Raw genomic sequence first — 57,671 nt, 5'->3', positions numbered from 1 at the left:
TTGGTTACATAATAGTGCGTGCTGACCAGATGGCGTCGATCGCGACCCGAAAGCGTCCAGAGGTCGCCGGTTTTGACACCGCCCGTGGCATGAAGAATCAGCATGTCGATGCGACGGCCCGGCTTATGTGTGGTGTAGGCGGAGGGTAGCGCAGGATACGAGATGATGCGATAGTCCATGCAGCGCTCCTGGTTGTGCGGCTACGATGAGCTATCCTAGAGCCTGCGCGGGCGCGTGTCAAGCGCGGATCTTGAGGCGACCGGCGAGCGCCGCGTGAGGCCCAAAAAATCCAACTGCTTGCACGACTGTGCTACACTCGTGAGACGATAATGTGAAACCCCTTGATCTGAGACGGACACGCATATGGCCTATCTACCGATTACCGAGTACGGGCTGATCGGCGATCTGCATACGGCGGCGCTGATCGGGCGTGATGGGCGGCTGGCCTGGCTGCCGTGGCCGCGCTTCGACTCGCCAAGCCTGTTTGCCGCGCTGCTGGACGACGAGCGCGGCGGCGATTGGCTGCTGGCTCCGACCGAGATTGTTGCAAGCCGCCAGGCGTACGACGGCGAGACAGCGGTTCTGGTGACAACCTTTGAGACAACAGGCGGAGTCGCTGAGCTATGGGATTGGATGTCGCCGTGGGATGGCGTAGCCTCCGGCCACGATCTCTGCCGCGTGCTCCGCTGCACATCGGGAGAGATCGAGGTTGTTTCGCGCTTCTCGCCGCGCCCGAACTACGCCCGCGATCTGCCGACGCTGACGAGCCAGCCCGGCTACCTTGTGTTCGAAGCGCACGATCTGACGCTGCATCTGGCCTGCAAGCAGAGCTGGGAGATCGCCGACGGCTCCGCGACATTTCGTACTCGCCTGCGCCAGGGCGAGGAGATCGGCTGTGTGCTCAGCTCCGGCGTCGAGATCGTGCCGGTCGGCGCGGTTACGGCAGACCTGGAGGCGACGCGGCGCTTCTGGAAGCGCTGGATCGACCAGTGTACCTATGCCGGGCAGTGGGCGGCTGCCGTGCGGCGCTCGGCGATTACGCTCAAGCTGCTGACGTACGCGCCCAGCGGAGCGATCATCGCCGCGCCGACGACATCGCTGCCGGAGTGGATCGGTGGGGAGCGCAACTGGGACTATCGCTACACCTGGCTGCGGGATTCGTCGCTCACGCTGGACGCGCTGTGCGCGCTGGGCTACCACGAGGAGGAGGGTCACTTCTTCCGCTGGCTCGACGAGCTGGCGCAGAAGTTCGCGTCGCCGTTGCAGATCATGTACGGTGTCGGCGGCGAGCAGGATCTAACCGAGGTCACGCTCGACCACCTGGAAGGCTATCGCGGCTCGCGTCCGGTGCGCATCGGCAACGCGGCGTACTGCCAGCATCAGCTCGATGCGTACGGCGGCGTGATCGACGCGGCCTATGCCTACTCCCGCCACCGCAACCTGCTATCGCCGCAGGAGTGGTCGAGCCTGCGCGACGAGATCGACTACGTCTGCGCGCACTGGCACGAGCCGGATCAGGGCATCTGGGAGATGCGCGGCCCGCCTGCGCAGCATACGTTCTCCAAGCTGATGTGCTGGGTCACGCTCGATCGCGGCGTGAAGCTGGCCGAGAGCGAACGCTGGGAGCAGGCGTTGCCGCGCTGGCGACAGACCCGCCAGGAGATCCGCGAGAGTATTTTGCAGCACGCCTGGAACGATCAGCTTCAGTCGTTTACCATGACCTACGGATCGACGGCGCTCGACGCCAGCCTGCTGATCCTGCCGCGTCTCGACTTCTTGCCGCCGACCGACGCGCGCGTACGCGCGACGGTGCTGCGCATCAAGGAGGCGCTGAGCCAGGGCGCGCTCGTGTATCGCTACCGCACCGACGATCATCTGCCGGGCGATGAGGGCACGTTCCTGCTGTGCTCGTTCTGGCTGGTCGATGCGCTGGCCGCGATCGGCGAGGTCGCGGAGGCCGTGGAGCGCTTCGAGACGCTGCTGTCATACGCCAGCGCCCATCATCTGCTCTCGGAAGAGATCGACCCGGCCAGCGGCATGGCGCTGGGCAACTATCCTCAGGCGTTTAGCCATATCGGGCTGGTCAACAGCGCGATTCTGCTGTCGCAGGTACGCTAAACAAAGAACAAACAAACAAAGAACAAAGGGGTTAGAGCGGGTATGGCTCGCTGTCCTTTGTTCTCTGTTCCGTTGTTCTTGGTTCTCGGCCCTACCCAAAAATCCGCACCAGCTCGGCCTGCTGCTCGCTTTTGACCAGCGCGATGATCTTGTCTCCGGCCTGAATCTTCGTGTCGCCGCGTGGGAGCAGCACCTCGCCGCCGCGCAGGAGCGTCGCCAGCACGCAATCGCTGGGAAGCTTGAGCGCCTCGACGCGGCTACCGATCACGTGCGACTCAGCGGGAATCGTGACCTCCGCCAGCGAGATCTGGCCGCCCTCAAGCTTGAGCAGCGGCACCAGATCGCCCATGCTCAGCTCCTCATGGATAATCCGCGCCAGCAGCGACGAGTGCGAGATCGCGATGTCGACGCCCATCTTCGGCGTGAAGAGCCACTCGTTTTTGGTGTGATTGACGCGGGCTACCACGCGCCCGACGCGGTACTCGTGCTTTGCCAGCTTGGCGACAACCAGATTATCCTCGTCGTCGCCGGTGACAGCGACGACCGCATCCATGCTCTCGATTCCGGCCTCGCGCAGCGAGAGCGGATTACAGCCGTCGGCGCAGATCAGTTGCGCCTGGGGGATCGCCCGCTGCAACTTGGTAAACACCGCATCGTTGATCTCGATCATGGTCACGTTGTGCCCCTGGTTACTCAGCACGTTGACTAAGTTCGTGCCGACTTTGCCGCCGCCCACAACTAAGATATTCACAGTCACACCTCCAGGGGGGAACGCTCTGATCATCTGGATGAATATGCATCCGACCAGGATTCTAGCCTTTTTCGTACGGCTTGCCAACCGCCGCCGGTGGTCGCGCCCGCCCGATGATCCCGGCCAGCACGATCAGCGTGACGATATACGGCAGCATTTGCAAAAACTGACGCGGCAGCCCGAAGTTGAAGCCCTGAATCTTGATTTGCAGCGCGTCGGCGGATGAGAAGAGCAGCGCCCCGCCGAACGCGCCCAGCGGCGTCCACTTGCCGAAGATCATCGCCGCCAGCGCGATAAAGCCACGTCCGTTGGTCATCACATCGTCGAAGCGGAAGGTCGACTCCAGCGAAAACCACGCGCCCGCCAGCCCTGAGATCAGCCCGCTGCCGACGACGTTCCAGAAGCGCAGCCGGTTGACGTTGATCCCGACCGTATCCGCCGCCTTGGGCTGCTCGCCGACCGCCCGCGTGCGCAGGCCCCAGACCGTGCGGAAGAGCATCAGGTTGACGACGAAGACCAGGATCAGCATCAGGTAGGTGATCGGCGGGTGCGAGAACAGCACCGGCCCCAGGATCGGAATGCGCCACAGGCCGGGGATCTGCTGCCTGCCGAGCGCCTGAGCGACAATCTCGGCGCCGCTGCGCTGCTCGTAGGGCACGATAAACGCGCCGCGCAGGTAGCCCGTCGTGCCTACCGCCAGCAGGTTGATCACCGTTCCGCTGATGATCTGATCGACCTTGAAGTTGACCGAGAGCACCGCGTGCAGCGCCGAGACGACGGAGCCGGTCAGCATCGCCGCAGCCACGCCCAGCCAGGTATAGCCGGTCAAGATCGCCGCGATATAGCCGATACACGCCGAGAAGAGCATTGTGCCCTCGATGCCGATGTTGACCACACCCGATCGCTCGCAGATCAGGCCGGCCAGCGCGCCCAGTGTGATCGGCGTTGCCAGCCGCACCACGCGCGCCAGCACATCGACCAGATCGACGCTTGAGCCAGCGACCGCCCACAGCAAGATCGTGAAAAAGGCCAGGCCGATCAGCGCGCTCACGTACAGCACGATCCAGCGGAGCGGCTGGCGAATGGCGATATAGATCCCCGCCAGGCCCAGGAGTGTCTGGATCACGATCACGGTCGGCACCGTCGGCAGCGGAATGCGCGCCAGGGGTTGCCCGATCTGCCCGCCCGGCTGCGGAATGGTCAGCGTCGAGACTTTGCCGGGATCGACCCGCGAGACGACGACGGCGATCAGCCCGATCGCGATGATCACGCCAAGCGCGCCTGCGATGCGGGCGCGCGTCACATTGCCGCGCGTCGAGGCGGTGACGGTGGTCTGTGGCTGGCTGAGTGTCTGTTGCATGTTACTTGCCCCACCCGCGCGAGAAGATCATCCGGTCGCTCTCCGACTGGCGCAGCCTGAAGATCCAGCGCACGATCTGATCGGCGGCGACAAAGATGATCGCCAGCGCCTGCACGATTCGGATCAGGTCGCTGGAGATGCCCGCCTGCGCCTGCATCATCCCTTTACCATTGTTGAGTGCGCCCCAGAAGATCGACGCCGGAATAATCGCGATCGGATTACTCTTCGCCAGCAGCGCGATAGCGATACTGTCGAAGCCGTAGCCGCTCGAAAAGAGCGATTTGATGTTGCGCTCCAGGCCCAGCGCCTGGCCGGTGCCCGCCAGCCCTGCCAGCGCGCCGGAGACGAACATCGCCAGCACGAAATTCTTGGTGATGCTCATCCCGGCGTAGCGCGCGGCCTCAGGGTTGGCCCCGACCGTGCGAATCTCGAAGCCGGTCGTCGTGCGGTTGAGCAGCCACCAGATGAACCAGACCGCCAGCAGCGCGATCAGGAAGCCCAGGTGCAGCCGCAGGTTCCAGGCCGGATCGCTGGTGACGATCAAGGGCCGGTAGGTCTGTCCGCCCGTCAGCCCTGGACTCTCGACCGGGCCGATGAAGCGGGGTAGCGCCGCGCTGGCCTGAATAAACGGCGTGCGTTGCAGTGAGGCGGTCGGGTCGCGCAATGGCCCGCTGACGATCAGATAGTCCATCAGCCGGAAAGCGATAAAGTTGAGCATGATCGTCGTGATCACCTCGTGCGCGCCGGTTTTGGCTCGCAGGTAGCCCGGAATCGCCCCCCAGAGGCCACCGGCCAGCGCGCCCGCCAGCAGCGCCAGCGGCAGATGGATGATCATCGGCAGGCCCGTGACGGCAAAGCCGACCGTGACGGAGCCGAGCGCGCCCATGAAAAGCTGGCCCTCCGCGCCGATGTTGAACAGGCCGCACTTGAAGGCGAAGGCGACCGCCAGGCCTGCCAGGATGTAGGGCGTGGCCTCGACCAATGTGTTGGCGATAGCGCCCCGGCTGCCGAGCGCGCCCATGAACAGGCCACGATACGCCGCGAGGACGACCTCCAGCCGCGTGCCGCGATTGGCGGGCGCTGAAAACCAGATAATGACCGCGCCGATGACCAGCGCGATCACGATCGCGAGCAACGGCACCAGCGCGCCGCGCACCAGCGAGATTGCCCAGCTTCGCCGTGGCGCTAACGGCGCGTTAATGGGAACGGCCATCTGCACTCTCCTCTGTAATGCCTGCCATCAGCAGACCAAGCCGTTCGCGTGTCGCTTGGGCGCGTGGCAGCAGCGCAAGTATGCTTCCTTTATACATCACGGCGATGCGGTCCGACAGCGCGAGCACCTCGTCAAGCTCAGCCGAAACCAGCAGAACTCCTACGCCCTCGTCGCGCTGCTGGATGATCGAGCGGTGAATGAACTCGATCGATCCCACGTCGATGCCGCGCGTGGGCTGCGACGCGACCAGCAGCCTGATCGGACGGCTGAACTCGCGCGCGACAATCACTTTCTGCTGGTTGCCGCCGGAGAGCGATCCCGCTGAGGTCCAGATCGAGGGCGTGCGAATATCGAACTGCTGCACCAGCTTTTTGGCCTGCTCCTCGATCTGCGCGCCGATGATCCGAATGCCCTTCGCAAACGGCGTGCGATAGTAGGTCGAGAGCACCAGATTGTCAGCGATGGGATACGCCAGCACCAGGCCGGTGCCTTTGCGGTCTTCGGGGATGTACGCGACGCCGATCTCGGTGATCTCGCGCGGCGATGCGTCGGTGATCGGCTGTCCCTCAAGCTCGATCGAGCCGCTGACGATCTCGCGCAGCCCGTTGATCGCCTCGACCAGCTCGGTCTGTCCGTTGCCCTGCACCCCGGCGATGCCCAGCACCTCGCCCGCGTGGACTTCCAGCGACACATGGTTGACCGCGATCTGGCCTCGGTCGTCCAGCACCAGCAGATCATTGATGTGCAGCACGGGCGCGCCCGGATGCGCTGGCGTTTTCTCGACGGTCAGCACGACATCGCGGCCAACCATCATCGAGGCCAGCGAGCGCTCCGTCGCCTCCTGCGGCAGCGCCGAGCCGACGACTTTGCCGCGCCGCAGTACGGTGATCCGATCGGCGATCTTCAGCACCTCTTTGAGCTTGTGCGAGATAAAGATGATCGACTTGCCGGAATCGACCAGCGAGCGCATCACGCGGAAGAGATCTTCGGCCTCCTGCGGCGTCAGCACGGCGGTCGGCTCGTCCAGGATCAGAATATCGGCCTTGCGGTAGAGCGCCTTGAGGATTTCGACGCGCTGCTGCACGCCCACCGGCAGATCGTGAACCAGCACATCGGGCGGAACGTGCAGGCCGTACTCATCGCCGAGCCGACGAATCCGCTCGTTGGCGGCGCGCTCGTCCAGCAGCGGCCCGGCGACGACCTCCGTGCCGAGCATGATGTTTTCGGCGGCGGTCAGCGTATCGACCAGCGCGTACTCCTGGTGGACCATGCCCAGGCCGAGCGCGATCGCATCCGCCGAGTTGCGGATCGTCACCGGCTTTCCGCCGACTAGGATCTCGCCTTCGTCGGGTGCGTACAGCCCATACAGGATATTCATCAGCGTCGACTTTCCAGCGCCGTTCTCGCCTAAGAAAGCATGGATCTCGCCTTTTTCAAGCGTGAAGGAAATATGGTCGTTGGCAAGAACACCTGGAAATTGTTTCGTAATATTGCGAACTTCGAGCGCGGGTGGCTGTTGCACGGTGTGGCTCTCCCTCAGCGGCACAAGGTTGCGTAGCCGTATTGTAGCTTAAGTTGGGCCGCCTGGGTAAACAAAAAAGAGGCGTTGATACGCCTCTTTTTGCTCAGCCTACCTATGCGCGCCGCTTATTTGACTTCGACGTTGGTCTGGATGCTGCCGTCGGCCAGGCCCTTCTTGACCTCATCGACCTTGGCCTTGATCTCGGCGGTGACAACGCTCGACGCATCGTGCGCCTCGGCATAGTCGACGCCGCCGTTGGCCGCGTCGCCGACGTACTGCTCGTTGCTGAAGTTGCCGTCGACCACCGACTTGATCGTGTCGAACACGGCGTTGTCAACGCGCTTGATCGCGCTGGTGACAAGCTTGTCGGCACCTTCCGCCGAGCCCTTCTTGAAGGTGGTGTTGTACTCGTCCTGGTCTACGCCGACTACGTACGCGCCTTCCTGAGCCGCCGCCTGGATCGCGCCCGACCCGGTCTGGCCGCCAGCGCCGAAGATCACGTCCGCGCCCTCGGCGATCTGCGAGCGAGCGGCCTCGCCGCCTGCCGCCGGATCGGTGAAGCTGGGCAGATAGACCTGGAGCACGTTGATGTCGGCCTTCTGCGCCTTCGCGCCCGCCTCGTAGCCCTTGACGAAGCGCTGCACCGCCGGAACCTGCTCCACGCCGCCGACCACGCCGATCGTGTTGCTCTTGGTCAGCAGCGCCGCCATCGTGCCGACGATGTAGCCCGCCTGGTCTTCCTTGAAGAGCAGCGGCTTCACGTTGTCGGGCGCGCCTTCGGGAGCGGCATCGACGATCGCGAACTTGACGTCTGGAAAGCGCGTGGCAATCGCTTTGATCGCGTCGCCCATCAAGAAGCCGACGCCGATCACCAGATCGTACTTCGCCGAGGCGAACTGCTCAAGGTTCTTCTCGTAGTCGGTCGGCTGCTGCGTCTCGATGTAGTCGACCTTGATGCCCAGCTCTTGCTGCGCGCGCTGCAAGCCCTCATAGGCGAACTGGTTGAAGGTGCCATCGTTGATCTTGCCGACATCCGTCACCAGCGCCACGCGGATATTGCTGGCATCGCCGGACGCGCCGCCGGTGGCGGTTTCTTGGGCAGCCGCCGTCATCGTCTCGGCGGGCGCGGGCGATGCTCCTGTTTCTGTAACAACCGGGGATGGGCTAGCCTCGCCCGCCGGTGATGTGGCGGGGCCTGTCGTGGTGGTGTTTCCGGTGCCAGCATCGCCGCCGCCGCACGCCGCCAGAATCGGCAGCAACAGGATCAGCAGTAGGACACCGTACAGCGATTTACGCATAAAGCGGTCCTCCCTTGGAGACAACCTAAATGACGGCTGGATACGTTCCAGCCGCGAGCCATTATAGCACAAAGGTCTTGGCAAGCTCCTACATCACCTATCGCGCCGCCAGGCTCAGCGGATCAGTGTCTCGATCTTATCCACTGCATCGGCGGCGACGCTCATGTGGATGATGTCGCCCTCCTGAAGGGTCGTGCCCTGCGTCGGCACGAACGCTCGTCCGCCGCGCACGACCGCAAAGACGTTGATCGAGCCGCTGTAGAGCAGATCACGCACGGGACGCCCGGCTACCAGGGCGGAGACGCGCGCCTGCATCACCTGCACCTCGCCATTGCCCAGCTCTTGCGTCCCATGCAGATCGCTGTTGAGCAGCATGCGCTTGATTTTATGCGCGCCCCAGGAGGTTGAGCTGATGGTGCGGATGCCAAGCCGCCGGTAGATCTGCTCGCGCTGCGGATCGTAGATCCGCGCCACGACGATCGGCACTCGAAACGTGTCACGCGCCACGGTTGCCGCGATGAAGTTGGAGTTGTCGCCGCTGGTGACGGCGGCGAAGGCATCCGCGCGCTCGATGCCGGCCTCACGCAACACATCGCGATCGAAGCCGATGCCGGGAACGGTGCGTCCCCGAAAGCCGCTGCCGAGCTTGCGGAAGGCCGTTGGATTTTTATCGACGACCGTCACCTGATGCCCGTCTTGCTCCAACAGATGCGCCAGCAGCACGCCGACGCGACCGCATCCAACAATTATCGATTGCATGTGCGTTCCTCAATCTCTTCGAGTTCCAGGTTTCGCGTTTCGAGGTGAGGCCCTCACCCCCGGCCCCTTCCCCGAACCTCGACAGGCTGCTCCGCCCAGAGGATACCCGGGTTGCGACAGGAGCGGGGGAAGAGGTGGTAGGGGCCACCCCAACCCCCGGCCTGACGGCTCTTGGTTCTCGGCTCATCCTCCGTGTTCTTTTAGCTCTTCGCCGAAGGAATATTGCCGAGCGGCTGCTGCGCCGCGATAGTCGGCTGTGGCTTGAAGATCGGATCAAGGCGCTGACGAACGAACTCCAGGCCCGCGACAAGCACGGTTCCGGCAAGCGCCACGCCCCAGCCCCATGTGGGGATCGTGGTTAAGGCAATGTAGGCGTGGACCGTCGGCCAGATGATACACACGACCAGGATGCCGAACGACAGCCCGACCAGTCCCAGCAGCAGCAGGAGCGGACGGCGGTCGTTGGGCGCTGCCGAGCGCCGGATCAGAGCCGCGCCCAGCAGAGCGGCGACGCTCATCACGACGTACAGGCTGGTCGCGACGAGGCCATGCCGCCCCGCTTCGTCGGCGATACGCGCCTCGTACGCTAGCAGGTTGCTGACGATCAGATCCCTGAGGTTGTACTGGCCGTGGACCTGAACAACATAAAAGATGCTCGTTAGGAGCGCCAGAGTCGCTGTGAGGCCGCCGAACCAGCCATAGCCCAGCAGATAGACTTTTCGCGCCAGCAGCGGTCGTCCCGTGGGTCGCGGCGATCGCAACATCAGCCGTGGATCTGGCCGACCGGCGCCGATCGCCAGGCCCGGCAGCAGCCCCGCCAGCAGATCGATCAAGAGCTGCTGGCCCACCGTCAGCAGCAGCGGCAGGCCAAACACCAGCGCCGCGATCAGCGCGACGATCTTCGCAACCGTCGTGGCAAGATTGAGCGCAACCAGTCGTCGAACCCGCTGCTCGACCGCGCGGCCTTCGGCGATGGCCTCCGCGATCGTCGCGAAGTTGTCGTCGAGCAGCACCAGATCGGCGGCCTGGCAGGCGGCGGCGCTGCCCGAAGCTCCCATGGCGATGCCAGTGTAGGCCGCTTTGAGCGCGGGCACGTCGCTGGCCGCGCCGCCGGTGACGAGCACCACCTCGCCCAGCTCCTCCAGCGCCTGCACGACGCGCACTTTGTGCTCAGGTGTGAGACGCGCCAGCACCATATCGCCATGCCGCAGCCGCTCTTTGAGCGTCGCCTGATTCATGGCGTCGATTTCGGGGCCGCTCAGCACCGTCGAGCGTGTGCTCCGAACCATCGTGCAGCGTCGCGCGATCGAGGTTGAGCTAATCATATCGTCGCCGGTGAGCATGATCGTGCGAATATGGGCGTTGTGACAGGCTTCGATCGCCTCGGCTACCTCCTGCCGGGGCGGATCGACCACCGCCATCATGCCCAGCAGCACCAGATCGTGGGCCACATCGTCGATCCGCGTCGCACGTGGGTCTGCGCTCGTCAGCGCGCGGCGGGCAAACGCGACCGTCCGCATGGCGTCGCGCTGATGGCGGTGGAGCACTTTTTTGATCGCCTGCCGATCGCGATCGGTGAGCGGACGCTCGCCGTTCATCGTGGCGAGCGCGGTACAGCGCGCCAGTAGCTCGCGCGGCGTGCCTTTGACATAGGCGAACGTCTGGCTGTGCTCCTGCACGATCACGCCGTCCAGGGCGGTGTCTCGATCGCTGTTCAAGACGGCAATCTGTGGGATCTGCTCATACACATCCGCGGCTTTGATGTGGGCTTTCGCCGCCGCGACGATCAGCGAGGCCTCGGTAGGATCGCCCAGGATATGCCAGTGCGGGCGCAGCGTATCGGGCGGCAAGAGTCGCGCCGTGCTGGTCAGCACCGCTCCGCGCAGCAGCGCGCCGATGTGCCGCGCGGCGTTGGCCGTGTCGAGCGGGCGATGCTCGGCGATGAACTGGCCCTGCGGCAGGTAGCCCACCCCCGTGACGACGATCGGCCCGTCGGCGGTCCAGACTTCGCGCACGGTCATCTCGTTTTGCGTCAGCGTGCCGGTCTTATCGGCGCAGATCACCGTGGTCGCGCCCAGGGTTTCGACGTTCGATAGGCGGCGAAAAATAGCCTTATGCTTCTGGAGTCGTCGCGCGCCCTCGATCAGCGCCAGGGTAATTCCGGGCATCAGGCCCGTGGGCACGGCGGCGGTGAGGAAGAGCACAGCGATCGTCAGGCTCTCTTCGATGGTCAGCCTGAGCTGGTTATACACATAAAGAAAGCCAAGCAGCGCGCTGATGAGGCCGACGCCGAGCACGACGTTGCCTAGATGAGCAAAGGCCCACAGCAGCGGGCTAGGCTCCTCCTGGGCGCGCTGGGTGAGCGCGGCGATCTTGCCGAAGGCGGTGTTCGTGCCCGTCGCAAAGACCACTGCCGTGCCGTGGCCGCTCACGACCCGCCCGCCGGCATAGACCACGTTTGGCAACTGCTCGGTCACATGGTCGTCGTCAAAGACTGCATCGACGATGCGATGAACCACCGACTCTTCTGTGCTGAGCACGGTATCGACGGTATGCAAATCGTGCGCCTCGATCAGCCGCGCGTCGGCGGGAATGCTATCATTCGGTCGCAGCAGCAGGATATCGCCCGGCACCAGCATCGACGCCATAATATTCTGCTCACGCCCGTCGCGCAGCACCCGCGCGAACGCAGGCAGGATGTCGTGCAGCGCCGCCGCCGCCCGCTCGACCTTGCGCTCTTGAATCGCGGCGACGATCGTGTTGAGCGCGGCGATCACGAGGAGCGCCTGTCCCATGTACATGCGGTCGATGCCGAAGGCGATAAACGCGGCGATCCACAGCGGCAGCAGCAGAGGCCGGACGACAATCGCGAACACGCCGAAGATGCTGCGCCAGCCGCGCCGGATCGTGAGATCGTTCGTTCCGAGCGCGGCAAGCCGGATCGTCGCCTCGTGAGTTGTCAGCCCGTGGCGCTCGGTCTTGAGTTCGGCTAGCGCTTGCTCTGGCATCAGTGTGGCGATCGACGTGGCTGGAATGGCTTGCCACTTCGTGGTTAATTCATCGACTGATGACTCTGTAATAGCCATACCTTAATCTCGTACGTGACAGGAGGTACGCAGTAGCGTTAGCGAGCCTGCGACGGAGCGGCATTGTATCCTTACTGTGGCAGGCGAAACGTCTGTTTAAAGCAGCGATTCCGTAGCTCCTGTTAAGTGATCGACGTATTTAAGCATCCGTATTGTAGCGCGTTCGGCACGTTTGGTACAGCCGGTATCGTCGCTCAGGCGCGGCATGGCCGTAAAATGCGCAAGGGATGAGCATGGCTCATCCCTTCCTGGCCTGGTATTGTGTGCGTGCTTAGCGGCGACGTTGTACCGTGTGGCGGACCCGTACCGGCTCTGGTGTCAGCTTGGCGGCTTGGTCGATCTGAGTCGCGATCCAGCATACACAGAGAGCAGCGAGCAACAGAGCGCAGACAATAAGCATAATCATGGCACAAACTCCTCGATTCCAATCCTTGAGCTGACACCCTCACGGCACTACTCCGCTTGTTTGCAACAGCTCTGTCTCTTTAAATCTTGTGCCACTGGAGAAGTGCAAAAAACATGCCAGGGTTTGCTCCGTCAATCCAAAGGTTGTCCACAGATCGTACACACCGCCGCCGGATTCTCGGAAGGCTGTCCCACCACCCACAGATCGCATGCGGCGCAGCGGTAGGCGCGAATGCGCGGCGCATCCAGCTTAGGCGCAGAGGGCGCGGCGATCAACGCCTCATGCAGCGTATCCAGGTCGCGGGCCGCTACCAGTCGCGCGTGATCGACGCGCTCGCCGACCAGCTCCAGCTCTAGCAGCATCGCGGGCGCGATCGTATGGCGGCTGGTGACATTGTCCAGCGCTTTCTCGTCGATCGTCAGCGTTTCTTCTTCTCCCTCCGGCCAGGGCACCGCCGAGAGCGTGACGGTATCGCCGCCGAAAAATCCGCCAAAATTATGAACCTCAGTCACCCACATTTTCCGGGTATCACTCATCGCTGGTGTCCTCATCGATCGATTCTGCTGACGGTAGGCCAAGCAGATCATGAAAGATCGCATAGTCGCGCTGCGATAGCGCCAGTGTAACGGATTCGATCGTCGTGTCGGTCTGGAGCGCCTGCTGGATGCCGATCATCTGCGCCGCGCCCATGACATAGCGCGGCAGCTTCTTGGGCACCGGCGGCAGCACATGATAATCCGTGCGCGTGCCGATCGCGGGCATGATGATGTGCCGCGCCTTCAGCTCTATCGCCTCGAGCAGGGCGCTGCGGGCGGCGGCGGCGATGTCGAGCGGCGTTGCCCGCACCAGATGATCGCGCTGCTCCGGCTGCTGGATGTACGTAAAGGTGATCGTCCAGATCGCGTGGCGCAGCGTGTGCGTCGTCGGGTGGAGCGGGAAGCCCAGCGCCGCGCCGATCGCGTACGGGCCGCCGTGCAGCGCGAGCGCCTGCTCACGCCGTGCGCGCAGCTCAGGGTTAAGCCCGTCTACGCTCGCGGCCAGTCCGCGCGAGGCCGTGAGCCAGCCGCTATCCTCGACCACAATCGCATCGGCGGGTACAGTCAGCGCATCCGCTGTCGATAACTTCACTCGCTCGTCCACCATCGTGCCTCCTTACTCCTGCGCTCATTATGAGCAGCGGACCGCGAAAACGTCAAGCTTAGGTAGAAACGTACTAAAAATTTGTAGGACCTACGGGGGCTGACGACCTACGACAAAAGCAGGTACGATACAACTATCAAGAATAGTGAGGTCGCCATGCAGCTCGAAGGATGTTTATCTCGCTTTGCTTTGCGGGAGCTGCTGGAGCTTTGTAGCAACAGTTTAGTTACTGGCGCGATCGAGATTCAAGCGCCGTCAGGCACGCATCTGATCTTCTTCGTCGAAGGTCGCTGCGTGCATGCGTCGTCTCCCGCTGCGCAGGGCTTTGATGCGCTCTGGCCGCTCTTTGAACTGGGGGACGCTCCGTTTCGTTTTGTTGCCGGGCAGACCACGCCCGAACGGACGGTTGTGGAGCCGACGCCGAATGTGATCGATCAGGCAGTAGCGCTGGCTCGGCAATGGTCCAGAATTCGGCCTCATATTCCCGATCTCGACATCGTGCCCGAATTCGTCACTCCGGCCAACGGCGAGCAGGTGCGAATCTACGAGGAAGACTGGCCGATCCTGTCGGGCGTCGACGGCTCGCGGACGATCGCCGAGGTTGCCCACTACGCCGTGCTCGATCCGATCGAGGTCTGTACCGGCCTGCTCCGCCTGAAGGAGCGCGGTCTGCTCCGGCTGTCGCGGGGACGAGCCGCCGTCGAGCAGGTGAAGGCGACGAAGATGTTGCCGCCCGCGCCCAGGCCGAAGCCGAGGCTGAAGGCCAAGGCTGCCAGCCAGCCCGCAGAGCAGACCAGCTTCTTCGCCAAGCTGCTGGTCGCCGTTCCCGAAGATGTGCTGAGGCCGGTCGAGCCGCTGCCCGATGCTTCCACGCCCGAACCGGCAGAGCGGACCATCGAGGAAGTGCCAGCCGCCGCCGCATCCGCTGAGGCCGCCGCTGCCACGGAGTACGACGATATTTTGCGGCTGTTACGCGCCTGATAGCTCGCGCTATGCCTTCCGACAGCGCTTCTTTTCCAGAGATGAGCAGATAGATTGACCTCGTAGAGATGCATTGCGATAGGCCCAAGGACACCGGCGTGCCCTACGGTTCAATTCAATGCTTTTGATTCTGACCACTTCCATACCCCACCCTGACATAAACGAGGCAGGTTATCGAACCTGCCTCGCTCGTCGCGTCCATCTGTTGTCGCCTGCCGCCTGCTACTGAAGGATCACGTTGTCGATCAACCGCGTCGTGCCGAGGCGCGCCGCCAGCGAGACGACCGCGCCGCGCTCGATCGGCCCGTCGATCTCGTGGAGCGTGACCGGATCGGCGATGCTGACATACTCGACCTGCGCCAGCGGCTCGCGCGCCAGGGCTTGGCTCAGCGCCGCCCGCAGCGTCTCCGCGTCGCGCTCGCCGCGCTGGTAGAGCTCGACAACCTGCTGCAAGCCCCGGTAGAGCACAGGAGCCGCCGCCCGCTGAGCTGGATCGAGGTACACGTTGCGGCTCGACAGCGCCAGCCCATCGCGCTCGCGCACGGTCGGCACGACGACGATCTCGGTGGGGATGGCAAGATCGCGGATCATCTGCCGAATCACCACCGTCTGCTGCGCGTCCTTCTGCCCGAAGTACGCTCGCTCGGCCTGCACGATGTTGAACAGCTTGCATACAACAGTCGCAACGCCGCGAAAGTGTCCGGGTCGGTGCGCGCCTTCGAGCATAGCGCTGACGTTCTCGACATCGACGTAGGTGCTGTAGCCTGGCGGGTAGATCTCTGCTACCGCAGGCACAAAGACCAGATCGACGCCCTCGGCCTGCAGCAGCTCAAGATCGCGGGGGATGTCTCGCGGATAGCGCGCGAGATCCTCGTTGGGTCCGAACTGCGCCGGATTGACAAAGATGCTGGCGGCGACATGGTTGCACTCGGCTCTGGCACGGCGCAACAGAGTCAGGTGGCCCTCGTGAAGGTAGCCCATCGTCGGCACGAAGCCCAGTGAGCCGGGCAGCGCCGCGTGAGCCGCTCGAAATGCTTGAATGGTGTCAAGAATCTGCATAGTTGTGGCAGGTTGCGGCCCGATCGGAAGCATGCCCATGCGCGATCGGGCCATGTGATGGTTAGTCCTGGTTGATCGAGTCGAGCGCCGCTTGCAGCACCGACTCATCCATCTTGGCGCTGTGGCTGGCGGTCGGGAACGCGCCCTCACGCACCTCCGCCGCATACTCTTCGGCTGCGGCGCGAATCTCATCGGCCAGGCTGCGGTAGCGCTTGGCGTGGCGCGGCACGAAATCGGTGTACAGCCCCAGCATGTCATGAATGACCTGCACCTGGCCGTCGCAGCCGATGCCCGCGCCGATGCCGATCGTCGGGACGCGCAGCCGCTCGGTGACGGCGCGCGCCAGCGGCGCTGGAATCAGTTCGAGGACCACGGCGAACGCGCCCGCCTGCTCAAGGCGCTGCGCATCCTCGATCAACTGCCGCGCTGCCTCGACGGTCTTGCCCTGCACGCGCTTGCCGAGGACGTTCTCCGACTGAGGCGTAAATCCCAGGTGGCCCATCACCGGAATCCCGGCCTGCGTAAGCTGGCGAACAATCGGCGCGACCGCCGCGCCGCCCTCCAGCTTGACCGCCTGGCAGCCCGCCTCTTGAAGCATGCGCCCGGCATTGTGAAGCGCCTGCTCGGCGCTGGTGTAGCTGAGAAACGGCAGGTCGCCGATGATCAGCGACCGCGATGTGCCGCGCACGACGGCTTTGACATGATGCAGCATATCGTCCATCGTCACCGGCACCGTCGAGCTGTAGCCCAGCACCACCGTGCCCAGCGAATCGCCCACCAGGATCAGAGGAATCCCCGCCGCATCGACCATCTGCGCCATCGTGTAGTCATAGGCCGTGAGCATCGGGATGCGCTCGCCGCGCGTTTTCATCGCCTGGATGTCTTGTATTGTGATCCGCATGATCGGTTCTCCATAACGCAGCCCACTGATCCATGCTTCCCTGTTGTCGAAGCACGGGCGGGCAGATTATTGCTCGTGCTCCAATGCAAGCTCGCTGGGAAGGGTGATCGTGTCTTGCAGCAGGCCCGCAATCTGCGGCGACAGACCGCGCTGCTCGGCCAGCGGCAGCGCGCCGTGCGCCAGGCAGCGGTAGAGCGCACCGATGTGCGGGAGCGTCTGGTCCAGGGCATGAATATGTCGCCGGACCGTGCCGACATCGCCGCGCACGAGCGGCCCCGTGAGCGCAGCGGGGAGTCGCTGCCGCTCAAGATTGTCCAGCGTGGTGCGCATCAGCGGCAACAAGGCTTGCAACCCCTGCTCCGGCGTCGCGCCCAGTTGCTCGAAGATCTGCTCGGCCAGCGCGGCCAGCACGATCGTGTAGTTGGAGGCGATCACAGCGGCGGCGTGGTACAGCGTCTTATCCTGCGGCGCGAGGTCGAGCGCGTGTCCGCCAAGCGCCCGTGCCAGATCCCACAGGATCGCGTGGAGCGGCGGCGGCGCTTCGATGGCGAAGGTAATGCCGGGCGGCAAGGTGGCGTCCAGGGTGGCGAACGCGGCCAGCGGGTGAAACGCGCCGATGATCGCGCCGTCGTCGGCTGCCGGTTGCAGCGCGCTGGCGGGCGATACGCCGCTGGCGTGTACGACGAACTGCCCGGAGCGCCAGGCACCGGCAGCGCCTAGCTCGCGAGCAACCGTGGTGATCGCGTCGTCGGAGACGGTCAGCAGCACCAGATCGGCGCGGCGGGCGGCCTCGGCGGCGTTCAGGACTTCGGCGCAGAACGAGCACGCCGTGGTCTGCGCCTTGCGCGGATCGCGGCTCGAAACGGCGCGAATGTCGTAGCCTGCCGCGTGGATCGCTCGTCCGAGCGCCAGGCCGACACGGCCAAGCCCGATGATGGCAATCGTCGGAGGCGCACCGTCTGATAGAGGTGTGGCGAGATCTGCGGGCGTGGAATGCCCCAGTGGTGACGACAGTGTCATATCGTACCATCCCAGTCGATAACCGATCCAGGTGGCTTGCGCGTGGATCGAGAACCTAATACGCTCCCCGCCCGAAGGTCGAGGGCATGGGTATTCTAGCATGGGCGCAGGTGATTGACAATGGATGAACCAGGCGGTACAATACCGTGCGGTTGATGGGGTATCGTCTAATGGTAGGACGCCTGACTCTGGATCAGGTAGTTGGGGTTCGAATCCCTGTACCCCAGCCAAAGGCAGCCGGTGCATACGCGCCGGCTGTTGCATTTTAATCGCCTCTTTGGTTCATGATATACTGGCGCGCATGAACGCTTCTGCTCCAATTGGCGTCTTCGACTCCGGCGTTGGCGGTCTGTCGGTGCTCCACGATATTCGCGCCGCGCTGCCCAGCGAAGATCTGATCTATGTCGCCGACTCCGGCCACGTGCCCTACGGCAGTAAATCGCAGCACTATATCCAGCAGCGCTCGGCGATCCTCACACGCTTTCTGATCGAGCAGGGCGCGAAGACGATTGTGATCGCCTGCAACACGGCCACGGCGGCGGCGGCAACCTTTCTCCGCTCGACGTTTACGCTGCCGATCGTAGCGATGGAGCCTGCGGTCAAGCCTGCGGCGGCGGCGACGCGCTCCGGTGTGATCGGCGTGCTCGCGACGGTCGGCACGATCAAGAGCGCGCAGCTTGCGGCGCTGCTTGAGCGCTTCGGGCAGGGCATCGAGGTGGTGACGCAGCCCTGCCCCGGCCTGGTGGAGCAGGTCGAGGCGGGCGATCTTGACGGCCCCGCGACGCGCGCGCTGGTGGAGCGCTACACCGCTCCGCTGATGGCGCGCGGCGTGGATACGATCGTGCTCGGCTGTACGCACTACCCGTTTCTGCGCCCGCTGATCGCCGATGTGGTCGGGGCGGACGTGGCGCTGATCGATACCGGCGCTGCGGTGGCGCGGCAGCTACACCGCGTCCTCACCGCGCACGATCTGCTTGGCAGCGGCACCGGACGAGGCGGCGAGCAGTTCTGGACCAGCGCCGATCCCCACGACGCGCCGCGCGTCTTCTCGTGCCTGTGGGGCCGCGATGTCGGGGTGCAACGCTTGCCGGAGGGCTTTGTGTGAGGCAGGCAGGAATCCAGGCCGCCCTCGATCAGCATCGATAGCGCTTACTCCGGCTGCTCACGCTGCTCGATAAAATCGCCTGAGAATTGATCTAAGCTCTCGAAGAGCGCTTGCCACGGATCTTGACACGGCAAGAGCACAACCGCGCTGCCCATCCGCTTGATCAAGACGTGATCGCCCTCGAATCGAAACTCCTCCGGCAACTCCACCATCTGGCCCGGCCCGCTTTGCAAGCGCTTCGCCGTCTGCATCGTCATGCCTCCTCGATGAGCTATCGCAAAAGTGTAGATCTTAGCTGCTGTCCGCGCAAGAGCCGAGCACCTAAATCACCGATCCGCACGATCCGTTACGCATGTTTTCCGTTCATATTTCGAGGTGCGGCGCTTAAGAAAACCGTAAGCAATGCGCAACATCGTGATAAGCGGCGAGTCTTACGCTACAGGCAGCAGAGCAAACCAGGAGGAAACTGAATGACTCGCAGACGCTTATTGTTTGGAATCGCTGCGCTTGCCGCGATCATCGCCGCGCCAATCGCGTGGTATTTGATCAGCCCGCTGTTTATCACGCGCACCGTCAACGAGGATTTTCCGGCGGCGGCGGCAGCGCCCGCCGTGCAGGAGAGCATGACCGGGGCCAAAGCCGACGATATGATGATGCCTCAGACCGCCCAGGCTATGCCGGAAAAAACATCTGAGGCGATGGCGATGTCGGATGATGCGATGATGGCAAAAACGCCTGATGCGATGATGGCTGAGAAATCGGGCGATGCGATGATGGCAAAAACGCCCGCAGCCATGGCCGAGCCAACCGCCGCGCCGTCTAACGAGCCCAGGCTGCTGCGGATGGGCCAGTTCCACCCGGTCGAGCATGAGGGCCGGGGCATGGCCTCGATCTACCAGTTGCCGGACGGCAGGCGCGTGCTGCGGCTGGAAGACTTTGAAGTGCTCAACGGCCCCGATCTCTACGTCTGGCTGTCGAGCGCCGCCGATGCCAGCGATGCGCGGACGATCCTCGACAGCCAGTATGTCTCGCTGGGGCGGCTGAAGGGCAACCAGGGCAATCAGAACTACGAGCTGCCCGCCGATCTCGATGTGAGCGCCTATCACTCGGTGACGATCTGGTGCCGACGGTTTAGCGTCAACTTTGCGACCGCGCCGCTGAAATAGCTGTGTGACCTGAGCATAGGGCGAGAGCTGGTCTGACGGGCTGCGCTCTCGCCCTATGCTGGCGTATGGCGCGGAATTACGTCGCATCTTTGGAAAACACCTGATTCTGCATCACAATTCGCGCTCAAGGTTTTCCCTTGTTCTTTTGTTCCTTTGTTCTTTGTTCTTTGTTCTTCGTTGCTATAATCGAGGAAGGCACAAGCGAAATGGACGCAACTATGGCGACGATTCTGGTTGTCGACGACGAGCCGAATATTCGTGAGGTGGTGGGGCTGTACCTGCGCCGCGACGGGCATACTGTCGTCGCGGCGGCGGACGGCGATGAGGCGCTGCGGCTCAACCAGATCCACCAGCCCGATCTGGTCGTGCTCGATCTGATGCTGCCCAAGATCAACGGCCTTGAGGTCTGCCGCCGCATTCAGGCGGAGCGGCGCGTGCCCCTGATCATGCTGACGGCCAAGGGCGAGGAAGAAGATCGGATCATTGGGCTGGGCGTGGGCGCGGACGATTATGTCACAAAGCCGTTTAGCCCGCGCGAGCTAGCGGCGCGGGTTGCCGCCGTGCTGCGGCGCGTCAACGAGGCTGTGAGCACCGGCACCGACGAGAAGATTCTCGACTTCGGCGATCTGCGGATCGATCCCAACACCCGCGAGGTCGTTGTGCGCGGCTCGCCCGTGTCGCTCACGGTGCGCGAGTTCGATCTGCTCTACTACCTGGCGCTGCATCCTACCCGCGTCTTCACCCGCGATCAGCTCATGGACGCCGTGTGGGGCTACGCCTTCGCCGCCGACACCAGCACAGTGACAGTGCATATGCGCCGCCTGCGTGAGAAGGTCGAGGCCGATCCGACGCAGCCGCGCTACCTGCTGACGGTCTGGGGTGTTGGCTATCGCTGGGGAGGCGAGCGATGAGCATGATGCGCGTGGTCGGCGTTGCGCTGCTGTTTCTGCTTGGCGCGCTGGCGATCACCCTGGCCGTCGCCGCGACGCTGCTGGGCATTCCCACCGCCGATCTTCCGGCGGTCGCGTGGCTGCTCGCCAGCGTGGGCGGCGGTGGCGGCCTATGCGCGCTGGTGCTGATGCGGCCTGCCGTGATCGGGCGGATCGGCGGCGTGCGCGGGCAACTGGTTGGAGCCAGCCTGCTTGGCTGTCTGCTGCTCGTCGGCATGATGGTCGTTGGGGCGCAGCAGATGTTCATCTCGGAGCATGATCTGGCGGTGCTGCTAACGATGCTGCTCTTCGCGGCGCTGCTGGCGATCGGGCTGTGTCTGCTGTGGGCCACGCCGATCGCGCGGCGGATCGAGCTGATGCGCGCAGGCACGGCCCAGCTTGCGACGGGCAACCTCGACACGGTGCTGCCCAGCGCGGGCCACGACGAGATCGCGCTGCTGGCCGCTGACTTCAACCGCATGGCCGCCGCGCTCAAGCAGGCCGCCGCCCATGAGCGCGAGCTTGAGCAGGCGCGGCGCGATCTGATCGCCGCTGTCTCGCACGATCTGCGCACGCCGCTGGCCGCGACGCGCGCGCTGATCGAGGCGGTCGCCGATGGCATCGCCGCCGATCCTGAGAGCGAGCGGCGCTACCTGCGCTCGGCTCAGCATGAGATCGCCCACCTGAGCCAGCTCGTCGACGATCTCTTTGAGCTATCACAGATCGACGCGGGCGTGCTGCGGCTCAACCTGGAGCGCGCCTCGCTCCACGATCTGATCTCCGATACGCTGTCGAGCTTTCAGCCGCAGGCGGCGCAGCAGGGCGTGCGGCTGGTCGGCGAGGTTGCGGGCGACATCGATCCGGTGCTGATCAATCCGCCCAGGCTTCAGCGCGTGCTGCATAACCTGCTGGGCAACGCGCTGCGGCACACGCCTGCCGACGGGACGATCTTGCTGCGGGCCGAGCCGCGCGGCCAGCTGGTGCAGGTTGAGATCAGCGATACCGGCGAGGGCATCGCGCCTGAAGATCTGCCGCATGTCTTCGAGCGCTCGTTTCGCGGCGAGCGCTCGCGCACGCGGCGCGGTGTGGAGCGGGCGGCGGGCGCTGGGCTGGGCCTGACGATCGCGCGTGGCCTGATCGAGGCCCACGGCGGCACGATCGGCGTCGAGAGCCAGGTGGGCAAGGGCGCGCGCTTCTACTTTACGATCCAGCGGGCGTAGCTTTTGCTCAGTCGGCAGTATCGGGAGGATCGATCCGTAGGAACTGCGCCGATCACAGATCCGGCATTGCATGGTTCGCAACAAGCTATGACGTTTGGGCTATGTTTACAACTCTTAACTTATGCTACGATGCTCACGCTGCGTATTGCACAATGTTTCCCTTACTGTTTGTAGCGCACGCGACATCGTCGTCGATAGCAGGAGTATGTACATGGCACGAACCGTCGTCCTCAATATACCGCTCTATGGTCATGTCAACCCGACGCTGGCTGTGGTGCGAGAGTTGGTAGCACGTGGCGAAGAGATTATTTATTATTCCTCGGATACCTTCAAGGACCGTATACAACAGACGGGAGCCGTGTATCGTTCGTACGATACGCTCTTCGTCGATCCGGCGCTTCAGGCGAATCCCACGGACTTCTCGCTGCTGGTGATCAAGGAATGCCTGCATGTGCTGCCGCAGGTGCTAGACGAGGTGCGCGCGTCGCAGCCCGACTACATCCTCTACGACTCGCTCTGCGTCACCGGGCGTTTTCTCGCTCAGATCCTCAACCTTCCCGCGATCATGTTCTGCTCAACTCATGCGGGCGGCATCTTCATGATGGTGCGAAAGACATACGATCCATTACCCGCACCAACGGTTATCGCGCATAATGCTTTTGGAGCAGCATCAGGTGAGCAGCCGAAGGACGTGCTGATGATGCACGCGCCGTCGCCGAATCTGGTGCCGCCGATAGGCGAAGGGCCGCCGAAGGACGTGCTGATGATGCACGCGCCGTCGCCGAATCTGGTGCCGCCGATGGGTGAAGGGCCGCCGAAGGATGTGCTGATGATGCACGCGCCATCGCCGAATCTGGTGCCGCCGATGGGTGAAGGGCCGCCGAAGGATGTGCTGATGATGCACGCGCCGTCGCCGAATCTGGTGCCGCCGATGCAGATTCAGCAAATGCCAGCCGGCATCGTTCCCGTACTGGCTGATGCGGCGCTGCCACCGCCAAGCGGCAAGTATGTATCCGGGGAGCAGATCACGGAAATTCAGGCGGCTATTCACGGCGCGCTCGCCGAGCTATCCACGACCTACGGCCTCCCCCCGATCGAGCCTTCGAGCATCTATGATCATGCCGAGAAGCTAAACATCGTTTTTCTGCCGCGCGCATTCCAGGCTCGGAGCGAAACCTTTGACGAGCGGTTTGTGTTCGTCGGGCCGTCGATCGTGCCACAGCCGGAAACGCTCTCTCCCCTGATGCGTGCTCCGGGGCGGCCAACGTTGTATATCTCGCTCGGCACGCTGTTCAATGCCTGGCCTGAGTTCTTCGCGAGCTGCATCGAGGCGTTTGGGAACAGCGAGTGGCAGGTGCTCATGGCGATCGGCGAGCGTGTCGATCCAGCGTCGCTCGGTGTCCTCCCCGACAATATCAGCGTCGCGCCCTACGTGCCACAGCTTGCGGTGCTCGCCAATACCGATGTGTTTATCACCCACGGCGGAATGAATAGCACGATGGAGGCGCTGTCATACGGCGTGCCGCTGGTCGTCATTCCGCAGATGGCGGAACAGGCGATCACCGCCAAACGAGTTGCCGAGATGGGGCTGGGCTTGACGCTCGACAAATATACGATGACTGTCGAGATGCTGCGCGACGCTGCCGCTCGTGTGCTGAACGAGGCCAGCTTCCGCGAGCAGGCGGCACAGATGCAGGCCGCGATTCGGGAGGCTGGCGGATACAAATGCGCTGCCGATACGATCATGCAGTTCATCACGGCGTAGCTCAAGCGTAACCCGCCGAGCAGTGTCGGTGCGGCTTGAATACTGAGGGGAACCAAACAAAGAGCAAAGAACATCAGGCGATGCTTCTTCTTTGTTCTTTGTTTGGTTCCTGGTTCTTGATTCTTGATTCTACCGATTACTCCGCTTTGAGATCAGCCGTCGCTCTTACTGTCCCGGCCCGCTGCGCGATGGCTCTTACCGTGACCCTGCCGCCGCCGGGCGCGCGGACCAGCCAATCGACGTGCGCGAGATTATCGCTGGGGAAGAGGCCGCCCCAGAGCGCGACCTTATTCGAGCGGCCTTCAAGCTGCCCGATGTCCTGGCGCAGCTCGCCGACCTCCAGCGTCGCGCCTTCGGGAAGCTCCAGCTCGACGCGGATCGGGCGCACCGCCTTGCGCTTCTCGGCCTGCTTCGAGCCGTAGGTCGGCAGAAAGCCGGTATTCGCCACGACCAGCCGCACGCGATACAGATCGCCGCCGAGCGCCGTTGCGCTGCACTCACGCAGCGTGAGCTTCGGCCCGGTCGCCGCCGCCGCCAGCACGAACTCGGTATTCTTACGGCACGTCTCCTCCAGAAACCGGTGCGGCGGATTGCGCCAGGTGTACATCGTCTCCCAGCCGCCGATCTCGACGTGCCCAAGCTGCGGATGCTCGAACGGACGCCAGGTATGGTAGCCCGCGCCGTCCAGCTCCTCGTCGTTCCACTTGAGAATCTTGAGATCGTCCTCTTCGGGATGATCCTTCATCCAGCCGATGAACTCGCGCTCTTTGATGCCCGCCTCGCCGACGATATCCCAGAGCTCGACGGTATAGCCGAAGATGCCGAAGTGATCGTAGACCCAATCGTCGAAGACGCCCGTGATAAACTCCTTCGGATCGTAGCGGAAGCCGTGATAGACCGACACGCCGGGATAGCCCGTTAGCTCGGTGCCGCGCTCGCTGATCTTCCTGTAGACCAGCAGATCGTGCGGATCGAAATCGTCGTCGGGGCGGTCGCTGAAGGGCCGCAGGATCGCGCCGCTGTAGGTGTGATACGTGATCGCGCCGTGGATGTTGGGATGGCTGCTGATAAAATCGACCACCGCGCGGATCTCCGGCTCGGAGGTGGGATACAGGCCCGCGCCGCGCTGCTGGCCTTCGGGCTGCCACTCGTAGGGAAAGTTGCGGTTGATGTCGAGGCCGTAGGCGGCAGGCGCGATCTTGATGTTCACGCCGTCCCAGTTGCGGATCAGTCCCTCGGTGAAGATCCGGTAGTAGGTGCCGCCGACCTCATGCGGCTTGCGGCGGGTCATCAGTCGGGGATCGAGATCGGAGACGCGCCACTCACCCGCCGGATCGGGAGTGCGCATCTGCAAGATCTTGCCGTCGCCGTCGATGTCCTCAGGATACAGTCCGTCTTGCGGCTCCTCGAAGGGATACGGACGCTTCGAGCTACGGATTGAGTAGGGCGTCGTCAGCGAGTACTCCGCGCCGTCGGGGTTGAAGCGCGGCAGAACGTAAAACGCGCGCTCGTCGACCAGCTGCCGCACCACGTCGTCGGATGCGTAGTCGTCCAGCAGGCGATGGATCACATGCAGCGCCGCCGTCGAGCCGGTCACTTCGGTCGCGTGAATGTTGCCGTCAAGCCAGTAGGCGGGCTTCTCGGTGTCGCTGCCGGTCGCCTGGTTGGTGATCGTCATCAGCCACAGATCGCGGCCTTCGTAGCTTTTGCCGATCGAGCGGAGCGCCGCAAGCTGCGGATAGGCTTCGGCGTATTCGCGCAGCATGGCGACTAGCTCTTCGTAGCGGTAGTATTGGGAAAAATCGACGGTAGGCATTTGTCCTCCTATGCGGATATGCGCAACTATCGATAGTATAACCCAACTGGTGCCCGTGAATCGACGCCCGATCTGAGAACAGCCTCATGTTAGGTGCATCCGGGGATTGTCGAGTGACGGGCAAGCTGCGGCTGCCGAAATAAGCTGGTCCATGTTAGAATACCTGCATGGTCAAAGTTATCATGACCTGGGACATCCAGGATGGCAAAGAGAAAGAGTACATCGAATTTGCGGTCAACGAGCTAAGCCCGACACTGGGCGCGCTGGGGCTGCAAATCAACGATGTCTGGTACACGATGTACGGCAGCGGGCCAGAAATGGTCGTCTCAGGCTTGATGGACAGCCGCGCCGACGCGCTGGGGCTGCTGCAAAGCCGTGATTGGGCACAACTGCGGCGGCATCTTGCGCAGTTCGTCGATAATATCAACGTGAAGATCGTGCCGCCTAAAGGCCCGTTTCAGATGTAGTAGAGAAACAAAGAACAAAGAACAGAGCACAGCTAGCCTCCCTTCTTTGTTCTTTGTTCCGTGGTTCGCTGTTCTCGGTTCTTGGCTCGTTACTTATCTTTCAGCGCCGCCACGCCCGGCAGTTCCTTACCCTCAAGCAGCTCCAGCGACGCGCCGCCGCCCGTCGAGATATGCGACATCCGCTCGGCCAGATCCATCTGCTCCACCGCCGCTACGCTATCGCCGCCGCCGATGATCGTTGTCGCGTGGGAGTCGGCCATGGCCTGGGCGATGGCGCGGGTGCCTTCCGCGAACTTGGGCATCTCGAAGACGCCCATCGGCCCGTTCCAGATCACGGTCTTGGCGTCTTTAATCACCGTGCTATACTGATCGATGGTCTTGGGTCCGATGTCGAGGATGCGCCAGCCGTCGGACACCGCATCCACCGCCACGACCTGCGTGTTGGCGTTGTTGTCGAACGCATCCGCCACCACCACATCGGTCGGCAGCAGCAGCCTGACGTTGCGCTCCGACGCCTTTTGTAGGAGATCGCGCGCGACCTCGACGCTCTGCTGCTCCACCAGGGAGTCGCCGACCTTGTTGCCCTGTGCCAGCAAAAAGGTATTCGCCATGCCACCCCCGATCAGCAGCGCGTCGACCTTGCCCAGGAGGTTTTCGATCACGCCGATCTTATCGCTGATCTTGGCGCCGCCGATCACCGTGACGAACGGACGCTGCGGATTTTCGATCGCGCCGCCGATGTACTCCAGCTCTTTTTCTAGCAGCAGCCCGGCCACGGCAGGCAAGTACCGGGCAACGCCCTCAGTCGAGGCATGGGCGCGATGCGCCGCGCCGAACGCATCGTTGACATAGATCTCGCCAAGCCGCGCCAGCTCCTGCGCCATGCTCTCGTCGTTCTTCTCCTCGCGCGCGTCGAAGCGGGTATTTTCGAGCAGCAGCACGTCGCCCGGCCTGAGGCTCTGCGCTGCCTGCTCCGCCTCGGCTCCGGTGGTTTCGTTGACCTTTTTGACCTCGCGGCCAAGCAGTTCGCCCAGCCGCCTGGCGACCGGATCGAGCCGCAGCTTGTCGACAACCTGCTTCTTAGGCCGTCCCAGGTGCGACATCAGCACCACGCTCGCGCCCTGGTCGAGCAAATATTGGATCGTCGGCACCGCAGCCGTGATGCGCGTGTCGTCGGTGATACGCTGCTGATCGTCGAGCGGCACGTTGAAATCGACGCGGACGAGCGCGCGTTTGCCATGCCACTCCATATCACGAATCGTTTGCTTCTTCATGGATAGCCTCCCTTCAGGGCGAAAACCCACAGGCTTTAGTCGTGGGACGAACGCCCTGTCTCAACTGGCTTTAGCCCATTCTGTTGAGCTAAACGCCATTCCATAGTACAATTGTTCGTGTGCTAAGGCGCTCCGGCGGTACACCGGAGCAACGGTTTTCGCACCTGAACAACTCGCGGTAGGAGGTTGCGGCACGTACGATCCGTTGCCGCGTAAAACCGTGACAGGCTGTACTAGTCTGGTGCCAGTCAACGCACCAATGGCATTCCGTTCCAGCCGCCTGCGGACTGGCGTCAGGTCGGTGCTTGAACCGACGCTACGAAATGTGGAAGTGCAAGCCCATCATCTTCAGGGATGGGTTGTTGACCTGATCCTCCTTTTCATACAGAATCCCCGTGCCATTATAGATCAACTGTCTTTCAGGCTCCGTGCCTTAAGCGGCACGACGAGTGAAGATTGCTCCACTCGTCGTGCTGCGGTGTTGTCGGGCCAGGTGTTGGGCTGGGTTGCCCGCGCCGTCTTATGATCTGGCTACCCTTGCGCAGCGCCCGCGCGCTCGGCGATCACATCGTCCAGCAGCGGATCGTGGCCCAGGTAATCGCCCATCAGGAATTGAACGTACGGATACTGCTCCTGCGCCTGCTCCAGCAGCGTCGGCAGATCGTCGGTGACGTGGTTGCCGGTGTGCAGGAAGTAGGGCACCGCCAGCACCCGCTCGGCGCCCTGCTCGACACAGCGCGTGATCGCCTCTGGGATCGACGGCTCGTTGATCTCCATAAATCCAACCTCGACGATTGGATAGACGCCGCGCTCGCGCACCACATCGACGACCGCAAACATGTCGTTGTTGGCGATCGGTCGTGGCGAGCCGTGGACCATCACCAGCAGCGCGTCTTTCATGACACCACCTCTACGCTACGAGTCGCGGGGCAAGCTTCGGTTCCGTACAATGGACAGCGCGGATTCGCCCGGCAAAACGCCGCAACCTGCGCCTTGGTGTCGCGCCAAGCCGACGGCGGACGTGCACGCTCCGCGCAGGCTACCAGCGCGTCGGCCAGCAGCGGGTGGAAGCGGATCGCATCCGCGACGCGGACCTCGACGTGAGGAAACTCGGCCTGGGCGGCGGCGATCACGTCGGGCAGATCCTCCTTGACGAACTTGCCCGCTACCAGAAAATATGGCACCACGGTGATGCGTGTCGCGCCCTGCTCGACGCAGCGCCGGAACGTGTCGCCGAAGCGCGGCTCGCTGTAGTTGAGGTAGCCAACCTCGGCGATCGGCGCAATGCCGCGCTCGCGCATCCGCGCCGCCAGCTCCGCCAGGTTCTGGCCCGCGCCACACAGCACGCTGCCGTGGCTGAAAAGAATAATCGCATCGCTCATACGTCCATTATACCTACGAAAGAACCAGGCGCCGAGAGGCACAAACAAAGAACAAAGAACAACGGCTGCTCTTTGTTCTTTGTTCCGTTGTTCTTTGATTCGCCGGGAAGGTCAACCGCTAGGGTTTAAGGATCGGGGGTAGAAGCGCAGCGGTGCTTCCTTGTTCGCTTGTTTGCTTGTTCTTCCCTCTGGGCATAGGCACCCGGTTCTTTGTTCCGTTGTGCTCCGCCTACCCTTGCAGCCGCCGAATGATCGCATCGGCCATCTCGGAGGTGCCGACCGCTGTCGGATCGCTGCGGTTGGGCTTCATGTCGTAGGTCACGTCCTTGCCCTCGCTGATCACCGACTCGACGGCCTGCTCCAGCCGATCGGCGGCGTCGCGCTCGCCCAGGTAGCGCAGCATCAGCATCCCCGACAGAATCAGCGCGGTCGGGTTGACCTTGTTCTGCCCTTTGTACTTGGGCGCTGAGCCGTGCGTCGCCTCGAAGAGCGCGGTGTCCACGCCGATGTTCGCGCCGGGAGCCACGCCCAGCCCGCCGACCAGGCCGGCGCAGAGATCCGACAGAATATCGCCGTAGAGGTTTTCCATCACCAGCACGTCGTAGTTTTCGGGCTTCTGCACAAGCTGCATGCACATCGCGTCGACCAGCCACTCGTCGTACTCGACGCGGCCCTCGTACTCTTTGGCAACCTCGCGCGCCACCTCGTAGAAGAGGCCGTCGGTATACTTCATGATGTTGGCCTTGGCGACGGCGGTCACTTTGCGGCGATTATTCGTCAGCGCATACTCGAACGCCGCCTTGACGATGCGGTAGGTGCCCGTGCGCGAGATCGGCTTGATCGAGATCGCGGCGTCCTGGCGGATCTTGCCCGGTGCCATGTCGATGATCTGCTGCGCCTCCGGGCTGCCCACCGGAAACTCGACGCCCGCGTAGAGGTCCTCGGTGTTCTCGCGGACGATCACCAGATCGACGTTGTCGAAGCGCGAGCGCACGCCTTTGTACAGCTTGCACGGGCGAATGCATGCGTAGAGATCCAACTCCTTGCGCAGCGCCACGTCGACCGAGCGAAAGCCCGTGCCGATCGGCGTGGTGATCGGGCCTTTCAGCGCGACTTTGTTGCGGCGGATGCTTTCGAGGACGTTCGGCGGCAGCGGCGTGCCCGCCGTCTCCATGATGTCGACGCCCGCCTCGACCACGTCCCAGTTGAACGCGACGCCCGTCGCCTCCAGCACCCGGCGCGTCGCCTCGACAAGCTCAGGCCCCGTGCCATCGCCGCGAATCAATGTTACATCGTATGCCATTGGTTGCCTCCTGATGCCGATCGGTCGTCGGCACGATGTGTTGCTTTGCTACGGGGCCATTCTAACTGTGTAGGCGGCGATGGTGCAAATTGGAGTGGGAGGAGGTGGACAGCTCAGAGAATATAAATTACCACCCCCTCGTTATTGGTTGCTGCCTGTTGGTAAAAATCCTTCAGCCTGGAAAATTTCTTGATAAGCCATTGCTTTACTTCAACTTGTTCCCATATTTCAGGCCGAATGTGATTCTCAAGCAGCCATTTCGGGTCAAACCATTCCTCGAATTGTTCTATGGATATATTAGAGAGTTTTGTAGCGAGAAAAGATACATGCTTTGGCATCAGATACCGTGCTACGACAGATGAAGCTTGGTAAGTAGTAGGAAGCCCTCCCATAAGCACATTTTCTAATGAAGTATCATCCCATGACATTCCTCGTTTTAAGGCTTCCTCTCGTGGTATTGGATATTCATCAGTGAGCGTAAAATGAATACCGGCCCAGGCTTCTCCTAAATTCAAGTGACGGGATTGATCATTTTGAAATTGTTCGATTAATCCGTCAATCGAAGCGGGATCTTCTAATAGATTTTGGGCCTTATCTGGCAATCTTATAAGATGGAGATCCATGAGCTACCTCTAAATCATTCGCTGCTAACTTCATTATTCCATTCTTGCGCTAAAACAGCATTCTTAGCATCTTCAAACAATGAGATACCAAAATTAACTGCCTCCTGCAATTCATCGAGATTTGAAAAGTGAGGACGAGGAGATCGGGGCGAATAAGTAAAATCGGGATCATCTAGTTGCTTGGACTCTCGTGCCAACAGACTATAGGGACCTCCAACTGGTCCTTGCTTTGTCTCGATATGGAAAAGCCAATCTACCTGGGAATGTTGAAAAGAAACCTTAAGAGTTAGGTTACAAGTTTGATGTTTTTCCTTATAGACAAAGAATTTATCTTTCTTAACATACTTAAACTCAAGTGGAGTATTTGACAGTACCTCAATCAGATCATCCTGCTGGTAATTGCTCATCTCAGGTCGATCTCGGCCAATTTCATAAAACTGATAGTACCGATCTGCAAAATTGATTTTGGAGAGAATCCGAATTAGCTTAATGAAGTCCGATTTAGCTTGCATTATATATTCCTCCCAACATATACAAGTGTTATTATAGCACACGAGTGCTCTGTAATCTTCATTCGTAGAATTTTCAGAGAGCCTGAGAACTCTAAAAACTTGGATTACATTACAGAGTACTATAACTACTCCTTCTTGAATTTAAGCTGTATATTCCTCTCACTTGCCAGTTTGGTGAATTTCTGTAAATTTGCACTGGTTAGGTTGGTATCTGGCACTTCAAGGAACATTTCTCCTTCGAGAACTGTACCCGGTTGAAAATCATCTGCATATTTTGTGGATTTTATTGGAGTGCCAGGTTTGTATTTGGCTTCCATTTCCTGTAGATATTTTATGAATGTCGACTCATCCACGTTATCAAAATCAATTGCTTTTCTTGAAACAATTTCCTTGCCGGGAATATAAGCGTCTAGGCGCTTGCCATTGCCCAGGTGAATCTCATGAAAATCATAATCCTCGTTCGCTGTTCTATTGAATCTATTCCCTCGTGCAATGGCACTGTTCTCACCATTATAGAAATCATAAGCTTTCTGGTAGTCCTCACGATTTCTTGGTGCTTCACCTTTCTTTTGTTTCTTCTCAAGATACTTCTGATACCGCTCCTCCATCTCACGATCTGAGAACGGCTTCTCAGCATCAGTATCAGCGCGCTTATTATAACCGTTTTGCCTATCGGCATCGAGCTTCTGTTTGGGCGCGTGCGGCGCATCGGCATGCTGACTCCTCGGCACATTAATATCTTTGCCACCCTTACCGAGCTTTTGCTTAATCCCATTCCACACATTATCAAGCAACTCATCAGCAGCCGACTTCGCGCCCCGAAGCGCATCCGGTATGGCGTTGATGGCCTTTATGATACCCGGTCCAACTATGCCCGCAACGATCGCCAGGCCTTCATCGATATACTTGACGCCCTTCGCAGCGAGCTTGCCGCCTTTGCCGATCAGCTTGAGCACGTTGCCCGCTCCGGGAATAGCGAACGCCGCCGCCATCGCTCGTTCCATCGGGCTGACCTTCTCACCGGTCACTGGGTTAATCCCCGTTATGGCGATGATGCCATCCTTGATATTGCTGACGATCGGCACAAAATCGGTGATGACATTAACCAGGCCGGTAAGCTGTTCCGCAATTCCAACCGCTTTGAGCGCACACTGAATACCTGAAGCCACTTTTCCGCCGACCCATTCCAGCGCCGGTCCGGCTTTCTTGACGATTCCCCAGGCCTTATTGCCCAGACTCTTGGCCGTGTTCCAGACCTTCTCGCCGCCCAGTTTCTTAGCGACATCAAGCACTTTGCCGCCCCAGTTCTTGGCGGTGGAGAGGGCTTTGCCGCCCCAGTCCTTGGCGGTGGAGAGCGCCTTGCTACCCAAGCCCTTGGCCGTATTCCAGGCTTTGCCGCCCCAATCCTTGGCGGTGCTCCAGGCCCTGCTGCCCAGGTTTTTAGCGGTGGAGAGGGCCTTGCCGCCCCAATCTTTAGCGGTGGAGAGGGCTTTGCCGCCCCAATCTTTAGCGGTGGAGAGGGCCTTGCTACCGAGATCTTTCGCCGTGCTGAACGCTTTACTGCCCCAGTCCTTGGCGGTGGAGAGCGCCTTGCTGGTCAGGCTCTTCGCGGCACCGAGCGCTTTATCGGCCAGTCCCTTGGCGATATTCATCACAAAGCTTAGCAAGCCAGCGGCTTTGCCAAGTATTTGGTTCGCCATCCCGGCCACTTTGCCGGCCATCCCCCCTGTCAGGTTGTTTGCCAGACCCAGCATCTTATCGGCGGCACCCTTGGCCGTGTTGAGCATGTTGCTGCCGAGATTCTTGGCGGTGTTGAAGACGTTCTGGCCCAGGTTCTTGGCTGTGCCCAGAGCCTTTGTGCCGAGATTCTTGGCGGTGTTGAGCGCGGTCGTCATAGCATTTTTTGCGCCGCTCAGCGCCTTGCCGCCCAGATCTTTCGCCGTGCTCAACACCTGCTTGCCCAGGTTCTTCGCGCCGCTGACCGCTTTGTTCACGGCCCCTTTGGCCGTGTTGAGCGCTTTGCCACCCCAGTCTTTCGCGGTGTTGAGCATGCTACCGCCCAACTGTTTCGCCTGCTTCCAGGCTTTGCCGCCCAGATCCTTCGCCGTGTTCCATGCCTTCTTCACGACCGGCGTAAGCGCCTTGAAGGCCAGGTTCCGCAAGCCCACGATCGGATTGAGATAGCTACAAGGATCTTTCTTAACTGTTTCGATAAATTTCTGCGTCAGGCTAGTCGCCGTATCGACGGCCTTGCCGCCCAGGGTTTTCGCCGTATCAAGCGCCTTGCCACTCACATTCTTGATCGTGCCCCAGGCTTTGCTCCCAACACTTTGAACGGTGCTCCGTGCTGCACTCCCGACCTGCTTCGCTGTATCCCAAGCGCCCTGTCCTAGGCCCTTGGCAGTACTCCAGGCTCCTTGACCTGCGCTCTTGGCGGTGTTCCAGGCAGAGGTTCCCAGGCTCTTACCCAGATTCAAGGCACTCGTCCCCGCGCTCTTGGCGGTGTTCCAGATCCCTTGCCCCGCGCTCTTGGCGGTGTTCCAGGCAGAACTTCCGACATTCTTGGCAGTACTAACCGCCGCGTTGCCCAGATCCTGGGCCGTGCTCAGGGCCGCGCCGCCCAGACTGCGAATCGCTCCTAATGCTGCTTCGGCCAATTTCTTAGCGGCATTCAGCGGGTTTAAGTCGCTTAACCCAATGCGCTGGACGACCCGCTGGAGGGTTGGAGTGGTTAGCGGCGAGCCTGTTCGGGCGGTGCGCTGCATAGTGGCCGCCGGGTCATAACCATTGGAACTGGTCGTCAGCGCCTGCACAGCTAATGGAGACGCTGCTTCGGATGGGCCTTTATCCGTGGCTGGCTCGGTTTCCTGTGCCGTTGCTTCTACAGGAGTAGTTAGCTCCGTCGCAGTGCCACCTGGAGCCTCCTGCTCACCTATCTCGCGATGATATGAACCGTTCGCTCCCGGTAAACCTGAGTTCGGAGGTGCTGCCAGATCATGAGAGCGCTGGACAGCCGGGGGCGTTGTATCAGCAACCTGTCCATTTGAGCCATGTCCATGAGCTGAAAAGTCTCTATTGACGGGACTAGGGGCCGCCGTTGTTTCAGCTCCGGCTACAGCCTGGCGTTGGATGGCTAGCCGTTTTTCCCGGCACTGCTCACATTCGCCTGTTTCATCCGCGATCCCTCCACAAGCGCACGTACGCTGTGCCATCCAATCCGGCAAACGTGTGATGACCAGCGGATCACCGTTGCCGAATACTGGGCCGGGCGGCGGGCACTGGTCATTTAGGACACGCTGGACATGCGCATCGCCACCTCCTGTCATTACCACTCCAGTGGCGGATGCCTGTGCAGGGGCCGCTTCAGCAGCAGAGGGTGTTGCTGTGTGTACTGGCTGCTTTGATTGTTCGCCACTCTGCTCTTGAGGCGCAGGAGCTTGACTGGCAGCTTCTGGTTTCGGATCGCTCTGGTGTTGCTCGGCGTTACTCTGCTGCTCGGATGGAGCAACAGTATCCTCGGCGTGCTGCTCAGGAGATGCCGCTTGCTGCCCAAGCAGCGCGCCAGCCCGCGCCCGTAATTCAGATTCGGCGCGCTGCTGCACCGACTGTTTCTTTGTATCGATCATCTGCTGAACGGCTCGATTGCCGATGCGCCGTTGCAAATGCAGCATGTTGGTAGAGCGAATGGCAGGCGGTGGTGCAGCTACAGGGTGTTGAAGAGGTGCGGCTTCTGCCTGGGGAGCGTCCAACTCGCCGCTCTGGTGTGGAGCAGGGGCTGATGAATGCGTTGGCTTTGGAGCCTTGGCAGCATGATCAGCAGAGGTGGACATTCATTGCTCCTCGACAGCAGCTCTCTAAAACATCACAATTGTGCTGCTTGTAGCGCGGCCAACACATGGCTAACAGCAATACCGGCGCGCGATATAGCAGCATGGATATGTGCAGCGTTTGCTTCGATGCAAACATTGCATAACCACTATCTCTTTTCTAAGCTAGATAGGACCGCTGATGGGGGTAGTTGGTTGTAAGTGTCACACAGTACCTTTTCCTCGGATAGGGGTCAAAAAGCATAGTCCGGTGGTGTCACCTGAACCACCGATACCAGCTACATAAGTACCATCAAGAGATGGATGTCGGTGCGATGAGCTTGGCGCGCTTCACACTCTGAAGCCTGAAGCCAGCGCGTTCCAAGCGTGCTCTTGAATACATCAGGCTTTGTTGCACCGAGCAGTTGTGCTTACGCGCTTACACTGCCAGCTCTGTCGCCATCGCCGAGCGTCGGTGTGCGCTTGCTGCGCGGCCAGATCTGCCAGCACGCGATCAGCGTGTAGTAGCCCCAGACCCACCAGATCGAAAACGGCTGCAACGTGGTGTACGCGCCAGGCACGCGCGCCAGCAGCGCCGAGACGACGATCAGCCAGTGCAGGAAGGGCCATGCCAGCAGCGCCAGCACTTGCCCCAGCGGGAGCCAGAGCAGGCCCGCCACGGTTGCGATCGAGCCGGTCAGCATCGCGTAGGGCACCGCGGGCAGCATCAGCACGTTGGCGAGCGGCGCGATCAGCGAGAGCCGCCCGAAGTGGTAGAGTAAGATCGGCAGCGACAGCAGCGAGGCCGCCAGCGTCGCCGTCAGCGGCTCGACCGCCCAGCGCAGCCAGGGCCATGAGAGCGGACGATGCGCCGAGAGCACGTCTTCGATCGGGCGGGCGAAGGCGAATAGCCCGGCGGTGGCAAGCGCGCTCAGTTGGAAGCCAATATCCCACAGCACGTTGGGGTCATGCAGCGCCATCGCCGTGCATGCGACCAGCAGGCTGGTCCAGGCTTCCGACTCGCGATCGACCAGGGTGGCGACGACGACCAGGCTGCCCATGACCGCCGCGCGTACCACCGAGGGCGTCGCGCCAACGAAGAGCACGTAGAGCGCGATCATCGGCAGGCTGATCAGCGCCGCGCGCTTCCGGCTCACGCCCCACTGCGCCAGCAGACCGGCAATCCCGGCGATAATAACTGAGATATTCCAGCCTGAGATCACCAGGATATGCGAGGTGCCCGTCGCGGAGAAGGCATCCAGCACCTCTGGAGGAATGGTCGATTGCACGCCCAGCAGGATGCCCACAAGCAGCGAGGCGTGCGGCTCCGAGATCAGATGCAGCGCTGTGGTCCGCGAACGATCGTTGAGGCCGAGCGCCGTTCGCTGCCACCATGATCCGCCGCCCTCGGGCAGCAGCGCCAGCTTAGGCTTTTGCATTACAGCGTACACGCCATGCCGCGCCAGATACCCGCGATAGTCGAAATCGCCGCTCGACTCTGGCTGCTCCAGGCGGCCTTCCAGCCGCACACGCTGGCCGTAGCGCAGCTCCGGCACGGGCGGCAGGCCAAGCAGCACGCTGCCCGCAACCGCGCGTGTGGTGCCGTCGAGCGTCAGCGCCTCCGCCTCGATCACCGCGCTCTGGCGATCCTCGCGCCGATCCGGCTGCTGCGCGACCACGCCCGTCACGACGACCTTCTGCCCGGCATACGCCCACACGCTCGACGCGGTTGTCACGGGCTGCGCGTAGGCAATCCGCGCCGCGCCGAGCAGCAGAGCGGCCACGAGCAGGCACGGCATGCGGATGTCGCGCCGCGACCACCAGAGGATGCTCAGCGCAACAGAAGCGCCCGCGACCAGCGCTAGCGGCTGTGCGGGCAGGTCCAGATGATCGCCGACGACGATCCCGACAAGAAAAAGGATGCAAAACCAGATCAACGGCATGGCAGGCTACGCTCAGTAGTAGGACGAGTACAAGAGTGAGCAGGCGTTGCTTACCGCATCACGCCGACCTTGATGTTATTTCGTGGGGGTTGACCCCCACACCCCCGGCCTGACGGCGGCGTTGCTTACCGCATCACGCCGACCTTGATGTTACGGAAGCGGGCGGGCGCGGCACCGTGGCCGGTATGGCCGATCTGCATCGGCTGGCCTTTGCCGCAGTTGGGCGTGCCCCACACGACCCAGTGGTCGGCGTTGCACACGGCGTCGCATGCGCCCCAGAATTGAGGCGTCATCCCCTGGTAGGTTGGATTTTTGAACATACGCCCGAGCTTGCCATTCTTGATCTCGTAGGCAAGCTCACAGCCGAACTGGAAATTGAGCCGCTTATCGTCGATCGACCAGCTTCGATTAGTCAGCAGATACAGCCCGTCGTCGGTGTCGGCGATCAGATCGTCCAGCGTCCAGGTGCCCGGCAGCAGGTTGACATTGGTCATGCGGATCATCGTCAGCCGGTTCCAGCCCTCCGCCCGCGAGCAGCCGCCCGACCGGGGCATCCCGATCAGCGCCGCCGTCTGCCGGTCGGTCAGGTAGCCGCCAAAGATGCCGTTCGTCACCACATCAATGCGCTGCGCGGGCACGCCCTCGTCGTCGTAGCCGAAGGTGCCCAGACCGCCGGGCAGCGTCGCGTCCGCCGTCATATTGACGACATCCGAGCCATAGCGATAGCCGCTGTTGAGCTTATCGAGCGTCAAGAAGCTCGTTCCCGCAAAGGCCGCCTCCATGCCCAGCACCCGATCCAGCTCGATCGGATGGCCGCACGACTCGTGAATCTGGAGCGCGGTCTGCGGCCCGTCCAGAATCAGCGTCATCACGCCGGAGGGACATTGCGGAGCCTTCAGCAGCGCCACAGCCTCCTCCGCCACGCGCCGGGCGTTGGCTGGCAGATCGTACTCGCGGGTCAGCTCCCAGCCCTGCGCCATCCAGTGGCCGAACGAGTTGGGATACGACCGCACCTGAACCTCGTCGTCGTCGACCGCCGTTGTCTCGAAGCCTAGCCCGCTCTGGGTGATCGTCTGCTCGATATACGAGCCCTCGGTCGAGGCAAAGACTTTTTCTTCACGCCAGGCGCTCAGATTGCCTTGAATGATCGCGATCCCCGGCACGGCCCGCGCCTCGTCGTTGGCGCGCATCAGGTAATCGATCTTTTCGTCGAATGAGACGCTGAACGGATCGCGCTCGATCGGCGTGGCATAGCGATCCTGGATCGCCTGCGTGGGTGCCAGCACCACCGGACGCTTGCCGACTCGCGCGCTGGCTTTGGCGATTGTCACGGCTTGCGCCGCCACGCGATCGATCTCTTCGGCTGTCACCGTGCTGCTGGCGGCAAAGCCCCACGCGCCGTTGGCGATCACACGCACCCCGAAGCCGTAGCTTTCGTCCTGCACCAATCCCTCGACGATGCCGTTTTTGACGCTCAGATCTTCGCTGCGGCGACGCACAACCCGAATATCGGCGTGGGACGCGCCCTGGTGTTGCGCGGTGTTGAGTGCGCGATCCGTCAAGTCTCTCATGATCGATGTCCTTTTAGCAACAGCATCTCGCTCGCGACCCACGCCGAGCGGAGATCGCGCTGCTGGAATCGTACGCTCAGCAGGCGCAGTTTACTCGATCGCCAGGGGATCGCCAAGGCGCACCGTGCCGCTCTCCAGCACACGGGTCAGCGTGCCGCGCCGCTCGCGCAGTTGCTCTTTCAGCCCGGCACGCACCGTCTCTAGCTCACCACAGACTGTACACGGCCCGGTCACTTCGAGGAGCGCGCCGCCAACCCGCACCTGCTGGCCCGGCTTGAGGGCGTTGACATCCATGCCTCGGATCGTGATATTCTCGTTGAGGTCGCCCGGCTGGAGATCGACCGATTGTAGTGTTGCTTCGTCGATGAGCAACACCTGTCGTTTAGAACCGGCTCGCGCCTTGCGATCGTCCTTCAGCCCCCAGTCTGCAATAATTTCTGTCTCGGCCAGCGGCAGCATACCCGTGTGACGCTCTTTTGAGATAAAGATGCCGCAAACTTCTGCTTGTCGTGTCATACGAATCGCACCAATGGCTACAAGAACACAGACGATGGATACGTAATCTGCTTCTGCTCACGATTGTAGCACGCTGTGCGAATCTCGTTGAAGCATCCGCTAAGCCCAGCGGACGTTTTCTTCCGCCTCGTGAGGCTGCGCGGATTCTCGTAAGATCTGCGCGCCAGCCAGCAGCATATCTTGCATCAGCACCAGCACGGCAGAGCGCAGCGACTCCGGCAGCCGCGACCAGGCCTCCAGGCGCTGCCGCCGATCGGGGAGCGCTGCGATCCGCTGCAGGATGATCGTCGTGTCTTCGCTGGGCGTGTCCAGCTCGCCTGTTGCCACGAGCATATCCTCGCGCGGTATGCCCAGCACGATCTCCAGCCTCCGCAGCGTCTCCGGACGCGGGCGGGTAATCCGCCCACTTTCGACCATTCCGGTGTAGCCGGTTGACATGCCGATCGCCTCATCGACCTGAACCTGGGTCAGGCCGCGCGCCTCACGGGCCTGCTTGACCAACCGCGCCAGCGACTTGATCGGCGCGACCGGGTCGTTTGAGTCGGTCTGCGGTCGCAAATAGCCGATCGCCCTGAGCAGCGTTTCCTCGCTCACATGCAGCTCGCGCGACAGCGCGGCGAGCACATTCGGCGATGGTGTTGCAATCCGTGCATGCTCGATGTGAGCGATATAGGCGGAAGAAACACCGACACGAGCGGCTAAGCTGCGCATAGTATAGCCCAGCGCCGTCCGACGGTGAGTCACAAGTTCTGCTAATGAAGAGTACATGCGCGCGCCAGTCACTACAGCTTAGGGGGTGCCCGGTGTAACGACGCCGCGAGGGGAACAGCGTCCGTGTGTCACGAACCAAATCCAACAAGTAGTAGCGAATCCTCCTTTACGATATAGGATCGTAGAATGCCCTATGACATAACACCAAGTATGCCTTGCAGCGCTACTTGGTGTCGATCGAGCCTAGAGCCATGCCTGCTGTAGGTAGCTCGACCACAGCCGAATAGCATAGCATGTTTCTTGATGCAGCCGCAGGATGACAGGCCCGACGATTGTGCTATGTCAGACCTAACGATCGGTTGAGTCGCTCCCAATCCATATGTTCTGCCGCCAGTGTTTGAAAGCGTTCGTGCTTGGCGCCGCCGAACCGCAGGTGTCCTATCAACGACTCAAGCCGCTGGATGGTTGTCAGCGTATCGTCGGATGTCATCAAAATAGCAACGTTGCGCCGCGATGCCCGGTCCAGCACTGTCATCGGCGGATGCATGTTGCCGGTCAGGATCAGGCAGGATGTCGATGTTTCGAGCGCCGCGATCTGAATATCCGAGCGATCACCGCCCGTGACGACGGCCTTGTTGCGCTTGCGCCGGAAGAAGCTCAGCGCGCTCTCGGCGCTCATCGCGCCCACCGAGAGATTTTCGACCAGCCGCTCCTGATCGCCGGGGCTGACGACATTCGCATTGATATGCGCGGCGACCTCGTTGACGGTCGGCGCTTCGATCTGCGCTTCGTGGGGGATGACGCCGATCACCGGGATCTGTGAGCGCTCAAGAAACGGCACAACCGTGCCATGCACATAGTCAAGCTGCGACGGAAACACTTGATTCAGCACCACGCCGAGCAGGCGCTGCCCAAGATAGCGACGCACTGAGGTGATGATGTCGACGGCGTTGATCGTGCGGAAGCGGGTGACCAGCAGCACGGGCGCGTTGAGCATATCGCTGACCTGATCCGCGCTCAAGTCAAGCAGCGCGCCCTCGGCCCAGGTGTTTGCGCCTTCCAGCACAACCATCTGTTTGCCGTCGGCAACCGCATCGTAAGCTGCTTGAAGCTGGGCGCGAAAATCTGGCTTGTCGCCGTGGAGCACGCCTTCGATGACACGAGTTGTCGCTAAAATCGGCGCGATCTGCTCAGGTGCTTCGGGAAGGTTGAAGAGGGTACGCATAAGCTGCGCGTCTTGATCGAGCGCGCCGGTTTCGGTCTGAGTTGCGGCGACGCTCACGGGCTTCATGTAGGCGACGGCTAGACCTTGCGCGCGGAATTGGGCCAGCAACACAGCGCAGATCGCGCTCTTGCCGACAAACGTTTCAGTTGATGCGACATAGAGGGTTGCCATGGCAGGCCCCTTTCATCCTTATGAATGCTTAATATGCGATATTTGTCACAAGATCATCAATCGGATTGGAGAATAATCCGCGCATCCAGCACCAGCGCTCCCTGTCCCTGGTCATAGACCATCAACGGGTTGATGTCCATCTCGACAATTTCTGGAAAATCATTGACGAGCTGCGAGGTGCGCAGCAGCGTGTCGAGAATCTTGTCGAGATCGGCGGGCGGCTGTCCGCGAACGCCGCGCAAGATCGGAAACGAGCGAATCGCCTCGATCTGCTCGCGCGCCTCTTGTTTCGACAGGGGGGCTAGCCGGAACACGACATCTTTGAGCACTTCGACATAGATCCCGCCCATGCCAAATCCAATCAGCGGGCCTAGCTGCGGATCGCGCGACACGCCGACCAGACACTCGCGGCCTTTGGGTGCCTGCTGCTGCACCAGCACGCCGCGAATATCGGCGTTGGGCTGGTAGCGCCGTGCGCGGTACTCGATCAGCTCGTAGGCGTCGCGCACCTCGCTGGCGCTTTGCAGGCCAACGCGCACGCCGCCAATATCCGATTTGTGGAGGATGTCGGGCGACGAGATCTTGAGCACCACGGGATAGCCGACCCGGTTGGCGATCTCGACCGCCGCTTCGGGCGACTGTGCCAGCTCCGAGGCTGGCAGGCGCATGCCATAGGCCGCCATCACCTCGCGCGCCTCAAGCTCGCCCAGCTCAAGCCGTCCCTGTTCGCGCACCTCGGCAAAGGTCCGGCGCACACGCTCACGATCGACCTCGAACCCGACGTACTCGCCCACCGGCTGCTCTCGCCAGCGCTGGTACTGGACCATCGCCCGGAGCGACGCGACCGCCCGCTCCGGGAACGGGTAGTTCGGGATCTGACGGTCGTTCAAGATCTTGAGCGCTTCTGTCAAGCTCTGCTGGCCCATAAACGACGCCACCACGGGCTTGCGCGGCTCCGGCTGCGAATCGGCCAGCTCGGCGATCAGCGCGGCGGTTTCCTCTACATCGCTTTGAGCCTGCGGCGTGAGCAGCACCAGCACCGCGTCCACGTTCGGATCGGCAAGGGCAGCCTGGATGCCTATCCGGTAGCGATCCGAGCGTGCGTCGCCAATAATATCGATCGGGTTATACACGTTGGCGGTCGGTGGCAGCTGCGCCTGCAACTGCTGCACAGTCGTCGGCTCGAAGCGCGCAAGCTGCAAGCCCGCGTTTTCGATCGCATCGGTCGCGAGGATACCCGGCCCGCCCGCGTTCGTGACGATCGCGATCCGATCGCCCCGGATCAACGGCTGGTAAGCAAAAATCAGCGCCTGATCGAAGACATCCTGCATCGTCGCCGCGCGGATAATGCCGCTCTGCCGGAACGCGGCCTCATAGGCGCTCTCGGAGCCTGCCAGCGAGCCGGTATGCGACGAGATCGCCCGCGAGCCTGCGGCGGTCGTCCCCGACTTGATCGCGATGACGGGCGTTTGCCTGGTGACACGCCGGGCGACTTCCATAAACTCAGGGCCGCGCGAGATGCCTTCCAGATAGGCCAGAATGACGCGCGAGTGCGGATCGTCGCTCCAGGCCTGGAGCAGCGCTACCTCGTCAACGTCGGCCTTGTTGCCCAGCGACACAAAGCGCGAAAAGCCAATGCCCTGCGCGACCGACCAGTCCAGAATCGCCGTGCAGATCGCGCCCGACTGTGACATGAACGCGATGCTGCCATGAAGCGGCATCAGTGCCGCGAACGAGGCATTCATCTGTGCCACGTTGTCGATCACACCCAGACAGTTCGGCCCGACCATTCGCATTCTATGCTGCTGCACGATCGCCAGGAGATCTTCTTCCAGCTTGCGGCCTTCGACGCCGACTTCACGAAATCCGGCGGTGATGACGATCAGTCCTTTGACCCCTTTTTGCCCGCACTCTTCGGCCACGCCCAGCACCGCCTGGGGCGGCACAACCAGCACCGCCAGGTCGGGCGTTTCTGGGAGCGCGGAGATTGAGGGATAGACAGTCTGGCCTAAGACCTCGTCTGCCGTCGGATGAATCGGGTAGAGCGCGCCGGGAAACTTGTTCTCGACGATATTCCTGAGCACGGTATGACCCAGTTTGCGCGCATCTGGCGACGCTCCGACAACGGCGATCGAACGAGGCGCGAAGATGGCTTCCAGCATGGGTACCAGCCCTCCGAACATGCCGATGACATTTTGGCAGATTCCCGCAAGCAATGTGCCGTCAACGTGCCAGATCGGCCATTCGCGAATATTTTTTCCAGATCTATACTATTAGTTGCATGATCCGGGTATCTCTGCGACAGCGGAAATGGAATGCTGTCATGCAGCCCAAGAGCAGAGTCTCGGCGGAGCCTCTGCACGCTCGCCTGACGGGCATTCGATGCATTTTTGACATTCGGCCTTGTTCTGACTACACTGGGCAGCTAATCCCGACATCGAGTACATTATGTGAGCGCCGATCTGCGCTGCCAGGCAGTGCTGTGCGCCGATCAGATATGCGTGAGTGGCAACCGTGAAGATTTGCATTATTGGCCCAACCTATCCGTACCGGGGCGGTATCGCCCACTACACGACGCTGCTGGTGAAGCATCTCCAATCCGCCGGGCATCAGGTCAAGCTCTACTCCTACACCCGCCAGTATCCCAAGTTTTTATTTCCGGGCAAGACCGATAAAGATCCCAGCGCCACGACGCTGCGCGTCGCCTGTGAGTATATCGTCGATCCGATTCAGCCCTTTAGCTGGTGGCGCGTCTACCGGCGGATTCGCCGCGACGCTCCCGATCTGCTGATTTTGCAATGGTGGGTGCCGTACTGGACGCCGAGCCTGGCCGCGATCTCGTGGCTGATCAAGCGCCGCACGAAGATCAAGCTGGTGTATATCTGCCATAACGTAACGCCGCACGAAGAGAGCGGCACGCTCGATCGGCGGCTGGCGTGGGTGGTGCTGCGGCGCGGCGATGCCTTTATCGTTCACTCCGAGCAGGATCGCCGCAAGCTGCTGGCCCTACTGCCGCAGCCGCAGGTCTGGCGCACCAATCTGCCAACCTATGAGGCGTTCCAGCAGCTTACCGCGCACGCTCGACCGTCGACCTCGATCCGCAAAACGCTCAACCTTGACGGCAAGCAGGTGCTGCTCTTCTTTGGCTTCGTGCGTCCGTACAAGGGGCTGGAATATCTGATCCACGCGCTGCCGCTGGTACGCGAAAATTTGCCGAATGCGCACCTGCTGGTCGTCGGAGAGTTCTGGAGCGGCAGGCAAGCTTACATGGCCTATGCCCGGCAAGCTGGGGTCGAGGACCAGATCACGGTCATCGATCAGTACGTGCCCAACGAGGATCTGCCCGACTACTTCGAGGCCGCCGATGTGGTGGTGCTGCCGTACGTCTCGGCAACTCAGAGCGCCGTTGTGCAGCTGGCGTTCGGCTTTGGCAAGCCGGTGATCACCACGCGTGTGGGAGGGCTTTATGAGGTGGTGCAGGATGGCTATAACGGGCTGGTGGTGCCGCCGCAAAACGAGGAGGCGCTGGCCGCCGCGATCGTGCGCTACTTCAACGAAGGGCTGGCAGAGCCGATGCGCGAGCATATCGCCGCCGAGCGCAACACGGGCCGATTTTCATGGCGCGAGGTGATCGAGGCGCTCGAAGCGATCGATCGGCAGGTTCGGGCGCGCTGAAGCATCCCGGAGGCCTGCCAACCCCGCGCAATCGAAGCTGGGCTGTAATGGCACGCGGCACCCGATGGTCGATATGATACTGTTGCCATACCTCACGCTCCCAACGCCAGCACAACACATGATCGATGTTGTAGATGGCCTGGAAACAGGGCGCAAGATGACATATCTTTTCGTGCATGCGCAGCACGCCCTGGCTTGACGCCAGATGAGCAACCAGGACCTCACGCCCTCGCCCAGACCTCTAGCTGCGGGTAGCGATCGGCGGTATACTGCGCGCGTACCGCCAGCCGCGCCAGCGCATGCGCTAGCCGCTGCGCAAGCAGGCCGCGACGGAAGCGAAACGGCAGCGGATACAGCCAGGCCCGGAAATAATCGGCAGAGAGCGGCGGCGTGGAAGCTTTGTCTACCGTGACGCTGGTAAAGCCACCGTCGCGCAGCAGCCCACGCAGCGCGGCAGGATCGAGCCACTGGAGATGCTCCAAAAAGCCAGTCGGGCGGCCCAGCAGCGCCAGGTAGCGGCGGGTCCACGCCTTGCCCAGCCCTAGCGGCACGAACACGCCATAGTGCGCCTCATAGAACGAGGAATAGTTGGGCGCTTGCGCGAAGAAGATGCCGCCCGGCTTTAAAACTCGGCGAATCTCGCGCAACGTCTGCGGCAGATCCGCCACATGCTCGATCGTTTGGAACGAGGCGATCAGATCCATGCTGGCGTCGGGAAGCGGTAGCGCCTCTGAGGGTGCCTGGATCAGGCGCAGCGCTACCTCGTTATCGGCGAAGAGGCGGCGGGCCGTGCGCAACGACGCCTGGTAGCGGTCGCTGGACGCTTCGACGCCGATCACATTCAGGCCCAGCGCACAGCCGACCAGCGTAAACAGACCCATGCCGCTGCCGATCTCCGCAAAGCGTGCATGTCGCGCCCGGTCCAATCCGATCCGCCCGACGATCTGCTGCCACTGGCGCAGGCGACTATCGAGCATCCAGTACGCCGCGACGCTGGACATCGCATCGCGGGAGCCGAGCTCGGCGGCGATTCGGTGGGCATGCTCGATCGACGTATCGAGCGTCGCGGGCGTCAGGCGAATGCGTCGCCCCTCGATCTCGCCCAGTAACACATCGTGCTTAAATGTTGGCATAGTGCGGCAGTATAGCAAAAAAGCGGCGCTGTGATGTCACAGCGCCGCCTCGACCGTGCTTGAAGAGCAGACTACGGAGTAGTGACGGCGATGCCGTTGTAGTCTTCGCCCGCCGGAGCGCCGCTGCCGTTCTGGACGCGGACAACTGCCGTCAACTGCGCGCCGCCATCGGCCAGGATGATCGCGCCGCCGCCGAATGCGTTGCCGAGGCAATCGGCGCCGCCGCCGTACTCGCCGAAGCGACCGCAGAGGTCAAGCGCGGCAGCCGTAGCGGCATCCGAGTTCTTCTTCGCGCCCGGAGCGATCGTGCCCAGGTTGTGGGTGCCGACCACCGTGCCGTCGCGGTTGATGTACTGCACGCGAACGTTGGTCGCGTCGGCGCCGCCGATGTTCTGGATCGCGATGAACGAGCGCTGGCGAGCACCGGAGTTATAGTTGGTGTCGTTCGACCAGCGAACGTAAGGCAGCGCCAGCTTGGCAGCGCCTGTTGTCGCGCCGAGGAACGCCGAGGTAACACCGCCGCCGTCGATCTTACCGACCGCAACCAGCGTGCCGGTGCCGCCGGTGCGCTCGATGACCGCCGAGCCGATCGAGTTGACCGGCATCTTGTCGCAGCCAAGCACGCTGCGCTTCGCGCCAGCAGCCAGCGTGAACGGGCCGTCGACGATATCGGGCTGGCCGGTGCGCTTGTAGACCACGCGGAAGCTGACGCTGTCGGTGGAGCTGGCGTTCTGGACCGCGTAGGCGTGGGTGTACTGAGCGGCGGTGTACTTACACAGCGCCGACGCCATATAGACCATCGCGCCGCTCTTCGAGGTGCCCTCGAAGCTCTTCGCGCCGTTGCCGTTGGTCTGAAGCTCGTTGACCGTGATCACGGTCTTGGCCGGGGTGGACGTGCCAGCCAGCTTCGCCTCGACGACCGCCGAGCCGTTGAAGGGCGAGGGAAGCGCCGCGATCTGGCCCGCGTCGAAGTACTTGGCGGCGTTCGCCGGAAGGTTCGCCGCTGTCGCCGTGTGGACCGGCGCGGCCGAGCCCGGTGTGTAGAACTTGACCGTCAGGTCAACCGGCTGCGCTTCGACGTTCTGCACCGAGAAGTAGGTGCTGTAGTTGAACTGGTTCTTCAGCACCGTCGCAACCAACTGCTGCGCCGAGGCATCCGCGCTGCTGAAGCCATTCGACAGCGGGCGGGTCGCAATGCCGCTGGCGAACTGCACGATCGTCGCGACGACCGGCTGATCCGCCGAGAGGACCGCCGAGCCCTTGAAGCCCGCGCCGATACCGGTAACGGAACCGACGGCCAGCGAGGTGCTCGCGCCCGGAGCCAGCGTGGTGGTAGGCGTGAACGAAACCGGCGAGCTGCTATTCTCGGCAAAGAAATCGAATTGGACGCTCGCAGGCGCGCTGCCCACGTTCTGGTACGTGATCGAAACCTGGAAGTTTGTGCCATATGCGGCAGCTTCCGCTGAGCCAGTCGGAACAACCGACCCAACCAGCGCCGCCGCCAACATGGCTCCGAACAGTTTACGCTTCATTACACCGACCTCCGAAACAATGACAGGTGTGGGTTGACGCTCTGGATTATAGAAGGATGATCTGCTCTTGCGCAATAGCTCTTTAGGGTGTGAGCCATACCTCTTTAGGGTACATAAGCTACTACCGTGATAAATCGATGATTGGATGAGCCGCAATAACTCGATTAAACGAGCTACTACTTTCGGGTTAACACGATTAAATAGCGCATCACAAAGCTGTATTTTGTGTATAGTGCTGCGCGGTGGGATCTTCGGGGCCAGGCCCCGGTAGTAGTCGTCTTTTGCCGACGGATGCTGCTTGCTGATGTGCCACAGATCGATAACACCCGCAATCACTCTTAAGGATGCGACGATTCAGGTTGTAAAGCTTGGGAGGCATCGCTATACTTACTCTCGCTAACGATACTAATCACACGAGGTACATCGACATGGTCGCTCGCACAACACTTGTTGTATTATCGCTCTTGCTCTTGCTGCTGACAGCCTGTAATACCAGCACGCCGGGTGTGGTGCAAGAAACCGGCCCAGCGCCGACGGCTCCCACGCCTAGCGCCGATAAGTCAACCTTCGCAGGCCGGGTGATCAGCAGTACCAATGAAGCGCCGATCAAAGAAACTGTCGTGCAGCTCGCGCAGATCTACCGCGACGCCAAGACGAACGAGGCGGTCTTTGCCCTCGATCTGGCGCGGGCACCCGGCTCCTACACCGATCAGAATGGCTACTTTGCGATCACGGATGTACCGCCCGGAGAATACGCGATCATCGTCGGGGATTACTACGGTACGAACGAGGTGGTGCAGGAGAGCGGCAACGCGCGCATCTTCAAGACGGAGGCAGGCAAAATCTTCAACGCCGGAGTAGTGCAGGTCAAACCGAACGTATCGCCGGGGAAGTAATGCGCTGAAACCCGATCGCAGACCGTTACCGCTCAAGCACTGCGCTTGAGCGGCTAGCGTTTAACGCCGATCAGCGTTTGATACAGCCGATCGTAGCCGCTGGCCGTATGCTCAAGCGTATAGCGCTGGACTTCGCGCCAGGCATTCTCTGCCATACGTCGCGCCTCGTCGCGCTGATCGAGCAAGCGGCGGATGGCGGCTGCCAGCGCCCGCGGCTGCCCGACCGGCACCAGCAGACCGGTCGCGCCGCTCCGCACCAGCTCACGGCTTCCTGGTATATCGGTTGCGACGACGGGGACGCGCGCCGCCATCGCCTCAAGGATCACCGTCGGAAAGCCTTCCCAGAGCGACGACGATACCAGCAGGTCGCTGCTCAGCAGAATCTCAGCCACATCGCTGCGCTGCCCGCAGAAGCGCACCGCGTCTGCAATACCCAGCGTCGCCGTCAGGGCTTGCAGATCGTCGAGGAGGCTGCCGGTGCCCACGATCCACAGCTCAGCATCGGGCACGTCGCGCAGCAGCTCAGCGGCGGCTTGCAGAAAGCAGACGTGTCCTTTCTGCTGCTCCAGCCGCCCGACGATGACGATCCGAGGCCGCGACGACCCACGCGGCGCGGCGACCATACTTGCCGCGCTCAGGCGCTCCACCAGCTTACGGCTGATGCCATTGTACAGCAGCACAGCGCGACGGCGAGCCAGGCGCGCGGCGGGACGCGCGTCCATCACCCGGCGAGTCGCCTCCGAGATCGCTACCTCGGCGTCGAAGATCCAGGGCAGGGCGGCAAGGTTGAGTAGCTGGCCCAGCCAGGGCCGCCTCTGCCACTGCTGATCGGTATGCATCGTGCGGACGATGCGCGGATGCGTCGGATGGCTCAGCTTGCTCCATAGGCAGAGCAGATCGCCGCGCTCGAAGTGGCTGTTGAGCACCAGCGGTCGGACCCGATCGAGCAGCAGGCCAAGCAGGGCGGCGGCGCGCAGCAGATCCGTCGAGAGACGGCCCCGCTGCTCGATCAAGATCGCGGTGCCGATGCCCTCGGCGTGCAGTTGCTCGCGCCAGCGCCGCTCCGAGGCCGTGCCGTAGCGCCACAGCCCGCAGACAAACGGCGCGTACCGGCTGCGATCGAGATGTCGCGCCAGTTGGATGCCGAACTGCGACGCGCCGCCCGACTGTTCTTCGGTGGCGAAGCCATCGACCAGTTGCAGCACAGGAATCAGTCGCTGCGGCATTACGCCTCCCGAACGCTGCGCCGGATCAGCTCCGGCAGCCGCTCTAGCGTCTTCTGTATTGCCGGGATGCGCCGGACGAGCCGCTCGCGGACACGTTCGCGCTCCGCCCAGAGCGCGTCGAAGGCGGCGCACAGCCGCTCGGCGGTGAGTGTATCGATGTCCAGCGCGTAACGCTCCAGGCCCAGCAGCTCCATAATCCCGACCGATTTATACAGGTAGCCGATCGCCAGCGCGGGAACGTAGCCGCTGAGCGCGAAGATCGCCGAGTGCATGCGCGTCGCCACCAGCAGATCCAGGCGGGCGTAGGCCGCTTTGAGCTGCTCCGGCGACAGCACCGCATCGATTAGCGCTACGCCGTCGATGCCCTGGGCCTGAGCCGCCGCCACGAGCCGCCGCGCAATCAGCCGATCGTCGTGGGCCGCATTAGGGCCGGTACACTGCGCGAAGAGCACCACACGCGCGTCGTAGTGCTGCCGGAGATGCCGCATCAGCGCCAGGATTGCCTGCTCATAGCCGTGCTGGTTGCCGAACTGCGGATTCTGGCGCTGCCAATCCATCAGCGTCAAACCGACCAGCGGCTTTCCCTCGGAGCTGCGAATCAGCTCGGGCATGTCAGTGTCCATGCGATTGAGCGGGGTAGCATCCGCCGCAAAGGCCAGATCGGGCAGGAGCAGCACGCGGCGGCGCAGCCCGATCTCGGCCAGCAGTTGCAGCGAGCGGTATTCGCGCGCCGCTGTCAGCGCGCTGTGCGAGAGCAGCCAGCGCAGCATGGCCCGCTGGATCGTACCCGGCAGCGGCCCGAACGATTGCGGCAGCAGCAGCAGGGGCTTGCCCATCAGCACCGCCAGCGCGATGCCGAGCCAGAGCCAGGCAAAGGCGATATTGGCAGCGTGCCGCGCGTAGAGATGCCCGCCGCCGATCACTACCACCAGATCGGCATCGTAGTAGGCCCGCATCAGCCCGCGCCGATCCGGCAGACGCGGCAGCGGCCTCAGCCCCGCCACACGGTACATCAGCGCGGCGTGTACCAGCCAGAGCGCGTAGAACGGCACCAGCGGCTTGCGCCAGTGCCACTCGCCCTGTGCGTCCACCCGCAGCACCCAGCGCATCAGCGAGCCGACGTAGCTCGCGCCAGCGGGCAGCAGATCCGATAGCTCGTCGTTGACCGTGATCGTCAGCGCGGCGGCGGGAAACGCGCGGCGCAAAACAGCCATCGTCTGCTCAAGGATCGCCAGATCGCCCGCGTTCTTGGGCGAGTGCGCGTTGAGAACGATGATCTTCATGCCGATCGATGCAGTGAGAACCACGCGCCGCCGCTGTAGGCCACCAGCAAAATGATCTCGGTCGCCAGGTTGACCCACGCGGCTCCTTCCAGGCCAAACACGGGAATGCAGATCGCGTTGGCGATGACGTTGACCACCGAGCCGACGGCCAGCAGCTTGGTGCGCAAGACCTGATCGTCGCGCGCGACCATCACCATCGCCGAGCAGAAGTTGAGGCTTTTGAAGAGCGGGATCAGGCACATAATCTGGAGCAGCGGCACGGCGGCCCGGTACTGCGTGCTAAAGACCAGATCGATGATCATGCCGGAGCCCCACCACAGCGCTGCGGCCCAGAAGAGGCCGTAGAGCAGACTCCCGATCACCGCCAGTCCGACCATCCAGCGGAACCCGCGTGAGTGAGGCTGGAGACGCGCGATCACCGGCAGCAATACCTGCCAGGCAACCGCCGGGACTAGAAACGTGGTGTTGACGATCAGCAGCGCCGGGTTGTACACACCCGCCCCGACCGCGCCGATCATAAACGAAACCATCGTCAGGTCGGCCTTGAGCGCCACGCTCGACAGCAGATCGGCGGCAAAGTAGGCCCGCGCCTGTTTGATCATGTCCAGCAGCCGCTGCGGCTTCCAGCGCAGCCCGTGCAAGCTGCGGCGCAACAGCCACATCAGCAGCCCGACGCCCAGGATGTCCGCCAGCAGCCGGTAGCCGGTCGCCGTCAGCAGCGGCGCGGCGGCGTTCCACAGCGCCAGCGTCAGCGCGATCGTCAGCGCGGGCACGATCATCTGGAGCAGCGCGGCGGCGCGGCTGCGAAGCTGTGCCCGCAGCGCGGTATGCGCGGTGGTCAGCAGCAGCTCGCAGGTCAGCCCGAACGCCGCAAAGATAATCGGCAGCTCAAGGCTGGTCTTGCCGCTCACCAGCAGGATCGCGATCGCCACGATCATCAGCCCGCCGGTCGCCAGCAGCCGCAGCGCCAGCACCTGGCTGATCACCGAGTCGAGGTCGCGGGCGCGGCCACCCTGATGCAGCAGCCACGTATCAAGGCCCAGGCTGGCGATCATCACTACCGGGCCGAGCAGCGCGTACAGCGTGGTGTACATGCCGAAGTCCGACAGGCTCATCAGCCGTGCAAGCGCAAACTGAGTCACGCTGCCAAGCAGCCGCGCGACCAACACGCCCGCGATTGCCACGCCGACGTTGAGCACCAGCCCGGTCGAGGCATGGCTGCGCCAGTTTTTGCGGGAAGCTGCGACAGACGAGGATGCTGATTGCATGAATTGCTTAAACCTTATCGCTTTCTTTCATCGAAAGATCAGAGTCAGGGCGCGACGGAGCATAGACCTCGGTCCAGCGCCCGCTCAGCCTGTGCCAGTCGTACTGCGCCGCCGCTGCTGTCGCCGCGCTCGCAGCCGCCCGCAGCCACGCAGGATCGTCGAGCAGGCGGCGAATCGTCGTGGCTAATGCCGTCGCATCGCCCGGCGCTGTCACGACGCCCGCGCCATGCGCCAGGAGCTGCCGTCGATCGCCGACATCGCCGGTGACGACGGGCACGCCCAGCGCCATGCTCTCAAAGATTTTGAGCGGCGATCGTGCGCGCGCAACGTCGTCGTCATGGACCGGATCGACGCTCAGCGCCGCGAGCGATAGATAGCCGCGCACGCTCTGCTGCGGCAACTGCCCGGTGAAGTGTACCCGATCTGTCAAGCCCATAGCGCGGACTCGTCGTCGTAGCTCCGGCAGATCCTCGCCGCCGCCGATCAGCAGCAGATCGAGATCGGGCAGGTCGGGGGCAAGCTGCGCGAACGCATCCAGCAGCAGATCGACGGGATGATTATGCAGCGCCAGCGTCCCGGCATAGGCGATCACCCGCCGACCGGCCAGTCCTAGCGCGGCGCGCAGCCCGGCGCTGGCAGCCGGATCTGGCCGCCTGAGCCGATCGAGATCGACGCCGTTGGGCACATAGACGACCCGCTCGATGCCGCGCCGCCGCATCCGCTCCGCCAGAAACCGCGTGTTAACGGTGACACCCGCAGCCAGACGCGGCAGCAGCGATTGCCAGAAGGCAAAGACCGCGCGCTGCCAGCCTGCGCTGAAGCGGTTGCTGCCAACCTCGTCGTCGTCACAGTCGACGTAGAAGCGACGACCGCGCAGCAGCACGGCTACCAGCGCGGCAAGGCCGTTGACCGGCTGGGGCTTGCCCAGGTGATAGACGTCGGCGGGCGAGCACAGCATGCCCCAGATCATGCCGAGCGTCGAGCCAATCAGTACGCGCAGCAGTTGCAGGGCATTGAAGCGCACGGGCACGCTGCCGCTTTTGCGCGCGTGCATCTGCCCGACGTACCAGACCTCGACGCCATCGCGCACGAAGCGGCGCTGCGGGCAGCCCGCAAGATCGGGATGCAGCGCCAGAATCCGCACCGAGTGTCCGCGCCGCGCCAGCCCACGCGCGATCTGAAAATAGCGCACGCCGCTGGGCCGCTCGATGCCCATCGTGATCGGCAGCACAATCCTCATCAGCGCATCCCGCGCATAGCAACCATTGGCTGTGGTTTCATTGGTTATGGTACGTCATCGCATTGATCCGATCGGCAAATCAACAACCGCTACTGACGCGGCAGCCAGATCGTCGAGAGCGCCTGGTACGCCTGCATCTCGCCGGAGTAGCTATCCGCTCCCGCTTTGCCGCCCAGCACGACGATCGATACGTCCTGCTGCACGACGCCCGGCTGGCTGCCGATCGCCTGGGACGGACCCGCGAAGGGCTGCCAGTTGTCGGCGCGCGCATTATACTTGAGCGGCTCCGCGCCCCTGGGATCGCCGCCGAGCACATGGATGATCGAAAGCGCCACGGCTGAGCCGAAGCGGCTGCGTGGCTGCGGCAGCGGCGCGCGACGTGCCCAGGGCTGCCCGCCCTCTTGGGCTGGCGTGTAGACCTCGTTGTTGGCAAGCGGCCCCGCCTGGCTCTCGCCGCCGAGCACATAGATGCTGCCCTCGACTACACCTGCGTCGGCAAAGGCGCGGGCGGTCGGCATCGGCGTGCGCTCGCGCCAGCTTGCGCGCTCAGGATCGTACTCGAAGACCTCGCCGCGATAGGCGCTGCCGTCCCAGCCGCCAAACAGATAGAGCTTGCCCTCAAGCGCAGCCAGGGCATAGGCGCTGCGCGGCTGCGGCAGGTCGGGCAGGGTTTCCCATGCCTCCGCGCTCGGATCATAGCGCTCGAAGGCGGTCGTAATATCTTTGGGATCGTTCGAGCGCCGTCCGCCGGGCACGTACAGCTTGCCGCCGAGCACCACCGCGCGCACATCGGCGACGGCGGTCGGCTTTTTACTTAGCTCGGCCCAGGTCCTCAGGCTGGCATCGTAGCGCTCGATGCTATCGAGCACGCCCGTGGTATTTTCCCCGCCGATCACATACAGCCGCTCGCCGCTGCTGGCAATGGCGAAGCCAGCTCGCGCGGTACTGGCGGCGGGCAATGTCATCCAGCGCGCCTGCTCGGTGCTGGCCTCCGGCTCCACGGTTGGGCTAAACCAGCCCAGAGCAAAGGCTGCGGCCAGGATCAGCCCGATCAGTGCAGCGCCGATCAGCACCGGCAGCAGCCATCGGCTGCGCTGCGTAGGTTTTGTGATGGTTGGCAATCGAGCGGATGCGTGGCCGGGGACGACAAGCTCCGTAGCGACGGGCTGCTCAAGCGCGGGCAGCGGCGGCTGCTCAAGCGGCGGGATGACCTCGACGATCACGTCGGGCGGTGCTGTCGTCTCAGTCGCCAACTCCTCGGCGGTCGGCGCGGAGAGCAGCGCTGGCTCGGCTCGATCGACAGCGACAATCCCGGCGCGGACGGCGTACATCGTCGCCTCTGTCCGCGATGCGACGCCGATCTTGCTGAAGACGTTGCGCAGATGGACCTTGACGGTGTTGACGCTGATGCCGAGCTGATTGGCGATTTGTTGATTGGACAGCCCGCTGGCGACAAGCCGCAGAATTTCGCGCTCGCGCTCGCTGAGCTGATTCGACTCATTGATCATGGCATTGCTACGGTCACTGCTCACCGCTGCACCTTTCGGACGATCGATGATGACACACCTTCCCGACAGCGTCAAGATGTGGCGCGGACGGCGAAGATCGTTACGCCGTTCGCGTCGTAGATCGGTGTAAACATCGGATCGCCAAAGAGCATATCGGCTTTGATCGGCCCCGACTGGTTGCCGCCGACATACACATGCGAGATCCGCTCGTCGCGAACAAGCTGCTTCAGCTGCTCCGGCTGGTCGATCTTCACCTCGCTGATCCGCCGGTTGAGCGCCTCGACCGCCTGCCTATACTCAGGCTTGCCATAGACATACAGCGCGGGCGGCGCTGTCACCCAGCGTCCGGCGATCGGCAGCAGCCACCAGCCGCCATCGGTGCCCCTGTACGCTCCGTTCAGCCAGAAGGCGCTGTTGACCAGAAAGCGCGCATCTTGCGGCGTGTTCTCGGCTGCCCATGCCAGCGCATCGATGTCGGCGGGCCGCACCAGGACCGTCGCCTGATTGACAACGCTGCGCAGTTGCCAGGTGCCGAACACGGCGATGCCCACAAAGCCCGCCGCCAGCGCGTAGCGCGTCCACAGCCTGCGCGCGCCGGGCATGACACGCAGCAGCCACCATGCCAGCTGGTTGACGCCATACGCCACCAGGACGCTCACCGGCAGAAAGAGCATGATGATCACCGAGTGGTTGTTGATAAACCACGAGGACGGCAGCCCGACGATCGCCGGATTCGCCAGCAGGAAGAGGATGCCGATCCAGGCCGCCGTGGCTATCACTCGTAAACGCCACGCCAGCAGCGCCAGCAGCGTGCCGAGTCCGGCCAGGCCGTACAACACGCGGTTGTTGCCGTAGTTCAGCAGCGCCCAGTCGATGCCGTTATAGTCGCCGCTCCCGGTCAGTCCTGAGGGCGCGACCGCGTACGGGATCAGGACGCGCCGGAGCATCTCCAGCACCCACGGCGCGACGATCAGCGCCGCAAGACCGCCGACAAGCGCGAAGCGCAGCGCCAGGCTGCCGACGCTGCCCGGTCGTCGGAGCGCCAGCAGCAGCCCGTACGGCACCATGAACGCGCCGTAGAAGACTAGCACCCGGTAGTGGATCAGCATCAGCCCGCTCAGCAGCAGCGCGGTCGGCACGATCAAGCGCCACGACCAGCGCGGCTGCTCGGCCAGCGCGATCGAGCCGATCAGCAGGCCCGGCAGCACCAGCAGGCCCGTAAGCTGCGTGTAGCGGCCCCAGGTGACATAGTATGCCGGCATCAGCGAGAGCAGCCCCGCCACCACGGCGGCGATCAGCCCCGCACGCGGCGAGCGCAGCATGAACGCGCCCAGGCCATACGCGACGACGGCGATCAGCGCGTTCAAGATCTGGCCGCTCCACAGCACGCCTTGCAGCAGCGGCAGATACGCGATCTCGGTCCACGCCGCCACGATGGTGTGATAGCCCCAGTGGTAGCGGATCTGGTCGATTGGCAGATACGGCTCAAGCGAGGTTGGGATACGCCCGCTCTCGCTCACGATCCGCACCAGCAGCGTATGGTGCAGCGAGTCCACCCACAGCGGCGCGACGATGCCCCGGATCTCAAGCGCCCGCGTCAGTCCTACCAGGCCAACTACCAGGCTCCAGCCCGCTACCAGCCAGCGCGGCGGCAGTGGCCGCTGCCGCGCACGCAGCCAGCGCCATGCCGCCAGCAGCGCCACGCCGATCGCCTGCATCGTCAGGATCGGCGCGGTCAGGCGCAGGCCAAGCGTGCTACTCCACAGAAAGAGGATCGGGATCAGGCTGAGGCTCAGGCCAAGCCAGAGTGCCGGAGCGACGAAGCGCGGTAGTCGTAGGTCGGCGTCGGCCAGCGACCACAGCAGGTAGCCCGGCGCAAAAAGCACCAGCCCACCGACGACCGATAAGCGCCCGATTGGCCCTGCGATCGACAGTGCCAGCCCCAGCGCAATCAAGATCAAGGGCACGCGGGCACGTGAAAACACAGGTGATAGCTCCAGAAATAGTGCAATTGATCGTCTCTGCCAGTCGGACGCTAAGTATACCAACCTGCCGCCGGTTTCGCTACGATCGCCGCCGCGCAAAATAAACGGGCTGGCACGCAGCCAGCCCAAACCTTTCGATGCTTGCGGGGAGCCGCGCTAGGGCAAGTAGCGCATCGGATTGACCGCCTTGCCGTTGAGCTTGACGGTAAAGTGCAGATGAACGCCGGTCGAGTATCCGCCGCCTCTGCGGTCGTAGGTGCTGCCCATCAGCCCGATCCGATCGCCAGCGTTGACGTACTCGCCGTTGCTGACGTTTGGCCGCGACGCCAGGTGCCCATACTCGGTCACGAAGCCATCGCCGTGGTTGATCTTGACGCAGTAGCCGTAGCCGCTGCACCAGCCCGCCGCGATCACCCTGCCGCCACGCGCGGCCCGAATCACGGTGTTTTTGCGATTGGCGATGTCGATGCCGTTGTGGAAGCGGCCAACCTTGAAGTTGCGATAGCCAAAGCCCGATGTCAGATCGCCGACTGTCGGCCAGACCCAGCGATTGCTCGGCTTCGGCTTGGGCTTGGGTGTTGGCTCCGGGGTGGGCTGCGGCGTCGGCTCCGGGGTGGGCTGCGGCGTCGGCTCCGGCTGCGATTCCGCTGGCGGCGCGGGCACGATCGAGATCTCCGGCGTCGGCAGGGGCGGAATCTCGATCGCGGTCGGCACCTGATCGGCGATCCCATCCTCGACGCCCAGCAGATCGGCGGCGATCCAGCCCTCGGTGCCGTTCGACGTGCGGATCTGGAACCAGTTCTCAT

General features: G+C 62.6%; 47 protein-coding genes and 1 tRNA gene (1 of these 48 running past the window's edge). 11 read left to right on the top strand and 37 right to left on the bottom strand.

All coding sequences use genetic code 11. The features are described 5' to 3' along the window. Positions 1-179, bottom strand: partial view of an N-acetylmuramoyl-L-alanine amidase gene (locus VFZ66_05460; GenBank protein ID HEX6288615.1) — the 5' portion only. Its footprint begins 1,099 nt before the window's first position; the window shows 179 of its 1,278 coding nt (coding positions 1-179); the start codon lies at positions 177-179; the stop codon falls past the left edge of the window. A 184-nt stretch (positions 180-363) separates the two neighbouring features. Here VFZ66_05460 and VFZ66_05455 point away from each other — a divergent pair, with 184 nt between their 5' ends. Beyond that, the gene (locus VFZ66_05455; protein HEX6288614.1) at positions 364-2,118 is read left to right on the top strand and encodes a glycoside hydrolase family 15 protein; all 1,755 of its coding nucleotides are present in this window, start codon (positions 364-366) and stop codon (positions 2,116-2,118) included. Between the two features lie 91 nt (positions 2,119-2,209). On the opposite strand, the gene VFZ66_05450 is transcribed toward VFZ66_05455, so the two are convergent. From VFZ66_05450 to VFZ66_05410, 9 genes are all read right to left on the bottom strand, one after another. Next, on the bottom strand, positions 2,210-2,869 hold the full coding sequence (locus VFZ66_05450) for a TrkA family potassium uptake protein (protein HEX6288613.1): 660 nt from the start codon (positions 2,867-2,869) through the stop codon (positions 2,210-2,212). A 61-nt stretch (positions 2,870-2,930) separates the two neighbouring features. Further along, positions 2,931-4,229, bottom strand: a complete 1,299-nt coding sequence (locus tag VFZ66_05445) for an ABC transporter permease (protein ID HEX6288612.1) — start codon at positions 4,227-4,229, stop codon at positions 2,931-2,933. 1 nt (position 4,230) lies between these two features. After that, positions 4,231-5,442, bottom strand: a complete 1,212-nt coding sequence (locus VFZ66_05440) for an ABC transporter permease (protein HEX6288611.1) — start codon at positions 5,440-5,442, stop codon at positions 4,231-4,233. Further along, complete coding sequence (locus VFZ66_05435; GenBank protein HEX6288610.1) at positions 5,426-6,964, bottom strand: ABC transporter ATP-binding protein; 1,539 nt, start codon at positions 6,962-6,964, stop codon at positions 5,426-5,428. Before VFZ66_05435 ends, VFZ66_05440 begins: the two co-directional genes overlap by 17 nt. A 125-nt stretch (positions 6,965-7,089) precedes the next feature. Then, positions 7,090-8,262: a BMP family ABC transporter substrate-binding protein gene (locus VFZ66_05430; GenBank protein ID HEX6288609.1), complete on the bottom strand. Its 1,173-nt coding sequence runs from the start codon at positions 8,260-8,262 to the stop codon at positions 7,090-7,092. Positions 8,263-8,376: 114 nt separating this feature from the next. Beyond that, entirely contained in the window at positions 8,377-9,021 is a 645-nt protein-coding gene (locus VFZ66_05425; protein ID HEX6288608.1) for a TrkA family potassium uptake protein, read from the bottom strand. Positions 9,022-9,221: 200 nt separating this feature from the next. Further along, positions 9,222-12,107, bottom strand: coding sequence for a cation-transporting P-type ATPase (locus tag VFZ66_05420; protein ID HEX6288607.1), 2,886 nt, complete (start codon positions 12,105-12,107; stop codon positions 9,222-9,224). A 537-nt stretch (positions 12,108-12,644) separates the two neighbouring features. Beyond that, the gene (locus VFZ66_05415; protein HEX6288606.1) at positions 12,645-13,049 is read right to left on the bottom strand and encodes a hypothetical protein; all 405 of its coding nucleotides are present in this window, start codon (positions 13,047-13,049) and stop codon (positions 12,645-12,647) included. Beyond that, complete coding sequence (locus VFZ66_05410; GenBank protein HEX6288605.1) at positions 13,042-13,656, bottom strand: hypothetical protein; 615 nt, start codon at positions 13,654-13,656, stop codon at positions 13,042-13,044. The genes VFZ66_05415 and VFZ66_05410 overlap by 8 nt, the downstream gene beginning before the upstream one ends. 153 nt (positions 13,657-13,809) lie before the next feature. On the opposite strand from VFZ66_05410, the gene VFZ66_05405 reads away from it, so the two are divergent. After that, positions 13,810-14,634 (top strand): DUF4388 domain-containing protein, encoded by an 825-nt coding sequence (locus VFZ66_05405; protein ID HEX6288604.1) that lies wholly within the window; start codon positions 13,810-13,812, stop codon positions 14,632-14,634. A 222-nt stretch (positions 14,635-14,856) separates the two neighbouring features. Here VFZ66_05405 and panC read toward each other — a convergent pair whose 3' ends face one another. From panC to VFZ66_05390, 3 genes are all read right to left on the bottom strand, one after another. Then, entirely contained in the window at positions 14,857-15,693 is an 837-nt protein-coding gene (gene panC, locus VFZ66_05400; GenBank protein HEX6288603.1) for a pantoate--beta-alanine ligase, read from the bottom strand. A 61-nt stretch (positions 15,694-15,754) separates the two neighbouring features. Then, positions 15,755-16,594 carry a 3-methyl-2-oxobutanoate hydroxymethyltransferase gene (panB, locus tag VFZ66_05395; GenBank protein HEX6288602.1) on the bottom strand — a complete coding sequence of 280 codons (840 nt, stop codon included), beginning with the start codon at positions 16,592-16,594 and terminating at the stop codon, positions 15,755-15,757. 66 nt (positions 16,595-16,660) lie between these two features. Then, positions 16,661-17,614 (bottom strand): DUF2520 domain-containing protein, encoded by a 954-nt coding sequence (locus VFZ66_05390; protein HEX6288601.1) that lies wholly within the window; start codon positions 17,612-17,614, stop codon positions 16,661-16,663. 156 nt (positions 17,615-17,770) lie between these two features. Here VFZ66_05390 and VFZ66_05385 point away from each other — a divergent pair. After that, a tRNA-Gln gene (locus VFZ66_05385) sits at positions 17,771-17,844 on the top strand. Positions 17,845-17,915: 71 nt separating this feature from the next. Then, positions 17,916-18,719 carry a glutamate racemase gene (murI, locus tag VFZ66_05380; GenBank protein HEX6288600.1) on the top strand — a complete coding sequence of 268 codons (804 nt, stop codon included), beginning with the start codon at positions 17,916-17,918 and terminating at the stop codon, positions 18,717-18,719. A gap of 44 nt (positions 18,720-18,763) precedes the next feature. On the opposite strand, the gene VFZ66_05375 is transcribed toward murI, so the two are convergent. Continuing rightward, complete coding sequence (locus tag VFZ66_05375) at positions 18,764-18,970, bottom strand: hypothetical protein (GenBank protein HEX6288599.1); 207 nt, start codon at positions 18,968-18,970, stop codon at positions 18,764-18,766. A gap of 219 nt (positions 18,971-19,189) precedes the next feature. Between VFZ66_05375 and VFZ66_05370 the strand changes: the two genes are divergently transcribed. The 4 genes from VFZ66_05370 to VFZ66_05355 all read left to right on the top strand — a co-directional run bounded on the left by VFZ66_05370 (position 19,190) and on the right by VFZ66_05355 (position 23,799). Then, the gene (locus VFZ66_05370) at positions 19,190-19,885 is read left to right on the top strand and encodes a DM13 domain-containing protein (protein HEX6288598.1); all 696 of its coding nucleotides are present in this window, start codon (positions 19,190-19,192) and stop codon (positions 19,883-19,885) included. Positions 19,886-20,103: 218 nt separating this feature from the next. Continuing rightward, entirely contained in the window at positions 20,104-20,796 is a 693-nt protein-coding gene (locus tag VFZ66_05365) for a response regulator transcription factor (protein HEX6288597.1), read from the top strand. Next, positions 20,793-22,034, top strand: a complete 1,242-nt coding sequence (locus VFZ66_05360; protein HEX6288596.1) for a HAMP domain-containing sensor histidine kinase — start codon at positions 20,793-20,795, stop codon at positions 22,032-22,034. The genes VFZ66_05365 and VFZ66_05360 overlap by 4 nt, the downstream gene beginning before the upstream one ends. A 211-nt stretch (positions 22,035-22,245) precedes the next feature. After that, positions 22,246-23,799: a macrolide family glycosyltransferase gene (locus VFZ66_05355; GenBank protein ID HEX6288595.1), complete on the top strand. Its 1,554-nt coding sequence runs from the start codon at positions 22,246-22,248 to the stop codon at positions 23,797-23,799. Between the two features lie 136 nt (positions 23,800-23,935). On the opposite strand, the gene VFZ66_05350 is transcribed toward VFZ66_05355, so the two are convergent. Next, positions 23,936-25,615 (bottom strand): M14 family metallopeptidase, encoded by a 1,680-nt coding sequence (locus tag VFZ66_05350; protein HEX6288594.1) that lies wholly within the window; start codon positions 25,613-25,615, stop codon positions 23,936-23,938. A gap of 167 nt (positions 25,616-25,782) precedes the next feature. On the opposite strand from VFZ66_05350, the gene VFZ66_05345 reads away from it, so the two are divergent. Continuing rightward, positions 25,783-26,082, top strand: a complete 300-nt coding sequence (locus tag VFZ66_05345) for a hypothetical protein (GenBank protein ID HEX6288593.1) — start codon at positions 25,783-25,785, stop codon at positions 26,080-26,082. An 89-nt stretch (positions 26,083-26,171) separates the two neighbouring features. Here the strand turns inward: VFZ66_05345 and VFZ66_05340 are convergent, their stop codons facing one another. The 13 genes from VFZ66_05340 to VFZ66_05280 all read right to left on the bottom strand — a co-directional run bounded on the left by VFZ66_05340 (position 26,172) and on the right by VFZ66_05280 (position 43,281). Further along, the gene (locus VFZ66_05340) at positions 26,172-27,356 is read right to left on the bottom strand and encodes a phosphoglycerate kinase (protein ID HEX6288592.1); all 1,185 of its coding nucleotides are present in this window, start codon (positions 27,354-27,356) and stop codon (positions 26,172-26,174) included. Between the two features lie 531 nt (positions 27,357-27,887). Continuing rightward, the gene (locus VFZ66_05335; protein ID HEX6288591.1) at positions 27,888-28,256 is read right to left on the bottom strand and encodes a CbiX/SirB N-terminal domain-containing protein; all 369 of its coding nucleotides are present in this window, start codon (positions 28,254-28,256) and stop codon (positions 27,888-27,890) included. Then, positions 28,253-28,738 (bottom strand): CbiX/SirB N-terminal domain-containing protein, encoded by a 486-nt coding sequence (locus VFZ66_05330; GenBank protein ID HEX6288590.1) that lies wholly within the window; start codon positions 28,736-28,738, stop codon positions 28,253-28,255. The genes VFZ66_05335 and VFZ66_05330 overlap by 4 nt, the downstream gene beginning before the upstream one ends. Positions 28,739-28,967: 229 nt before the next feature. Continuing rightward, a complete protein-coding gene (locus tag VFZ66_05325) occupies positions 28,968-30,041 on the bottom strand; it encodes an isocitrate/isopropylmalate dehydrogenase family protein (protein HEX6288589.1) in 1,074 nt (357 codons plus the stop codon). 113 nt (positions 30,042-30,154) lie between these two features. Further along, positions 30,155-30,664 carry a DUF1877 family protein gene (locus VFZ66_05320; protein ID HEX6288588.1) on the bottom strand — a complete coding sequence of 170 codons (510 nt, stop codon included), beginning with the start codon at positions 30,662-30,664 and terminating at the stop codon, positions 30,155-30,157. A 14-nt stretch (positions 30,665-30,678) separates the two neighbouring features. After that, positions 30,679-31,176, bottom strand: a complete 498-nt coding sequence (locus VFZ66_05315) for a hypothetical protein (protein HEX6288587.1) — start codon at positions 31,174-31,176, stop codon at positions 30,679-30,681. 125 nt (positions 31,177-31,301) lie between these two features. Beyond that, a complete protein-coding gene (locus tag VFZ66_05310) occupies positions 31,302-34,847 on the bottom strand; it encodes a pre-toxin TG domain-containing protein (GenBank protein ID HEX6288586.1) in 3,546 nt (1,181 codons plus the stop codon). A 566-nt stretch (positions 34,848-35,413) separates the two neighbouring features. Beyond that, positions 35,414-36,925 (bottom strand): ComEC/Rec2 family competence protein, encoded by a 1,512-nt coding sequence (locus tag VFZ66_05305; GenBank protein HEX6288585.1) that lies wholly within the window; start codon positions 36,923-36,925, stop codon positions 35,414-35,416. 125 nt (positions 36,926-37,050) lie between these two features. Next, entirely contained in the window at positions 37,051-38,496 is a 1,446-nt protein-coding gene (locus tag VFZ66_05300; GenBank protein ID HEX6288584.1) for a TldD/PmbA family protein, read from the bottom strand. Between the two features lie 90 nt (positions 38,497-38,586). After that, positions 38,587-39,012, bottom strand: coding sequence for an MOSC domain-containing protein (locus VFZ66_05295; GenBank protein ID HEX6288583.1), 426 nt, complete (start codon positions 39,010-39,012; stop codon positions 38,587-38,589). 99 nt (positions 39,013-39,111) lie between these two features. Continuing rightward, positions 39,112-39,756 carry a helix-turn-helix transcriptional regulator gene (locus VFZ66_05290; GenBank protein ID HEX6288582.1) on the bottom strand — a complete coding sequence of 215 codons (645 nt, stop codon included), beginning with the start codon at positions 39,754-39,756 and terminating at the stop codon, positions 39,112-39,114. Positions 39,757-40,060: 304 nt separating this feature from the next. Further along, positions 40,061-41,119 (bottom strand): phosphotransacetylase family protein, encoded by a 1,059-nt coding sequence (locus tag VFZ66_05285; GenBank protein ID HEX6288581.1) that lies wholly within the window; start codon positions 41,117-41,119, stop codon positions 40,061-40,063. A 56-nt stretch (positions 41,120-41,175) separates the two neighbouring features. Continuing rightward, the gene (locus tag VFZ66_05280) at positions 41,176-43,281 is read right to left on the bottom strand and encodes an acetate--CoA ligase family protein (protein HEX6288580.1); all 2,106 of its coding nucleotides are present in this window, start codon (positions 43,279-43,281) and stop codon (positions 41,176-41,178) included. A 352-nt stretch (positions 43,282-43,633) separates the two neighbouring features. Between VFZ66_05280 and VFZ66_05275 the strand changes: the two genes are divergently transcribed. Beyond that, a complete protein-coding gene (locus VFZ66_05275; protein HEX6288579.1) occupies positions 43,634-44,794 on the top strand; it encodes a glycosyltransferase in 1,161 nt (386 codons plus the stop codon). Between the two features lie 221 nt (positions 44,795-45,015). Here the strand turns inward: VFZ66_05275 and VFZ66_05270 are convergent, their stop codons facing one another. Together VFZ66_05270 and VFZ66_05265 are read right to left on the bottom strand one after the other, a co-directional pair. Further along, complete coding sequence (locus tag VFZ66_05270; GenBank protein HEX6288578.1) at positions 45,016-45,927, bottom strand: class I SAM-dependent methyltransferase; 912 nt, start codon at positions 45,925-45,927, stop codon at positions 45,016-45,018. Between the two features lie 71 nt (positions 45,928-45,998). Beyond that, entirely contained in the window at positions 45,999-47,459 is a 1,461-nt protein-coding gene (locus tag VFZ66_05265; protein ID HEX6288577.1) for a hypothetical protein, read from the bottom strand. Positions 47,460-47,887: 428 nt separating this feature from the next. Here VFZ66_05265 and VFZ66_05260 point away from each other — a divergent pair, with 428 nt between their 5' ends. Continuing rightward, positions 47,888-48,355, top strand: a complete 468-nt coding sequence (locus tag VFZ66_05260) for a hypothetical protein (GenBank protein HEX6288576.1) — start codon at positions 47,888-47,890, stop codon at positions 48,353-48,355. 53 nt (positions 48,356-48,408) lie between these two features. On the opposite strand, the gene VFZ66_05255 is transcribed toward VFZ66_05260, so the two are convergent. The 7 genes from VFZ66_05255 to VFZ66_05225 all read right to left on the bottom strand — a co-directional run. Continuing rightward, on the bottom strand, positions 48,409-49,581 hold the full coding sequence (locus VFZ66_05255) for a glycosyltransferase family 4 protein (protein ID HEX6288575.1): 1,173 nt from the start codon (positions 49,579-49,581) through the stop codon (positions 48,409-48,411). Next, the gene (locus VFZ66_05250) at positions 49,581-50,864 is read right to left on the bottom strand and encodes a polysaccharide pyruvyl transferase family protein (protein ID HEX6288574.1); all 1,284 of its coding nucleotides are present in this window, start codon (positions 50,862-50,864) and stop codon (positions 49,581-49,583) included. The genes VFZ66_05255 and VFZ66_05250 overlap by 1 nt, the downstream gene beginning before the upstream one ends. Further along, complete coding sequence (locus tag VFZ66_05245) at positions 50,861-52,132, bottom strand: oligosaccharide flippase family protein (protein HEX6288573.1); 1,272 nt, start codon at positions 52,130-52,132, stop codon at positions 50,861-50,863. The genes VFZ66_05250 and VFZ66_05245 overlap by 4 nt, the downstream gene beginning before the upstream one ends. A gap of 7 nt (positions 52,133-52,139) precedes the next feature. Next, the gene (locus VFZ66_05240; protein HEX6288572.1) at positions 52,140-53,372 is read right to left on the bottom strand and encodes a glycosyltransferase family 4 protein; all 1,233 of its coding nucleotides are present in this window, start codon (positions 53,370-53,372) and stop codon (positions 52,140-52,142) included. 89 nt (positions 53,373-53,461) lie between these two features. Further along, positions 53,462-54,904, bottom strand: coding sequence for a LuxR C-terminal-related transcriptional regulator (locus tag VFZ66_05235; GenBank protein ID HEX6288571.1), 1,443 nt, complete (start codon positions 54,902-54,904; stop codon positions 53,462-53,464). Positions 54,905-54,951: 47 nt separating this feature from the next. Beyond that, complete coding sequence (locus tag VFZ66_05230; GenBank protein HEX6288570.1) at positions 54,952-56,865, bottom strand: hypothetical protein; 1,914 nt, start codon at positions 56,863-56,865, stop codon at positions 54,952-54,954. 156 nt (positions 56,866-57,021) lie between these two features. Further along, a partial coding sequence (locus tag VFZ66_05225; GenBank protein ID HEX6288569.1) for a peptidoglycan DD-metalloendopeptidase family protein occupies positions 57,022-57,671 on the bottom strand: 650 nt, incomplete at its 5' end.

The sequence above is a fragment of the Herpetosiphonaceae bacterium genome, assembly GCA_036374795.1.
GTDB lineage: Bacteria > Chloroflexota > Chloroflexia > Chloroflexales > Kallotenuaceae > LB3-1.
This window is presented reverse-complemented; position numbering and strand designations above follow the sequence as displayed.

Excerpts from the sequence above, each read along its gene's own strand:
- VFZ66_05455 (HEX6288614.1), top strand. The coding sequence starts at position 364 with ATGGCCTATCTACCGATTACCGAGTACGGGCTGATCGGCGATCTGCAT.
- VFZ66_05445 (HEX6288612.1), bottom strand. The coding sequence starts at position 4,229 with ATGCAACAGACACTCAGCCAGCCACAGACCACCGTCACCGCCTCGACG.
- VFZ66_05440 (HEX6288611.1), bottom strand. The coding sequence starts at position 5,442 with ATGGCCGTTCCCATTAACGCGCCGTTAGCGCCACGGCGAAGCTGGGCA.
- VFZ66_05430 (HEX6288609.1), bottom strand. The coding sequence starts at position 8,262 with ATGCGTAAATCGCTGTACGGTGTCCTACTGCTGATCCTGTTGCTGCCG.
- VFZ66_05425 (HEX6288608.1), bottom strand. The coding sequence starts at position 9,021 with ATGCAATCGATAATTGTTGGATGCGGTCGCGTCGGCGTGCTGCTGGCG.
- VFZ66_05420 (HEX6288607.1), bottom strand. The coding sequence starts at position 12,107 with ATGGCTATTACAGAGTCATCAGTCGATGAATTAACCACGAAGTGGCAA.
- VFZ66_05415 (HEX6288606.1), bottom strand. The coding sequence starts at position 13,049 with ATGAGTGATACCCGGAAAATGTGGGTGACTGAGGTTCATAATTTTGGC.
- VFZ66_05410 (HEX6288605.1), bottom strand. The coding sequence starts at position 13,656 with ATGGTGGACGAGCGAGTGAAGTTATCGACAGCGGATGCGCTGACTGTA.
- VFZ66_05405 (HEX6288604.1), top strand. The coding sequence starts at position 13,810 with ATGCAGCTCGAAGGATGTTTATCTCGCTTTGCTTTGCGGGAGCTGCTG.
- panC (HEX6288603.1), bottom strand. The coding sequence starts at position 15,693 with ATGCAGATTCTTGACACCATTCAAGCATTTCGAGCGGCTCACGCGGCG.
- panB (HEX6288602.1), bottom strand. The coding sequence starts at position 16,594 with ATGCGGATCACAATACAAGACATCCAGGCGATGAAAACGCGCGGCGAG.
- VFZ66_05390 (HEX6288601.1), bottom strand. The coding sequence starts at position 17,614 with ATGACACTGTCGTCACCACTGGGGCATTCCACGCCCGCAGATCTCGCC.
- murI (HEX6288600.1), top strand. The coding sequence starts at position 17,916 with ATGAACGCTTCTGCTCCAATTGGCGTCTTCGACTCCGGCGTTGGCGGT.
- VFZ66_05375 (HEX6288599.1), bottom strand. The coding sequence starts at position 18,970 with ATGCAGACGGCGAAGCGCTTGCAAAGCGGGCCGGGCCAGATGGTGGAG.
- VFZ66_05370 (HEX6288598.1), top strand. The coding sequence starts at position 19,190 with ATGACTCGCAGACGCTTATTGTTTGGAATCGCTGCGCTTGCCGCGATC.
- VFZ66_05365 (HEX6288597.1), top strand. The coding sequence starts at position 20,104 with ATGGCGACGATTCTGGTTGTCGACGACGAGCCGAATATTCGTGAGGTG.
- VFZ66_05360 (HEX6288596.1), top strand. The coding sequence starts at position 20,793 with ATGAGCATGATGCGCGTGGTCGGCGTTGCGCTGCTGTTTCTGCTTGGC.
- VFZ66_05355 (HEX6288595.1), top strand. The coding sequence starts at position 22,246 with ATGGCACGAACCGTCGTCCTCAATATACCGCTCTATGGTCATGTCAAC.
- VFZ66_05350 (HEX6288594.1), bottom strand. The coding sequence starts at position 25,615 with ATGCCTACCGTCGATTTTTCCCAATACTACCGCTACGAAGAGCTAGTC.
- VFZ66_05345 (HEX6288593.1), top strand. The coding sequence starts at position 25,783 with ATGGTCAAAGTTATCATGACCTGGGACATCCAGGATGGCAAAGAGAAA.
- VFZ66_05340 (HEX6288592.1), bottom strand. The coding sequence starts at position 27,356 with ATGAAGAAGCAAACGATTCGTGATATGGAGTGGCATGGCAAACGCGCG.
- VFZ66_05335 (HEX6288591.1), bottom strand. The coding sequence starts at position 28,256 with ATGAAAGACGCGCTGCTGGTGATGGTCCACGGCTCGCCACGACCGATC.
- VFZ66_05330 (HEX6288590.1), bottom strand. The coding sequence starts at position 28,738 with ATGAGCGATGCGATTATTCTTTTCAGCCACGGCAGCGTGCTGTGTGGC.
- VFZ66_05325 (HEX6288589.1), bottom strand. The coding sequence starts at position 30,041 with ATGGCATACGATGTAACATTGATTCGCGGCGATGGCACGGGGCCTGAG.
- VFZ66_05320 (HEX6288588.1), bottom strand. The coding sequence starts at position 30,664 with ATGGATCTCCATCTTATAAGATTGCCAGATAAGGCCCAAAATCTATTA.
- VFZ66_05315 (HEX6288587.1), bottom strand. The coding sequence starts at position 31,176 with ATGCAAGCTAAATCGGACTTCATTAAGCTAATTCGGATTCTCTCCAAA.
- VFZ66_05310 (HEX6288586.1), bottom strand. The coding sequence starts at position 34,847 with ATGCTGCATTTGCAACGGCGCATCGGCAATCGAGCCGTTCAGCAGATG.
- VFZ66_05305 (HEX6288585.1), bottom strand. The coding sequence starts at position 36,925 with ATGCCGTTGATCTGGTTTTGCATCCTTTTTCTTGTCGGGATCGTCGTC.
- VFZ66_05300 (HEX6288584.1), bottom strand. The coding sequence starts at position 38,496 with ATGAGAGACTTGACGGATCGCGCACTCAACACCGCGCAACACCAGGGC.
- VFZ66_05295 (HEX6288583.1), bottom strand. The coding sequence starts at position 39,012 with ATGACACGACAAGCAGAAGTTTGCGGCATCTTTATCTCAAAAGAGCGT.
- VFZ66_05285 (HEX6288581.1), bottom strand. The coding sequence starts at position 41,119 with ATGGCAACCCTCTATGTCGCATCAACTGAAACGTTTGTCGGCAAGAGC.
- VFZ66_05280 (HEX6288580.1), bottom strand. The coding sequence starts at position 43,281 with ATGCTGGAAGCCATCTTCGCGCCTCGTTCGATCGCCGTTGTCGGAGCG.
- VFZ66_05270 (HEX6288578.1), bottom strand. The coding sequence starts at position 45,927 with ATGCCAACATTTAAGCACGATGTGTTACTGGGCGAGATCGAGGGGCGA.
- VFZ66_05265 (HEX6288577.1), bottom strand. The coding sequence starts at position 47,459 with ATGAAGCGTAAACTGTTCGGAGCCATGTTGGCGGCGGCGCTGGTTGGG.
- VFZ66_05260 (HEX6288576.1), top strand. The coding sequence starts at position 47,888 with ATGGTCGCTCGCACAACACTTGTTGTATTATCGCTCTTGCTCTTGCTG.
- VFZ66_05255 (HEX6288575.1), bottom strand. The coding sequence starts at position 49,581 with ATGCCGCAGCGACTGATTCCTGTGCTGCAACTGGTCGATGGCTTCGCC.
- VFZ66_05250 (HEX6288574.1), bottom strand. The coding sequence starts at position 50,864 with ATGAAGATCATCGTTCTCAACGCGCACTCGCCCAAGAACGCGGGCGAT.
- VFZ66_05245 (HEX6288573.1), bottom strand. The coding sequence starts at position 52,132 with ATGCAATCAGCATCCTCGTCTGTCGCAGCTTCCCGCAAAAACTGGCGC.
- VFZ66_05240 (HEX6288572.1), bottom strand. The coding sequence starts at position 53,372 with ATGAGGATTGTGCTGCCGATCACGATGGGCATCGAGCGGCCCAGCGGC.